The organism is Leucobacter chromiireducens (assembly GCF_003917135.1).
GTDB lineage: Bacteria > Actinomycetota > Actinomycetes > Actinomycetales > Microbacteriaceae > Leucobacter > Leucobacter chromiireducens_A.
In genome coordinates this window covers 1-57,671 of sequence record NZ_RPDI01000002.1, presented here as the reverse complement: position 1 = coordinate 57,671, position 57,671 = coordinate 1, and the positions used below count along the sequence as shown (strand labels likewise).

At 70.2% G+C, this 57,671-nt stretch carries 47 protein-coding genes; 9 read left to right on the top strand and 38 right to left on the bottom strand.

What is annotated here, in order from left to right; genetic code table 11:
* Positions 1-105 precede the first annotated feature (105 nt).
* From EGM46_RS01375 to EGM46_RS01275, 21 genes are all read right to left on the bottom strand, one after another.
* Positions 106-1,038: an RluA family pseudouridine synthase gene (locus EGM46_RS01375; protein WP_125098491.1), complete on the bottom strand. Its 933-nt coding sequence runs from the start codon at positions 1,036-1,038 to the stop codon at positions 106-108.
* The gene (gene lspA / locus EGM46_RS01370; RefSeq protein WP_241156112.1) at positions 1,025-1,687 is read right to left on the bottom strand and encodes a signal peptidase II; all 663 of its coding nucleotides are present in this window, start codon (positions 1,685-1,687) and stop codon (positions 1,025-1,027) included. The genes EGM46_RS01375 and lspA overlap by 14 nt, the downstream gene beginning before the upstream one ends.
* Positions 1,688-1,696: 9 nt before the next feature.
* A complete protein-coding gene (locus EGM46_RS01365; protein WP_125098387.1) occupies positions 1,697-2,374 on the bottom strand; it encodes a DivIVA domain-containing protein in 678 nt (225 codons plus the stop codon).
* 109 nt (positions 2,375-2,483) lie between these two features.
* Positions 2,484-2,780, bottom strand: a complete 297-nt coding sequence (locus EGM46_RS01360) for a YggT family protein (RefSeq protein ID WP_125098386.1) — start codon at positions 2,778-2,780, stop codon at positions 2,484-2,486.
* Between the two features lie 3 nt (positions 2,781-2,783).
* The gene (locus EGM46_RS01355) at positions 2,784-3,281 is read right to left on the bottom strand and encodes a cell division protein SepF (protein WP_125098385.1); all 498 of its coding nucleotides are present in this window, start codon (positions 3,279-3,281) and stop codon (positions 2,784-2,786) included.
* Positions 3,282-3,311: 30 nt separating this feature from the next.
* Entirely contained in the window at positions 3,312-4,007 is a 696-nt protein-coding gene (locus EGM46_RS01350; protein WP_125098384.1) for a YggS family pyridoxal phosphate-dependent enzyme, read from the bottom strand.
* 5 nt (positions 4,008-4,012) lie between these two features.
* Positions 4,013-5,245: a cell division protein FtsZ gene (ftsZ, locus tag EGM46_RS01345; RefSeq protein WP_125098383.1), complete on the bottom strand. Its 1,233-nt coding sequence runs from the start codon at positions 5,243-5,245 to the stop codon at positions 4,013-4,015.
* Between the two features lie 154 nt (positions 5,246-5,399).
* A complete protein-coding gene (locus tag EGM46_RS01340; protein WP_125098382.1) occupies positions 5,400-6,365 on the bottom strand; it encodes a cell division protein FtsQ/DivIB in 966 nt (321 codons plus the stop codon).
* A gap of 140 nt (positions 6,366-6,505) precedes the next feature.
* A complete protein-coding gene (gene murC, locus EGM46_RS01335; protein ID WP_125098381.1) occupies positions 6,506-7,930 on the bottom strand; it encodes a UDP-N-acetylmuramate--L-alanine ligase in 1,425 nt (474 codons plus the stop codon).
* Positions 7,931-8,193: 263 nt separating this feature from the next.
* Positions 8,194-9,438, bottom strand: coding sequence for an MFS transporter (locus EGM46_RS01330; protein WP_206427461.1), 1,245 nt, complete (start codon positions 9,436-9,438; stop codon positions 8,194-8,196).
* Positions 9,439-9,557: 119 nt separating this feature from the next.
* Positions 9,558-10,652, bottom strand: coding sequence for a UDP-N-acetylglucosamine--N-acetylmuramyl-(pentapeptide) pyrophosphoryl-undecaprenol N-acetylglucosamine transferase (locus EGM46_RS01325; RefSeq protein WP_125098380.1), 1,095 nt, complete (start codon positions 10,650-10,652; stop codon positions 9,558-9,560).
* On the bottom strand, positions 10,649-11,881 hold the full coding sequence (locus tag EGM46_RS01320) for an FtsW/RodA/SpoVE family cell cycle protein (protein ID WP_125098379.1): 1,233 nt from the start codon (positions 11,879-11,881) through the stop codon (positions 10,649-10,651). The genes EGM46_RS01325 and EGM46_RS01320 overlap by 4 nt, the downstream gene beginning before the upstream one ends.
* Before the next feature lie 5 nt (positions 11,882-11,886).
* The gene (gene murD / locus EGM46_RS01315; protein WP_125098378.1) at positions 11,887-13,371 is read right to left on the bottom strand and encodes a UDP-N-acetylmuramoyl-L-alanine--D-glutamate ligase; all 1,485 of its coding nucleotides are present in this window, start codon (positions 13,369-13,371) and stop codon (positions 11,887-11,889) included.
* Between the two features lie 27 nt (positions 13,372-13,398).
* A complete protein-coding gene (gene mraY, locus EGM46_RS01310) occupies positions 13,399-14,484 on the bottom strand; it encodes a phospho-N-acetylmuramoyl-pentapeptide-transferase (protein WP_125098377.1) in 1,086 nt (361 codons plus the stop codon).
* Positions 14,481-15,890: a UDP-N-acetylmuramoyl-tripeptide--D-alanyl-D-alanine ligase gene (locus EGM46_RS01305; RefSeq protein WP_125098376.1), complete on the bottom strand. Its 1,410-nt coding sequence runs from the start codon at positions 15,888-15,890 to the stop codon at positions 14,481-14,483. The genes mraY and EGM46_RS01305 overlap by 4 nt, the downstream gene beginning before the upstream one ends.
* Positions 15,887-17,443 carry a Mur ligase family protein gene (locus EGM46_RS01300; protein WP_125098375.1) on the bottom strand — a complete coding sequence of 519 codons (1,557 nt, stop codon included), beginning with the start codon at positions 17,441-17,443 and terminating at the stop codon, positions 15,887-15,889. The genes EGM46_RS01305 and EGM46_RS01300 overlap by 4 nt, the downstream gene beginning before the upstream one ends.
* Before the next feature lie 26 nt (positions 17,444-17,469).
* Entirely contained in the window at positions 17,470-19,266 is a 1,797-nt protein-coding gene (locus EGM46_RS01295; RefSeq protein ID WP_125098374.1) for a peptidoglycan D,D-transpeptidase FtsI family protein, read from the bottom strand.
* A 27-nt stretch (positions 19,267-19,293) separates the two neighbouring features.
* On the bottom strand, positions 19,294-19,911 hold the full coding sequence (locus EGM46_RS01290) for a hypothetical protein (RefSeq protein ID WP_125098373.1): 618 nt from the start codon (positions 19,909-19,911) through the stop codon (positions 19,294-19,296).
* Positions 19,908-20,876 (bottom strand): 16S rRNA (cytosine(1402)-N(4))-methyltransferase RsmH, encoded by a 969-nt coding sequence (gene rsmH / locus EGM46_RS01285; protein WP_125098372.1) that lies wholly within the window; start codon positions 20,874-20,876, stop codon positions 19,908-19,910. Before rsmH ends, EGM46_RS01290 begins: the two co-directional genes overlap by 4 nt.
* 10 nt (positions 20,877-20,886) lie before the next feature.
* Positions 20,887-21,318 (bottom strand): division/cell wall cluster transcriptional repressor MraZ, encoded by a 432-nt coding sequence (gene mraZ / locus EGM46_RS01280; protein WP_125098371.1) that lies wholly within the window; start codon positions 21,316-21,318, stop codon positions 20,887-20,889.
* Positions 21,319-21,666: 348 nt separating this feature from the next.
* Positions 21,667-22,050, bottom strand: coding sequence for a DUF3040 domain-containing protein (locus EGM46_RS01275; protein ID WP_125098370.1), 384 nt, complete (start codon positions 22,048-22,050; stop codon positions 21,667-21,669).
* 72 nt (positions 22,051-22,122) lie between these two features.
* Here EGM46_RS01275 and EGM46_RS01270 point away from each other — a divergent pair, with 72 nt between their 5' ends.
* Positions 22,123-23,223, top strand: a complete 1,101-nt coding sequence (locus EGM46_RS01270) for a polyprenyl synthetase family protein (protein WP_125098369.1) — start codon at positions 22,123-22,125, stop codon at positions 23,221-23,223.
* A 325-nt stretch (positions 23,224-23,548) separates the two neighbouring features.
* Here the strand turns inward: EGM46_RS01270 and EGM46_RS01265 are convergent, their stop codons facing one another.
* The gene (locus tag EGM46_RS01265) at positions 23,549-23,896 is read right to left on the bottom strand and encodes an Rv2175c family DNA-binding protein (RefSeq protein ID WP_125098368.1); all 348 of its coding nucleotides are present in this window, start codon (positions 23,894-23,896) and stop codon (positions 23,549-23,551) included.
* A 94-nt stretch (positions 23,897-23,990) separates the two neighbouring features.
* Here EGM46_RS01265 and pknB point away from each other — a divergent pair, with 94 nt between their 5' ends.
* Complete coding sequence (pknB, locus tag EGM46_RS01260) at positions 23,991-25,973, top strand: Stk1 family PASTA domain-containing Ser/Thr kinase (protein ID WP_125098367.1); 1,983 nt, start codon at positions 23,991-23,993, stop codon at positions 25,971-25,973.
* 25 nt (positions 25,974-25,998) lie between these two features.
* On the opposite strand, the gene EGM46_RS01255 is transcribed toward pknB, so the two are convergent.
* Both EGM46_RS01255 and EGM46_RS01250 read right to left on the bottom strand, forming a co-directional pair.
* Positions 25,999-27,369: a class II 3-deoxy-7-phosphoheptulonate synthase gene (locus tag EGM46_RS01255; protein ID WP_125098366.1), complete on the bottom strand. Its 1,371-nt coding sequence runs from the start codon at positions 27,367-27,369 to the stop codon at positions 25,999-26,001.
* Between the two features lie 145 nt (positions 27,370-27,514).
* Positions 27,515-28,195, bottom strand: a complete 681-nt coding sequence (locus EGM46_RS01250; RefSeq protein WP_125098365.1) for a lysophospholipid acyltransferase family protein — start codon at positions 28,193-28,195, stop codon at positions 27,515-27,517.
* A gap of 140 nt (positions 28,196-28,335) precedes the next feature.
* Between EGM46_RS01250 and EGM46_RS01245 the strand changes: the two genes are divergently transcribed.
* Positions 28,336-30,162, top strand: coding sequence for an AMP-dependent synthetase/ligase (locus EGM46_RS01245; protein ID WP_125098364.1), 1,827 nt, complete (start codon positions 28,336-28,338; stop codon positions 30,160-30,162).
* Between the two features lie 79 nt (positions 30,163-30,241).
* Here the strand turns inward: EGM46_RS01245 and def are convergent, their stop codons facing one another.
* Positions 30,242-30,733, bottom strand: a complete 492-nt coding sequence (gene def / locus EGM46_RS01240) for a peptide deformylase (protein WP_125098363.1) — start codon at positions 30,731-30,733, stop codon at positions 30,242-30,244.
* Positions 30,734-30,743: 10 nt separating this feature from the next.
* Entirely contained in the window at positions 30,744-34,142 is a 3,399-nt protein-coding gene (locus tag EGM46_RS01235) for a pyruvate carboxylase (protein WP_125098362.1), read from the bottom strand.
* A 306-nt stretch (positions 34,143-34,448) separates the two neighbouring features.
* Between EGM46_RS01235 and EGM46_RS01230 the strand changes: the two genes are divergently transcribed.
* Complete coding sequence (locus EGM46_RS01230; RefSeq protein WP_125098361.1) at positions 34,449-37,127, top strand: M1 family aminopeptidase; 2,679 nt, start codon at positions 34,449-34,451, stop codon at positions 37,125-37,127.
* Positions 37,128-37,275: 148 nt separating this feature from the next.
* Complete coding sequence (locus tag EGM46_RS01225; RefSeq protein WP_125098360.1) at positions 37,276-38,115, top strand: ParA family protein; 840 nt, start codon at positions 37,276-37,278, stop codon at positions 38,113-38,115.
* Positions 38,116-38,208: 93 nt separating this feature from the next.
* Here the strand turns inward: EGM46_RS01225 and EGM46_RS01220 are convergent, their stop codons facing one another.
* The 4 genes from EGM46_RS01220 to EGM46_RS01205 all read right to left on the bottom strand — a co-directional run bounded on the left by EGM46_RS01220 (position 38,209) and on the right by EGM46_RS01205 (position 41,699).
* Positions 38,209-38,790 carry a MerR family transcriptional regulator gene (locus EGM46_RS01220; protein WP_125098359.1) on the bottom strand — a complete coding sequence of 194 codons (582 nt, stop codon included), beginning with the start codon at positions 38,788-38,790 and terminating at the stop codon, positions 38,209-38,211.
* 148 nt (positions 38,791-38,938) lie between these two features.
* Complete coding sequence (gene ftsR, locus EGM46_RS01215) at positions 38,939-39,616, bottom strand: transcriptional regulator FtsR (protein ID WP_125098358.1); 678 nt, start codon at positions 39,614-39,616, stop codon at positions 38,939-38,941.
* 1 nt (position 39,617) lies between these two features.
* Positions 39,618-40,082 carry an FHA domain-containing protein gene (locus EGM46_RS01210; RefSeq protein ID WP_125098357.1) on the bottom strand — a complete coding sequence of 155 codons (465 nt, stop codon included), beginning with the start codon at positions 40,080-40,082 and terminating at the stop codon, positions 39,618-39,620.
* 126 nt (positions 40,083-40,208) lie between these two features.
* Complete coding sequence (locus EGM46_RS01205; protein ID WP_125098356.1) at positions 40,209-41,699, bottom strand: XRE family transcriptional regulator; 1,491 nt, start codon at positions 41,697-41,699, stop codon at positions 40,209-40,211.
* A gap of 151 nt (positions 41,700-41,850) precedes the next feature.
* Between EGM46_RS01205 and aceB the strand changes: the two genes are divergently transcribed.
* The 4 genes from aceB (at position 41,851) to EGM46_RS01185 (ending at position 47,934) form a co-directional block, all read left to right on the top strand.
* Positions 41,851-43,503: a malate synthase A gene (gene aceB, locus EGM46_RS01200; RefSeq protein WP_125098355.1), complete on the top strand. Its 1,653-nt coding sequence runs from the start codon at positions 41,851-41,853 to the stop codon at positions 43,501-43,503.
* Between the two features lie 123 nt (positions 43,504-43,626).
* Positions 43,627-44,115: a YbjN domain-containing protein gene (locus tag EGM46_RS01195; protein ID WP_125098354.1), complete on the top strand. Its 489-nt coding sequence runs from the start codon at positions 43,627-43,629 to the stop codon at positions 44,113-44,115.
* A 10-nt stretch (positions 44,116-44,125) separates the two neighbouring features.
* The gene (locus EGM46_RS01190; protein WP_125098353.1) at positions 44,126-45,988 is read left to right on the top strand and encodes an HSP90 family protein; all 1,863 of its coding nucleotides are present in this window, start codon (positions 44,126-44,128) and stop codon (positions 45,986-45,988) included.
* A complete protein-coding gene (locus EGM46_RS01185; RefSeq protein ID WP_125098352.1) occupies positions 45,985-47,934 on the top strand; it encodes a hypothetical protein in 1,950 nt (649 codons plus the stop codon). Before EGM46_RS01190 ends, EGM46_RS01185 begins: the two co-directional genes overlap by 4 nt.
* 419 nt (positions 47,935-48,353) lie before the next feature.
* Here the strand turns inward: EGM46_RS01185 and mnhG are convergent, their stop codons facing one another.
* The 8 genes from mnhG to glsA all read right to left on the bottom strand — a co-directional run bounded on the left by mnhG (position 48,354) and on the right by glsA (position 57,541).
* Complete coding sequence (mnhG, locus tag EGM46_RS01180) at positions 48,354-48,728, bottom strand: monovalent cation/H(+) antiporter subunit G (RefSeq protein WP_125098351.1); 375 nt, start codon at positions 48,726-48,728, stop codon at positions 48,354-48,356.
* On the bottom strand, positions 48,721-49,035 hold the full coding sequence (locus EGM46_RS01175) for a sodium:proton antiporter (RefSeq protein WP_125098350.1): 315 nt from the start codon (positions 49,033-49,035) through the stop codon (positions 48,721-48,723). Before EGM46_RS01175 ends, mnhG begins: the two co-directional genes overlap by 8 nt.
* Positions 49,032-49,592 (bottom strand): Na+/H+ antiporter subunit E, encoded by a 561-nt coding sequence (locus tag EGM46_RS01170; RefSeq protein WP_125098349.1) that lies wholly within the window; start codon positions 49,590-49,592, stop codon positions 49,032-49,034. Before EGM46_RS01170 ends, EGM46_RS01175 begins: the two co-directional genes overlap by 4 nt.
* Positions 49,585-51,249, bottom strand: a complete 1,665-nt coding sequence (locus EGM46_RS01165) for a Na+/H+ antiporter subunit D (RefSeq protein ID WP_125098348.1) — start codon at positions 51,247-51,249, stop codon at positions 49,585-49,587. The genes EGM46_RS01170 and EGM46_RS01165 overlap by 8 nt, the downstream gene beginning before the upstream one ends.
* On the bottom strand, positions 51,246-51,812 hold the full coding sequence (locus EGM46_RS01160; protein ID WP_125098347.1) for a Na(+)/H(+) antiporter subunit C: 567 nt from the start codon (positions 51,810-51,812) through the stop codon (positions 51,246-51,248). The genes EGM46_RS01165 and EGM46_RS01160 overlap by 4 nt, the downstream gene beginning before the upstream one ends.
* Positions 51,809-54,691 carry a Na+/H+ antiporter subunit A gene (locus tag EGM46_RS01155; RefSeq protein WP_346773385.1) on the bottom strand — a complete coding sequence of 961 codons (2,883 nt, stop codon included), beginning with the start codon at positions 54,689-54,691 and terminating at the stop codon, positions 51,809-51,811. The genes EGM46_RS01160 and EGM46_RS01155 overlap by 4 nt, the downstream gene beginning before the upstream one ends.
* Before the next feature lie 154 nt (positions 54,692-54,845).
* Positions 54,846-56,507, bottom strand: a complete 1,662-nt coding sequence (locus EGM46_RS01150; protein WP_241156111.1) for an MFS transporter — start codon at positions 56,505-56,507, stop codon at positions 54,846-54,848.
* 2 nt (positions 56,508-56,509) lie between these two features.
* Positions 56,510-57,541, bottom strand: a complete 1,032-nt coding sequence (glsA, locus tag EGM46_RS01145; protein ID WP_125098345.1) for a glutaminase A — start codon at positions 57,539-57,541, stop codon at positions 56,510-56,512.
* Positions 57,542-57,671 lie beyond the last annotated feature (130 nt).

Below are 57,671 nucleotides of genomic sequence, written 5' to 3'. Positions count from 1 at the left end.
GATGCGGGCCCGCCGTGGGATAGAGTGAAGCAGCTTTCCGCCTGGATTGCGCGGCGGCGGCGCGTATTCGATCGAATCGGAACAGCGGCGAACGGGTGTGCGGGATCAGCCCTCCGGCGTGGCCCCGGACAGCACGTCGAGCGCGTGCTGCAGATCGGCCGGGTAGCGCGAGCTGTACTCGACCGGCTCGCCGGTGCCCGGGTGGCGGAAGCCGAGGCGCATCGCGTGCAGCCACTGCCGGCCGAGCCCGAGCCGCGCTGACAGGGTCGGGTCAGCACCGTACATGCCGTCGCCGACGCACGGGTGCCGCTGCGCGGACATGTGCACGCGAATCTGGTGTGTGCGGCCGGTCTCGAGTTCGATCTCGAGCAGCGTCGCGTACGGGAACGCCTCGAGCGTCTCGTAGTGGGTCACCGAGGGCTTGCCGTCGCGGGTCACCGCGAACTTCCACTCGTGGCCGGGGTGGCGCCCGATGGGCCCCTCGATCGTGCCGGAGAACGGGTCGGGGTGTCCCTGGACGACCGCGTGATAGATCTTCGCGACCTCGCGCTCCTTGAACGCCCGCTTCAGCTCGCTGTAGGCGCGCTCGCTCTTCGCGACCACCATGAGGCCGCTCGTGCCAGCGTCGAGGCGGTGCACGATGCCCTGCCGCTCGGGCGGACCGGAGGTCGCGATCCGGTAGCCGGCACCGGCGAGGGCGCCGAGCACGGTGGGCCCCTCCCAGCCGAGCGAGGGGTGCGCCGCGACGCCAGCCGGCTTGTCAATCACCACGATGTCGTCGTCGTCGTGGACGATGCCGAGCTCGGGCAGGTGCACGGGAATGACCTCCGGGCCGCGCTTCTCCTCCCAGGCGACCTCGAGCCAGCCGCCAGCGGCGAGCCGATCCGATTTGCCGAGCGTCTGGCCGTCCAGCGAGACGCCTCCGCCCTGCGCGATCTCCGCCGCGAAACTCCGCGAGAAGCCGAGCATCTTCGCGAGCGCAGCGTCGACGCGCTCGCCGGCGAGGCCGTCAGGGACAGGGAGACTACGGTGCTGCATCGCCGCGACCTTCCGGGGACTCGTCAGGCGTGGCTTCGTCATCAGGCGTGGCTTCGGCGCGCTTCGCGGCATCGGCCGCCGCGTCGTCCGCGCGCGCCTGGGCGCGCGTGCGCCCGTCGATCGGCAGGCCGAGCAGCGTGATCACGATGAACAGGATCATGCCAGACACAATCCCGATGTCCGCGATGTTGTAGATCGCTTCGTTGAAGCCCAGCCACATCCACGGCGTAGAAATGAAGTCGATCACGTGGCCCTCGGGGAACCCGGGCTCGCGCGTGAGGCGATCGGTGAGATTGCCGAGCACGCCGCCGAGCAGGAGGCCGAGGAAGATCGCCCAGGGCAGCGACCGGAGGCGGCGGATCTGCCACAGGATGACGATCACCACGGCGGCGGCGAGGATCGTGAAGATCCAGGTCTGCCCCGTCGCGAGCGAGAACGCCGCGCCGGGGTTCCGAACGAAGTGCCAGCGCAGCACATCCCCGAGCACGGGAACGGTCACGCCCTCCGGCAGCGTCGCGACAACCCAGTTCTTGACGAGCTGGTCGGCGGTGAACACCGCGAGCGCGACCACACACAACACCACCGGCACCAAGCGGCGCCACGGCCGAGAGGCCGTGGCGCCGGGTGCCGCATCAGCGACGATGTTCACGCGTGACGACTACTGGAGGCCGTCGGGAGCGCCAGCGGGCTCGGGCGAGCCGTCGAGGCCGCGCAGCTGCGACTGGATGTAGGAGCGCAGCGTCGAGCGGTACTCGCTCTCGAACTGACGCAGGTCCTTGATCTTGAACTGGAGGTCGCCGCGCTCATCACCGAGGAGGCGGAGCTCCTCAGCGCGCTGCTGCTGCGCGTCCTCAACGAGCTGCTTCGCGGTGCGCTCAGCGTCGAGGATCATCTGATCGCGCTTCGCCTCGGCCTGCGAGATGAGCTCGTCGCGGGTGGACTCGCCCTCGCGCACGTGCTTGTCGTGCAGCTCGAGTGCGAGCTGCAGCATCGCGCTCGACTTCACGGCGTCGGGCGCGGCGCCTTCCGCCGCTGCGGCGACGGGGGCCGGCGCGGCGACCGGAGCCGGGGTGGGGGCCGGAGCGTCGACGACGATGGTCTGCTCAGACGGTGCCGAATCGGCCGAGCCGTCGTGGCCCGCCCCTGCCTCGCACTCAGCAAGCTTCGCGGTGAGCTCGTCGATCTTCGAGCGCAGCTCGTCCTTCTCCTGCTCGTGCTGGCGCAGCTCCTCGACGATGGTGTCGAGGAAGTCGTCGACCTGGTCCAGGTCGTAGCCATCGCGGAACTTGGTGATCGTGAACTTCTGGTTCACGACATCTTCGGGAGTCAGGGCCATCGTTTCGTCTCTTTCGATTCGGGACCACTGACGTGGTCTGTGACAACGCTCGAATACACGCGGTCTGTGACCACGCTAGCAAAGAAAGCTTCGTTCGCGCAGAATCCGTTTATAGGCGGACGGGCAGGATCGCGAGGAGAATGATGCAGACGAGCATGGTGAGCATCCAGCCGAGATCGATCGACACCTGCCCGAGCCGGATCGGGGGAAGCAACCGTCGGAACATCCGAATCGGCGGGTCGGTGATGGTGTACACGAACTCGACGAGCACCGCCCAGATCCCGCGCGGGCGGAAGTTTCGGTTGAGCACGGTCACCCAGTCAAGGATGAATCGCGCCCAGAGCACGAGCGTGTAGATCCGCAGCGCGATACGCAGCACCAGGAACAGGACGACAAATACTCCCACTGGTTATTCCGCGGGCGAAACGAAGAACGAACCGCTGTCGTTCTGCCGCGACTCCTCGCCTGCGATCTCGATGTGCTCGGGCGAGAGGAGGAACACCTTGCTCGTGACGCGCTCGATGCGACCGTTGAGCCCCATCGTGAGGCCGCTCGCAAAGTCGATGAGTCGCTTCGCGTCGCCCTCGTTCATGCGCGAGAGGTTGATGATCACCGGCACGCCGGCACGGAAGCTCTCGGCCACGACCTTCGCGTCGCGGTACTCGGTCGGGTGGACCGTGAGGATCTCGTTCAGCGGCTGCGCGGCCGGCTGCGACGTGGGGGTGACGCGGCGCAGCGGGGTCACGGCGGCGCGCGGCGCCGGCGCGGCGCGCACGGGCTCAGGCTTTGCGGCCTGCGTCTGCGATGCGCGCGGAGCCGCGGCGGTCTCCTCGGCTGCCGACTGATCCTCGAGCTCTTCCTCGGCGAGGCCGAGGAACACCATCGTCTTCTTCAGCGGGTTGCTCATATTCTCTCCCAACGGTGCGGTGCTCCGAGACTATCGGGGCTCTGGTCGATTCCCGGTGATTGCGCTGCCGATTCGCAGGTGTGTCGCCCCGGCAGCGATCGCCTCGGCGTAGTCGTGCGTCATCCCAGCGGAGATGGCGCTCGCCGCTGGTGCGACGGCGCGCACGCGCTCGGAGTACTCAGCGAGACGCGCGAACGCACGCGCGGGCTCCTCGTCGAGCGGGGCGACGGCCATCACGCCGCGCAGGCGCAGCGACGGATTCTGCAGCGCGTGTTCGGCGAGCTGTTCGAGCTCTGCCGGCGCTGCGCCACCACGACCCGGGTCGTCGGTGAGATTGATCTGGAGGAACGCGTCAAGCGGGCGCTCCAGCTCGGTCAGCGCGTCGATGAGGCGCGCGCGGTCAACGGAGTGGATCGCCTGCGCGTACCGCGCGGCCTGCCGCGCCTTCTTCGTCTGCAGCTGACCAACGAAGTGCCAGCGGAGATCCAACTCCGCGAGCTCCGCGGCCTTCTCCTGCGCCTCCTGGTGCCGGTTCTCCCCCACGTCGCGAACGCCGAGCGCGGCGAGCGCGCGCACGAGCGAGGCCGGGTGGAACTTCGTGACCACGATTGTGGTCACGTCCGCGGCGTCGCGGCCCGCCGCCCGGCAGGCCTCAGTGACCCCGGCCTGCACCGCCGCGAGGCGATCCGCAAGGCCGGGGTACTCAGGGGTAGCGAGCTCGCTCATGCGTCCTACTTCAGAAACTCGGGGATGTCGAGATCGCCGTCGTCGTCTCCGTCGAAGGCCGGATCCTTCATCTGCGCCTCGACCGGCGGGTTCGAGAGCACCTCGCCGAACTGGCCCGTCACGGGCGCCTCGACGCCGCGGTCACCGTTGGCGTTGAAACCCGGGAAGCCGAGCCCGGTGGCCTCGCCGGCCGCACCGCTCGCGGTGACGCGCGCGCCGGGCACCTCGTCGAGGCTCTCGACGTGGCTGCCGCGGCGTCCGCGCTCGGGCGATGCCACCTGGGCTGCTGCCTGGTCGGCGTCGAAGCCAGCCGCGATCACGGTGACGCGCACCTCGTCGCCGAGCGTGTCGTCGATGACGGTACCGAAGATGATGTTCGCCTCGGGGTGCACCACGTCCTGCACGAGCGTGGACGCCTCGTAGATCTCGCTCAGCGCGAGGTTCGAGGAGCCCTGGATCGAGAGCAGCACGCCGTGCGCGCCCTCGACCGACGCCTCGAGCAGCGGCGATGCGACAGCCAGCTCGGCGGCCTTGATGGCACGGTCGGCGCCGCGCGCCGAGCCGATCCCCATGAGCGCAGCGCCCGCGCCCTGCATCACGGACTTCACGTCGGCGAAGTCCAGGTTGATGAGGCCGGGCGTGGTGATGAGGTCCGTGATCCCGGAGACCCCGGCGAGCAGCACCTGGTCAGCTGCGGCGAACGCCTCGATCATGCTGATGCCGGGCTCGCTGATGTCGAGCAGACGGTCGTTCGGGACCACGATGAGGGTATCGACCGCCTCGCGCAGCGTGTTCACGCCGGCGTCGGCCTGCGCCGCGCGGCGCTTCCCCTCGAAGCTGAAGGGACGGGTGACCACGCCGATCGTGAGCGCGCCGATCGACTTCGCGATGCGCGCGACGACGGGAGCCGCGCCGGTTCCGGTGCCGCCGCCCTCGCCCGCGGTGACGAAGACCATGTCCGCGCCCGTGAGCGCCTCCTCGATCTCCTCGGCGTGATCCTCAGCGGCGCGGCGACCCACCTCGGGATCGGCGCCGGCGCCGAGCCCGCGGGTGAGCTCGCGACCCACGTCGAGCTTCACGTCGGCGTCGCTGAGCAGCAGCGCCTGCGCGTCGGTGTTCACGGCGATGAACTCGACGCCGCGCAGGCCGAGTTCGATCATGCGGTTGACCGCGTTGACGCCGCCACCGCCGACACCGACGACCTTGATTACCGCGAGGTAGTTCTGGTTCCCTGACACCTGGATCCTCCGCCCCTAACCTTCAACTTCTACTTGAAGTTTAGAGTTAGTATTGCTGAATACGTTTCTGCGTCCACGCTAGGGCCACGGCCCAGCCCGCCGCGGCAGACACGCCGCGACCGCACGCAGAATCGCGAAACTTCGGCGACGCCGCCTACCGGAAGACCGGGGCCTCCGAGGACGACACGTCGATGTAGCTCACCTCGCGCCCCTCGAGCGACTTCAGCATCGTCGCGAGCACCGCCGACTTGCGCCGCGACGACTCGCTGTCCCCCCACATCACCTCGATGCCGTTGTCCAGCGTGAACGTCACGTCCTGCCCGCTCGACGCCGACACCTCGGTAATCCTGGTGCGCAGCGACTCCGGCATGTCGCGGAGCGCGCGGGTGGCCGAGCCAAACGCCTGCGAGGCGCGATCCTTTATCGCCCCGCCGCCGAGCGGCACGCCAGCCGGTGCGGCCTCCGCGGTGCCGAGCTTCACGCCAGCCGCGTCGTAGAGCCCGACCCCGCCGTCCTCGGCGAGCGACACCACCGCGACGCGCTCCTCGATCCGCACGGTCAGCGTGTGCGGCGGAATCCGCTCAACGGCGTAGCGCTGGATCAGGGGGAACGGTTCGAGCGCTCGGTGCACGTCACCGTCGTCAACGAGCGCGAGCGGCACCCCGGTGAACTCGGCGAGCGCCTCGCGCACCTCATCCTCCGGCACGTTCGACGCGCCGACGATCTCGATCGAGCGCACCCCCATCAGCGGCGTGAACACCCCGGCGGCGACGAACAGTATGAGGCCGACGACCGCGCCGAGCACGATCAGCCAGACGCGTCGACGGCGCCGCGCGGCGACCGTGAAGCGCTGCTGCTCGCGGCGCAGCTGCGACTTGCGCTGCCGCTCAGCCGCGCGCACGCGGCGCTCCGCGGCACGCACCGGGTCCTCGGCACGCGCCGCGCGCCACCGCGTCAGCGCGGATCCCGCGCGCGGGGGGACATCGAGCTCCGCGGAGTGATCGAGCTCCGCGGAGAGATCGACGGTCAGCGCCTCGGCTGGCGCGGGGTCAGCTGGCGCGGGGTCCCCCGACTCGCGGGCCGTCCGCGGCGCGACCCCCGAGCGCAACCGGTCGAGCACGCTCCGACGCTGCGTCGCCGGATCCGCAGCCGGGGGCTCCGGATCCCACGCAGCGGTCTCAGAAACGTCACCGTCCTGGGGCGCGGGCTCGCTCGACTCCGGGCGCTCAGGCGCCCGATCGAATCCGCCCGGCCGCTTCACTACTCGGCGACCTCAAACCGCCCGCGCAGGGCGGCGACGACCTGCGGGATGATCTGGTAGACCGTGCCGCAACTCATGGTGACCATGACGTCGCCAGGCTGCGCGAACTCGGCGAGGTACTCGGCCGCGCGCGCCCAATCGTCAATGTAGGAGACCTTGCTCGCGTCACTGAAGTCGCCCGACACGAGCGCGCCGGTCACCCCGTCGACGGGATCCTCGCGTGCTCCGTCGACCGCGAGCACAACCGTGTGATCCGCGCCGGCCTCGAGCACCTCTGCGAACTCGCGGTGGAACAGGCTCGTGCGGCTGAACAGGTGCGGCTGGTGGATCGCGACGAGGCGACCGTCCCCAACCACCGCGCGCGCCGAGTCGAGCAGCGCCGCAACCTCGGTGGGGTGATGCGCGTAGTCGTCGTAGACGCGGACGCCGCCGACCTCGGCATGGAACTCGAAGCGGCGCTTCGTGCCGCCGAACTCCGCAATCGCCGCGAGCGCCGCCGCCGGCTCGAAGCCGAGCCCCGTCAGCACGGCGAGCGCGCCCACCGCGTTGACCGCGTTGTGGCGCCCGTACACCGCGAGCTGCGCACTGTACTCGGCGCCGTCGAGTGCGACGGTGAAGCGTACCGGGCCGGAGTCATCAACCGAGAGGATGCGCACATCGGCGTCCTCGGCCTCGCCGAAGGTGCGGATCGGGGCGTGCGCCTGGGCGCCGTCGGCGCGGAGCGCGGCGAGCACCTCGAGCGCACCGGGATCGTCGGCCGAGATGACAATCTGCTCGCGCGCGCCGCGGGCGAAGTCAACGAACGCCTGCATGAACGCCTCGCGCGAACCGTAGAAGTCCAGGTGCTCGGGATCGACGTTCGTGATGAGCGCGATCGCCGTGTCGTACAGCAGGAACGACTTGTCGGACTCGTCGGCCTCGATCACGAAGAGGTCGTCGCTGCCGGGACCGGAGCTCACGCCGAGCGACTCGATGATGCCGCCGTTCACGAACGACGGGTCGGCGCCGGCGCCGAGCAGGCCGGTGACGATCATCCCGGTGGAGGTCGTCTTGCCGTGCGCGCCGGCGACCGAGACGACGCGCTTGCCGCGCGCCAGCCAGGCGAGGGCCTGCGAGCGGTGCAGCACGGGCATCCCCGTGGCGAGCGCGCGCTGGTACTCGGGGTTGTCCTGCCACAGCGCGCCGGTGACGACGAGCGTGTCCGCCTCGCCGACGTTCGCGGCGTCGTGGCCGATGGCGACGGGGATCCCGATCTCTTCGAGCGCGGCCGTCGAGTAGTTCGCACTGCGGTCGGACCCGGTTACGGTCACGCCGGCCTGGTGCATCATGCGCGCGATCCCGCTCATCCCGGAACCACCGATGCCAACGAAGTGCACCTTCCCCAGCTCGTCGGGGATGGTCAGTTCGAGATCGGGGTAGATCATGGATCCTCCTAGCAGGTCGACAGTCAAGCGTACCGTGTGGCGCCTGCGTGGCGCGCGGTCGCGCGCGGCGCGGCCCGAGCATTTCCCGGAGAACGCGCGATTCCCTGGGAAACCGCGCGATTCCCACGGGACACACCAATTCCCACTGAGAAATCTGAAATCTCGGGCGCGTGAGCGCGAAAGGCTCCGAGATATCAGATTTCTCCGCCTGGATTCGGGGGCGGGGTGGAGTGGGGGGTGGGGTGAGCGGGGCTGGGCGGACGCTATGCCGGGCGCTCCGCCGCGGGCGGCGGGACCAGCGGGACGGCGAGCGCCGGGGTCAGCGCGATCAGCGCGAGGGTCGCGGGGACACCGAAGAGGCCGATCACGCCGCCCACCACGGGCCCGACCGCCGCCGCCGCGAGGAACTGGCCGGTGTTCTGGATGCCGAGCGCGCGGCCCGCCCAGGACGGGCCTGCGAGCTCGGCGACCGCGGTGAACGCGAGGCCGTTGTCGGCGACGCTCACGCAGCACGCGATCACGTACGCCACCGCCGCGGGCACGCCCCACTCGAACCAGCCGCACGCGGCGGCGAGGAGCAGCGTCGCGATTCCGGCGAACGCAACGAGACGGAGCGGCCGCAGGCGCGAGCCGGCCCGGTCGCTCCACACGCCCACCAGGATCCGCCCCGCCGCCCCGGCGAACTGCGCACCGGCGACGAGCGCGCCAGCCGCGAGTGCGCTCCACCCGAAGCCGACCGTGAACCACACGAGCCCGAACGTGGACAGCGCGAACTGCGGGACCACGAGCAGCACGGAGGCCGCGTGGATGCGCGTGAGCGTCCACCCCGAGCGGTACGGGTTCGCCGCGGCGGCCGGCAGCTGCGCGGTGGCGCTCCCCCGGCGCGGCGCCCGTTCGGGATCGTGCACGACCGCGAACACCGCGGCTAGGCTCACGAGCACGAGGACGCCGCCGAGCGCGAGCGCCGCGGCAACGCCCAGCCCAGCGGCGAGCGGCGGCACACCGAGGGCTGCGATCGCCATGCCGAGCGGCTGGCAGGTCTGCCTGATGCCCATCGCGAACCCGCGCCGCTCGGCGGGGAACCAGCCGGTGATCAGCCGCCCGCTCGCGCTGTTCGTGCACGCGGAGGCCGCGCCGCAGGCCACCAGCGCGACCGCGAGCGGCAGGAGCCCGCCGATGCCGGAGCCGGCGCCGGAGCCGGATCCCGCGCCTTCCCCGATCGGCGCCGCGGCGATCATCGCCAGCGCGACCGTCAGCGCGGTCGCCGCGAGGCCAACGATGAGCACCCGGCGCTCACCGAAGCGGTCGGTCGCGGCGCCCCACAGCACGAGCGCCGCGACGAGCCCGAGGTTCGGGGCACCGGCGAGCAGCCCGGCCTCCGCGAGGCTGAGGCCCCCGGCGTGGAGGTGCGGGATGAGGAATGCCGGCGCGGCAGCGACGATCGTGGTGGCGGCCTGCGCCAGCACCATGACGGCGAGCATCGCCCAGAGTCGGACGGGAACGTGCATGCGGAAACTCCAAAGAATGAGCGGAGACCGGCACGACGAAGCCGCCGCGGACGGGGAGCCGGTCGGCTCAGGCCCCGCCGCGGCTCCGAAGGAGCAGCCGCACGTGCATAGGGATGATCCTACCGGCTCCCACCGGCACCGCTAGCGCCGCTCGCCTCGTGCACGAGCGCGAGCAGCCGATCGGTGCCGTCGAGGCTGCCGGCGCTGCGCGAGCGCTCAGCCATCGCGGTGAGCCGTTCGTCGTCGGTGAGGAGCGGCAGGAGCGTGCCGGTCACCCACGCCGGCGTGAGTTCCGCGTCCTCGACGAGGAGCGCCCCACCGGCCTCGACGACGCCCGCCGCGTTGAAGCGCTGCTCGCCGTTGCCGACGGCGTACGGCACGAACACGGCCGGGATCCCGAGCCCAGCGAGCTCGCTCACGGTCGTGGAGCCCGCGCGGGACACGGCGAGGTCGCACGCCGCGAACGCGAGGTCCATGCGGTCGCAGTATTCGATGACGTGGTAGCCGGGCACCCCAGGATCCTCGACCTCGGTGAGTCCGCCCCACACGTGGAGCACCTGCACGCCGGCCGCGACGATTTCCGCGGCCGAGCCCGAGATGCCGCGGTTGATGGCGCGCGCGCCGAGCGAGCCGCCCGTCACGAGCAGGGTGCGTCGCTCGGGCTCGAGGCCGAAGTGCTCGCGCGCCGAGGCGCGGAGCGCGGCACGGTCGAGCCCGGCGATCTCGGGCCGCAGCGGCATCCCGGTGACCCGTGCGTTCGGGATCGGGGTGCCGGCGAAGGTGACGCCGACGTACGGGGTGCGGCGCGCCCCCATCTTGTTGGCCATGCCTGGCCTGGCGTTCGCCTCATGGATCACGACGGGCACGCCTTCCTTCGCCCCTGCGCGGTAGGCGGGGGCGGCAGCGTACCCGCCGAAGCCGACGATCACGTCGATGTTGCGCGCGCGAATGAGCTCGCGCACCTCGCGCACGGCGCGCGCGAAGCGCGCGGGGAACTGCAGCGCGGCGAGGTTCGGGCGGCGCGGAAACGGCAGGCGCGCGATCGTCGCGAGCTCGTAGCCCCGCTCGGGGACGAGGCGCGCTTCGAGCCCCTCGCGGGTGCCGAGCACGACGATCTCCGCGTCGGGTTCGGTGCCGCGGATGAGGTCGGCGAGCGCGAGCAGCGGGTTCACGTGGCCGGCCGTTCCGCCGCCGGCGAGCAGGTAGCGAGTCATCGTGGGTTCCGGGTCCTTTCCTGCGGCCGCGAGGCGCCTGCCGCGGCCAATTCTTCCTGGTACAGCGCGCCGTCGCGCGCGATCGATATCACCACGCCCATCGCCGCGAGACACGCAATGAGGGCGGTGCCGCCCGAGCTGATGAGCGGCAGCGGTACGCCGAGCACGGGCAGCACCTCAAGCACCACGCCGATGTTCACGAGGGCCTGGCCGACGATCCAGACGAGGATCCCGCCGACCACTGCCTTGCCGAAGCGGTCGCGCGCGCGGGTGATGACGCGGAGCATCACGACCGCGAGGGCGACGAACATGGCGATCACGAGCAGCGCGCCGATGAGTCCCAACTCCTCGCCGATGATCGCGAAGATGTAGTCGTTGTCTGCCGCGGGCAGCCAGGACCACTTCGCCTTCGAGCCGCCGAGCCCGACGCCGAAGAGGCCGCCGCCGGCGAGCGCCCAGCGCCCGTGAAGCGGCTGCCAGCCGAGGCCGGAGTAGTCAGTGTTGCCTTCGGCGTGGCCGAACAGGCGGTCAAGTCGGTTCTGGCTCGTGACGACGAAGAACACGACGGCGAGCAGGCCGCCCACCGCGGTCACGGTGAGGCTCTTCCAGCTCACCCCGCCGAAGTACATCGCACCGAACACCATGCCGGCCATGATGAGCACGGTGCCGAGGTCCTTGCCGAGCAGCACGACGCCGAGCGCGAGCAGCGCGCCGGGAATGACGACGGGGATCAGCTCGTGCTTCATCTCGCCGAGCAGCGGTTCCTTGCGCAGCAGCACGGTGCCGACCCAGACGACGAGCGCGAGTTTCAGCGCCTCAGACGGCTGGGCACCGAAACTGCCGATCTGGATCCAGTTGCGGTTGCCGTACACTTCGACGCCGAGCGGCGTGAACACGAGCAGCTGCAGGAGCAGGCCGAGGCCGAGCAGCCACCACGCCCACTTCTTCCAGACGTCGATCGGCATGGCGGCCGCGATGAGCATGAGCGGCAGCCCGATCAGGGCGAACGTGGCCTGCTTCCAGAACCCCCCGAAGAACCCCTGATCATTCAAGTACGAGGTGATGGACGACGACGACAGCACCATGATGAGCCCGAAGCCGACGAGCAGCAGCGTGATCGCGTAGAGGGCAATGACGGTGCGGTCGGTACCCGTGCGCAGCGCGGATCCCAAGCTGATACGGGCGACGCCCGAGCCGCGTCGCGTGCCGTCCGTCTGCCCCGTGCTCATGCGGCTCACCCGAGCTCGGACACGGCGGCCTGGAACTGCCTGCCGCGATCCGAGTAGCTCGCAAACTGGTCCATGGAGGCGGCGGCCGGCGACAGCAGCACGGTGTCCCCCGGCTGGGCGATGTCGGCCGCTGCGGCAACCGCTGCGGACATGACCGCCTCGCTCGCGTCGATCTCGGCGATGGGCCGGTCCCCGAGGTGCGCGCGGAGGGCGGCGAGCACGGGCGCGCGGTCGACGCCGATCACCACGGCGCCGCGGAGGCGGTGCGCGTGCGTCGCGACGAGCTGCGCGATGTCGACGCCCTTGAGGAGCCCGCCGACGATCCACACGACGTCCGTGAGCGCGCGGAGGGACGCGTCCGCGGCGTGCGCGTTGGTGGCCTTCGAGTCGTCGATCCAGTGCGCGCCGGCGTGCTCGCCGAGCCGCTGGGTGCGGTGCGGATCGGGCACGAAGCTCAGGATCGCGCTCGCGATCTCCGCCGGCTCGACCCCGCGTGAGCGCGCGAGCGCTGCCGCGGCGAGCACGTTCTGCACCATGTGCGGCGCTGCGAGGTCGCGCTCGGCGAGCTCTGCAACCGTGACGAGCTCGAACGCCTCGTCGCGGCGCTCGGCGTGGAAGCCACGGTCAACGAGGATGCCCTCGACGATGCCGAAACCGCTCGGCGGCGGCGTGTCGAGCCCGAAGCTGATCGCGCGCGCACCCTCGACGACGTCGGCGTCCTCGACCATGCGCTCGGTCGCCAGGTCGGCGCGGTTGTACACGCACGCCACCTGCGATCCCGTGTACACCTTCGCCTTTGCCGCCCAGTACGCGTCCGCGCTGCCGTGCCAGTCGAGGTGGTCGTCGGCGAAGTTCAGGCACGCGCTCGCGTACGGCGAGATCTCGCCCAGGCGCTCGAGCTGGAAGCTGGAGAGCTCCACCACGAGCGCGTCGTAGCCCTGCGGATCGCGGAGCGCGTCGAGGATCGGCGTGCCGATGTTGCCAGCCGGGGTGACGCGCAGGCCGCCAGCCGCGAGCATGTGCGCGGTGAGCTGCGTGGTGGTGGTCTTGCCGTTCGTTCCGGTGATGCAGATCCAGTCGGCGATCCGGGTGGTCTTGTCGCGCAGGCGCCAGCCGAGCTCGATGTCGCCCCACACCGTCACGCCGCGCTCGCTCGCCCAGGTGGTGAGCGGGTGGTCGGGCCGGTAGCCAGGCGACACGACCACCAGCTCGGGATCGAACTCGACGAGGTCCGCGAGCTGCGCGTCGTCGGCGCTCGCGGCGAATCGCTCCGCGCCGATCACGTCGAGCAGGCGCTCTCGATCGGGATCGGGGGCGCCGTAGACCACGCGCACCTGCGCGCCGAGTTCCACGAGCGTGTCGGCGACGGAGAAGCCGGTCACGCCGAGCCCGAGCACGGCGACGCGCAGCCGCGACCAGTCGTGGTGCCAGCTCGTGAGGGCCGCCACCCGCGTCGCAACCGACTCAGCCTGCGTGTTGTCCTCGGTCATCTCGTGTCCTGTCCCCTCTGATCCCAACTACTGCTGCAGCAGCCATTCGCCGTAGAAGGCACCCACGCCAGCCACGACGAAGAGCCCGGCGATGATCCAGAACCGCACGACCACGGTCACCTCGGCCCAGCCCTTGAGCTCGAAGTGGTGGTGGATGGGGCTCATCAGGAAGATGCGCTTGCCCTTCGTGACCTTGAAGTACAGCCGCTGCACGATGACGGAGCCGGTCTCGATGATGAAGAGGCCGCCGATCAGCACGAGCAGCAGTTCCGTGCGGCTGAGGATCGCGAGTGCGGCGATCGCACCGCCGATCCCCATCGAGCCGGTGTCGCCCATGAAGATCTGTGCCGGGTTCGTGTTCCACCACAGGAAGCCGGCGACGCCGCCGAGGAACGCCGCGGCGATGACCGCGAGGTCCATGGGGTCGCGGGTCTCGTAGCAGCCGGCCTCGAACGCGGTGGTGGCGCAGTTCTGCGAGGACTGCCAGAAGCCGATGATGAGGTACGCGCCGAACGCGAAGATCGCGGAGCCGGCGGCGAGCCCGTCGAGCCCGTCGGTGACGTTCACCGCGTTCGTGGTCGCGGTGACGATGACCATCACCCACACGATCACGAGGATGACGCCGAGCACCACGCCGAGCGACATGAAGTCGAACGGGAGGTCTCGGAAGAGCGAGATGTGCGTCGACACGGGCGTGAGCCCGGCATCGTTCGCGAACTGCAGGCCGAGCAGGGCGAACGAGACGGCGATGATCACCTGGCCCGCGATCTTCGCCCAGCCGCCCAGCCCGGCCGACTGCTGCTGCCGCGTCTTCATGAAGTCGTCGATGAAGCCGACGAGGCCGGCGCCGACGGCCATGAGGATCACGAGCAGCGCCGACGGCGTCGGGGTCTCCCCCATGACGAGCTTGCCGACGAAGTACGCGAGCACGGACCCCGAGAGGAAGATGATGCCGCCCATCGTCGGCGTGCCGCGCTTCACCTCGTGTTCCTTCGGCCCGTCGACGCGGATGGGCTGGCCCCATTTCAGGCGGTTGAAGATGCGCACGAACACGGGCGTGAGCAGCAGTGAGTAGAGCAGCGAGAAGCCGCCGGCGATCAACAGGGCGATCATGCGAAGGCCTCCCCCAGGCGGTCGCCGAGGAAGCGGAGGCCCGCGGCGTTCGATGACTTCACGAGTACGGTGTCGTTCGGCTGCAGCGTGCGCTCGAGGTACGCGAAGGCCGCGTCCTGATCCTCGAAGAACACGCTCTCGCCGTCCCAGGATCCCTCGTTGATGGCGCTGATGTGCAGGTTGCGCGCTTCGCTGCCGACCACGACGAGCTCGGAGATGCGCAGGCGCACGGCCTGCAGCCCGATCCGGATGTGCTCCTCGATGGAGTACTCGCCGAGCTCGCTCATCGCGCCGAGCACGGCGACGGTGCGCCCCTCGGGCTTCGCGATCTGGGCGAGCGTGCGCAGTCCCGCGCTCATGGAGTCCGGGCTCGCGTTGTACGCGTCGTTGATGATGGTCACGCCGTCGCGGCCGCCCATCACTTCCATGCGCCAGCGCGCCGCGCGCGTCGCGCCCTCCAGCGCGGCCACCACGTCGGCGAGCGAGAGGCCGAGTTCGAGGCCGACCGCGGCAGCAGCCAGCGCGTTGGTGACGTGGTGCTCGCCGAGCACCCGGAACACCACCGGGTGCGACGCGCCGTCGGCGTGGATCGTGAAGCGGGTGCCGCTCGCGTCGGAGTCGACGTCGCTCGCGCGCACGTCGGCCTCCGGGTGCCGGCCGAACCAGCGCACGCGTGCCCGGGTCAGCTCTCCCATGCGCGCGACGTAGCCGTCGTCGCGGTTCAGCACGGCGACCGCGGTCTCCGGCAGCTCGCGCACCATCTCGCTCTTCGTGCGGAACGTGGTCTCGATGCCGCCGAACTCGCCGGCGTGCGCGAGACCCACCGTCAGCACCACGCCGATGTGGGGCGGCGCCATGCCGGTGAGCCGCGCGATCTCGCCCTCGGCGCTCGCCCCCATCTCGGCGACGAGCGTCTTCGTGTCGTCCTCGACGCGCAGCATCGTGAGCGGGCCGCCCACCTCGTTGTTGAAGGACTTCTCCGAGGCGACGAACGTGCCGACGCGCTCGGCCATGGCCGCGACGAGGTTCTTCGTCGTGGTCTTGCCGTTCGAGCCGGTGATGCCGACGATCGTGAGGCCGCCTGCGGCGCGCACGCGGCGCACCACCTCCGTGGCGAGCGCGCCGAGCGCGTCGGTCGTGTCGGCAACGAGGATCTGCGGCACCCGGTCGTCGGTCTCGTGCTCGCCGACGATCAGCGCGGCGCCCGCGTCGATCGCCTGCGGCACGAAGCGGTGGCCGTCGGTCTCCTCGCCGCGGCGGGCGAAGAAGATCTGGCCGGGGGCCACCTCGCGCGAGTCGGTCTGCGACTCGCCGCGGACGACGGTCTCCGGCCCAGCGCCGGATGCGCCGGGCACCAGGCGTCCGCCGGTTGCGGCGGCAATCTCAGCGAGCGTCAGTTCAATCACTGGAGCAATCCTGCCTCGCGGAGCGCCCCGCGTACTTCATCCCGCGCCGAGTAGGGAAGAAACTGCCCGGCGATTTCCTGATGATCCTCGTGTCCTGGACCGGCATACAGGATAACGTCCCCGGCTTCGGCGAGCGAAATGGCGAGCCGCACGGCACGGCGCGGGTCGCCCTCCTCGATCACCTCGGCGTGCTGCGCGGAGCGCGCGCCGGCGAGCAGCTGAGCGCGGATCGCCTCGGGCGGCTCCGATCGCGGGTGGTAGTCGCAGATGATCACCGTGTCGGCGCCTGCGGCCGCGATGCGGCCCATCTCCTCGCGCTTCGTCGTGTCGCGGTCGCCGTCGGCGCCGAACATGAAGATGATCTTTCCTGGCGCGACCTCGCCGAGCGCGTCGAGCATCGCCTCGAACGCGCCTGGGGTGTGCCCGTAGTCGACGAAGAAGCGCGGGCCGCGCGAGCCCCGCTCGGTGATCTCCTCGAGCCGGCCGGGGATGTAGACCGGGATCGTGCCGCCGGTGAGGCCAGCCGCGACCTGATCGAGCGGTACGCCTGCCTCGTGCAGCATGATGAGCGCGAGCGCGGCGTTCTCCGCCATGAAGCGGCCGAACACGGGCACGCTGCCGCGGAAGTGCGCACCCTCGGGGCCCTGCAGCACGAACGACACGCCGTCGAGCGTCTGCGCGGTGATCGCGAGGTGCCAGTCCGCCTGCTGCCCGTACTCGGTGGCGAGGCGCGTGACCGGGATCTGCGACTCGCGCGCGATGCGCTGGCCGTACGCGGAGTCCACCACAACGACGCCGCGGCTCGCCCGCTCCGGGGTGAAGAGCGCGAGCTTCGCCTGGAAGTACGACTCGAGGTCGCCGAACTCGTCGAGGTGGTCCTGCGAGAAGTTGTTGAAGGCGACCACGTCGAAGTGCACCCCGTCGAGCCGGTGGCGCACCACCGCCTGCGCGGAGACCTCGATCGCGACGGCGTCGACGTCCCGCTCGCGCATGCGCGCGAGGAGGCCGTGCAGCTCGGAGGCTTCCGGGCTCGTGAGATTCGCGGGGATCACCTCGTCGCCGACGCGGCGCTCGGCCGTTGAGCTCAGCCCCGGCGTGAGGCCGGCGGCGTGCATCAGCTCGGCGAGGAGGTACACGACGCTGGTCTTGCCGTTCGTGCCGGTGACGCCGAGCATCTTCGGCGCGAAGTCGTCGGTGCGGTACACCGCGGCCGAGACCGCGCCGAGCAGTGCGCGCGGGTGCGTGTCGGCCACCAGGATCGGGAGCGTGACGCCGGCGGCGACGGCCAGCTCGGCGCCGGCCGCGTCGGTGAGCATCGCATGCGCGCCGAGCGACGCCGCCTGCGGCGCGAAGTCAGCGCCGTGGCGCTTCGCTCCCGGCATGCCGATGTAGAGGTCGCCCGCGCGCACGTCGCGCGAGTCGAGTGAGACGCCGGTCACTGAAACGTCGTCGTGCGCGCCGCCCGCTGCGAGCCCGAAGCGGGCCGCGAGCTCGGCGAGCGGGAACGGGGTGGGGGTCTGCGGGCGAATGCTCAGCGCATCTCCGGTACTCACGTGTGTGTGCCTCCTGCGGGCGATGTCTAGTACTCCGTGGGGAGCGGTGTGAACTCCCCGCTGGAGGGCGGGATGTGGAAGGTGCGGATGGTCGCTTCGGCCGCCTCACGGAAACTGGTAATCGCCGCGACGCCGCCGTCCCCCGCCGACGGGAACGCAATCGATGCTACCGCGACGTACTGCGGGTCGTCGGCCGGGAAGATGCCGGCGAACGAATGAACGTAATCCTCGCGGTACCCGCCCTGGTTGTCCGACTGCTCCGCGGTGCCGGTCTTTCCGGCGATTCGGTAGCCGGGAATCTTGATCAGGTCCTTGTACCAGCCCTCGGTCACCACGGTCTCGAGCATCGCCATCACGTCGGCTGCGGTGTCCTCCGAGATGGCGCGCACCTCCTCGCCGTGATCCGGCTTCGTGCTCGTGCCGTCGGGTTTCGTGCAGCTCGTCACGAGCGTCGGCGGAATGCGCACACCGCCGTTCGCGAAGGTCTGGTAGACGCCGGCGGTCTGCACGATCGTGGTCGAGAGACCCTGGCCGAACATCGTGTTGTACGAGGTCTGGGGATCCCAGTTCGCGACGTCCGGCAGCTGGCCGGAGTCCTCGAGCGGCATCCCGGCCTCGGTCGACACGCCGACGCCGAACTTCTGCAGGTACTCGTACCGCTTCTCCGGGCTCACCGCGCTGCCCAGCGTCGCGATGCCGACGTTCGACGACTGCGTGAGGATCCCGGTGAGCGTCCAGGGCATCGGCTCGTGGGAGAAGGAGTCCCCGAATCGCGCGTCAGGCACGGGCTCCAGGTAGTCGGGCGTGAGGTTCTGCGTGAGCGGCGTCGCCGCACCCTCCTCGAGGAGCGTCGCCGCGGTGAGCGGTTTGAAGGTGGAGCCCGGCTCGTACGGCGACACGAAGGAGCGCGCCTCGCGCTTCAGCGGGTCCGAGGCGTCCACGTCGTTCGGGTCGACCGAGCCGTCCTCGGCGACCGCGACGAGCTCGCCGGTCTTCGCGTCCATGATCACGAGGTAGCCGTATTCGGCGCCGACCTCCTGCACCTGGGCGTTGATGGTCTGCTGCGCCTCCCACTGGAGATCGCGGTCGATGCTGAGCGTCACCTCGCCGCCGTTCTCGGCTTTGCGCGTCACCACGACGCTGCCGGGCAGCGGCACGCCGTCGGCCCCGCGCTCGTAGACCTCCGCGCCGGACACGCCGGTGAGGCACTCGTCCTGCGAGAGCTCGATGCCCGCCTGCGGGACGTCCTCGAAGCCGGCGAAGCCAACGAGGTTGCCCGCCACCGCGCCGTTCGGGTACGTGCGCGTGTGGTGGCTCTCGAACGTCACCCACGGGATCTGCAGCGCCTTCAGCGCGTTCAGCTGTTCGAGGTCGACGCCGCGCTTCACGTACGCGAAGTCCGACTTCTCGTCGACCTCGAGCGCGTCGTCGACGATCTTCTGCAGTTCAGCGGCGCTCTGCCCGGTGATCTCGCCGATCTCGCCGAACGCCTGCTTCGCGGTGACCTGCACCGTCGCGATCCCGCCGCGCTCCGGGTCCTGCCGCCAGAACCGCCCGCCCTTCAGCGCCGCGTTCTTCGGCGACATCTGCACGTCGTAGCGCTCGTCGGTGGTGGCGAGCACCTCGCCGTTCCGGTCGACGATGTCGCCGCGGAGGCTCAGCACGTCCTGCGAGACCGCGCGCTTGCCCTTCGCGTCCTCGTTCAGCTGCGGGGCCGAGATCACCTGCACGTCGACGAGCCGAACGAGAAACACGACCGCGGTGATGACGACGATCACGATCGCGATCAGCCGCCGCACCGCTCCGCCGCGCAGACTCCGCATTCCGATTCTCCCGTCCGGGCTGCCTGGCTAGTGGGTCTCGGGGGCGGGCAGCTTGCCCTGCCACCGTACCGCCGGCGCGCTCGGATCAGCCTGAGCGGCCGCGCCGGCACCGTCGCGCGGCACGAGGAGGCCGGCGGCATCAACGACCGGCATCGTGTCCAGCGTCGCGTTGGGGATCAGGTTGCCGCGCGCTTCGGTGGTCTCGGACTCGAGCGCGCCGAGCACCGCGCCGTCGCTCATGCGCAGCGTCGCGGGGCGCGAGTTCTGCACCATGCCGAGCGCCGCGGCGTTCTCCGCGAGGTTCTGCGGCGAGGCCAGCTTGTCGACGTTCTGCGAGAGCACACGCTCCACACGGGCGAGATCGCGCTTCTCGAGCTCGAGCGCCCGCGCCTCGTACGCGCCCTGCGAGATCGCGACGCTGAGGCCGAGCTGGGTCGCGAGGATCACGAGGATCACGCCGACCGCAACGAGCGAGCCTACGAGCGGGCTGAGACCCGCGCGGCGGCGGCCCTGCGGCGCCGTCGCCGGGGCGAGCCTGAGGTGGCGCTCGCTCGGCGCGGTGGGCGCGGTGGGCGCGGTGGTCGGCGCGACGCCGAAGCCGTGCGCGCTGTCGCGATCAAACTCGATCGGCACCGTGTTGTTCATCGCACGTCCCTCGCTCGTTCGGCGGCGCGGAGCCGCACGGGGATCGCCCGCGGGTTGCGGGCGCGCTCGGCATCGTCAGCGAGTTTGGCGCCGCGGGTGAGGAGGCGGAACTCGGGGCGGTGCTCAGGGAGCTCGACCGGCAGCCCGGCCGGCGCGGTCGAGCGGCTGCGCTTCGTCAGCTCACGCTTCACCAGGCGATCCTCGAGCGACTGGTAGGACATGATGACGGCCCGGCCGCCCGTGTTCAGCAGATCGAGCGCCGCGGGGATCGCGCGCTCCAGGACGGAGAGCTCGCCGTTCACCTCGATGCGCAGTGCCTGGAAGACGCGCTTCGCCGGGTGCCGCTGATCCCGCACCGCCGCGGGCGTCGCCTGCTGGAGCACGTCGACGAGCTGCCCGCTGCGCTCGATCGGGGTCTCCGCCCGCGCCGCGACGATCGCGCGCGCGTAGCGGCCGGCCAGCGGCTCCTCGCCGTAGCGCTCGAAGATCGCGCGCAGGCGCCCCTCCGGCGCGGTGCGCAGGACCTCGGCCGCCGTCTCGCCGCGGCTCTGGTCCATCCGCATGTCGAGCGGGGCGTCCTGCGCGTACGCGAAGCCGCGGTCGGCCTCGTCGAGCTGCAGCGAGGACACGCCGAGGTCGAAGAGCACGCCGTCGATCCGGTCGAAGCCCGCGCCGCGCACGGCGTCGGCGATCTCGTCGTAGACCGCGTGCACGCGGATCGCGCGGTCGCCGAACGGCGCGAGCCGCTTGCCGGCGAGCGCGAGCGCCTCGGTGTCGCGGTCGAGGCCGATGAGGGTGAGGCCGGGGTGCGCGGCGAGGAGCGCGGCGCTGTGACCGCCCATGCCGAGGGTCGCGTCGACGACCACGGCGCCGTCGCGGCTCGCCGCGGGGGCGAGCAGCTCGAGGCAGCGGTCGAGCAGCACGGGGACGTGCAGCTCGCTGGGGTCGCGGGTGTCAGTCGTCATGATGTCCGGGCTAGAACATGCCCGGGATCACCTCCCCGTCAGTTTCGGAAAATGCTGCTTCTTGCTCGCGCAGGTAGGTCTCCCACGCGGTGGCGTCCCAGATCTCGGCGCGCGATCCCGCACCGATCACGGCCAGATCGCGGTCGAGCCCCGCGTAGTCGCGGAGGCCGGGCGGGATCGTGACGCGGTGCTGCTTGTCCGGCGTCTCAGGGTGCGCGCCGGACAGGAACACGCGCAGGTAGTCGCGCGCGTGCTTCGAGGTCATCGGCGCTTGGCTGATGCGCTCGTGCATTGCGGTGAACTCCTGCTCGCTGAATACGTAGAGGCAGTGCTCCTGGCCGCGCGTGATGACGAGCCCATCGGAGAGCTCGGCACGAAATTTCGCGGGAAGGATCAGCCGCCCCTTGTCGTCGAGTTTGGGCGTGAAGGTTCCCAAGAACATGGGTTCCTCCCTCCGCCTGGCCGACTTGGACCCCAGACTACTCCACTTTCCTCCACCCCAGGGGTTTTCCCCTCCACTTTCTTCCAGGAACACGCGATTCCCGCGGAATCCCGGGGGTTGTGAGCGCGCCGAGCCGCGCCGTCACCTTGCACGACGGGGCCGAGCGAGGCGCGATCTGGCGCGTCATCGGGCCCGATCGCCCGAATCTGCGGATTCGTGGAGGAAAGTGGAGCTGCCGGGGGCGCGCAGCGCAGCGTGAGCGCGCCGCGATCTCACCGGCCGCGCGGAGACACAAAAAAGGGCCGCGGATCGTTTCCGATCCGCGGCCCGAAGCCTGCAGGCGAGCGCTTAGCGCTCCCCCTCCATCCGTTCATCCCAGCGGCGCTCCATCCGCTCGCTGAGCGACTCTCGCGGTGCCGAGCTCTTCGCGCTCGATCCACCGCCGTTCAGCACATCCTCCACGGTCACCGTTTCGGAACCGCGCGACATCATGAGCGTCACGCCTCCGACCATGACCGCGAAGCCGATGAGCCCCAACCACAGCTGCTGTGCGGCGACCCCGCCGATGAGCGCGCCGACCCCAACAAGGAGGACGACGATCCCCAAGACGAGGGAGCGATAGTTCAGGCGACGCTGGCTGACCGAACCGGTCTGCATTACGTCGGCCTCGCTCTGATAGAAACCGCGTTCCATCTCGTCAAGCAGCCGCTGCTCGTGTTCTGACAGCGCCATGACGATCCTCCCGACACTCAAACGATCTGTACCCTACAGTGTACGGCGCTCAGCCGAGAGTAGGCTAGTCGTGTGCAAGAAACGACGCGACTCGCAGGGCTTATTCAGGAGCGAATCAACGATACGCTGTCCCACCACCGTGCGGCACTCGCGCCGCTCGGGCCCGACGCACATCCGCTGCTCGACGAGGCCTTCGGCTTCCTCACCGGCGGCAAGCGCTTTCGCGCGCAGTTTGCGGTGCTCGGCTTCCGCGCAGTGCAGCCGCTCGATCTCATCGGCGAGCTCTCCCCCGAGCTGGATCGCGTCCTCGACGCCGCGTGCGCGCTCGAGCTCTTTCACGCCGCGGCGCTGATCCACGACGACATCATCGATCGCTCCGACACGCGGCGCGGCCGGCCGGCCGTGCACCGGCTGTTCGCCACCATGCACGAGCAGCGGAACTGGGTGGGCGCGTCCGATCACTTCGGCCTCGCCGGCGCGCTCCTGCTCGGCGATCTGCTGCAGTCGTGGGCCGACGAGCTCATGCACCGCGCGTGCGACGCCACCGCGGACCGCGCCGCGGCGCGGCAGGCTCGCGAGCACTTCAACCGGATGCGCAGCGAGGTGGCCGTCGGCCAGTACCTCGACGTGCGCGAGGAGCAGCAGCCGGGCTTCGCGCCGCACGAGGAGCAGCTCGAGCGCTCAACCCGCGTACTCGTGTACAAGTCGGCGAAGTACAGCGTGGAGGCACCGCTCCTCATCGGCGCAGCGCTCGCGGGGGCGTCGCCCGAGGTCGAGGACGCGCTCAGCGAGTTCGGCCTGCCCATCGGCGTGGCGTTCCAGCTCCGCGACGACCAGCTCGGCGTATTCGGCGACGAGGAGCTCACGGGGAAGCCGATCGGCGACGACCTGATCGAGGGCAAGCGCACGGTGCTCGTGACGCTCGCGCGGGAGCACCTGCCCACCACGCAGCGCAACATCTTCGACGGGCTGCTCGGCACCGAGCTCGACGCTGAGCAGGTGATGATGCTGCAGCGCACGATCCAGGAGAGCGGCGCGGTCGATCGCGTCGAGGACATGATTTCGCGCAACGTCGAGCGCGCGACGGAGTCCCTGCGCGCGGCTCCGGTGCACCCGGACGCCGCGGCGCAGCTCATGGTGCTCGCGGAGCGCGCGGCGCGCCGCGCGAGCTGAGCGGGCGCGCCGGGCTCCCACCCAAGCCCACAAATTGCAGCGAGGCTGATCCGGAATGAGCTCCCCCACCCGGATCGGACCCCAACAAAGATGCCGAAGTTGCGGGCAGGAGCCCTGGCCAGCGAGCGGGGCTGCTGTCGGCGCGAGAACGCGAGCACCGGCGAGCGGGGCTGCTGGGTGGCGCGGCGCGCCGCGCTCCCACCCGAGCCCACGAATTGCAGCGAGCCTGATCCGGAATGGGCGGCCCCACCCGGATCGGACCCCAACAAAGATGCCGAAATTGCGGGCAGCGGCCCTGGCCAGCGAGCGGGGGTGCTGGCGGGCGCTAGAACGCGAGCGACTGGGTAGCGCGGCGCACCGCGCTCTTCTTCCCCGCCACGAGGGAATCAATCGGGCGCTCGCCGAGCTCATCGTTGACCTCGAAGAGCCAGTCGAGCGCCTCGTCGTCGGAGAAGCCGGCGTCGAGCAGCGCGAGCAGCGTGCCGCGCAGCGCGGGCAGCGGGTGATCCCCCTGCACGAACTCGACGGGCACCATGAGGACGCCGTCGATGCGCACGGCGGCGAGCTGGTGGTCCTCAATCAGGCGACGCAGCTTGCCCGGGGTCAGCGCGAAGCGCTCCACCAACTCGGGGATCGTGAAGTAGGACCTGTCAGGTGCGATGTTCTCGGCCACACCTCAACTGTGCCAGCGCGATCCACGAAGCGCAATCCGCGCGAACCCGGCGCGCGTCGAGATTCGGGCATCAAATCTTCCGTAGACTTCCGCTGTGACCTCTGCGCCTTCCGACCCGTTGATCGGGCACACGCTCGATGAGCGCTACGCGATTCGTTCCCGAATCGCGCGCGGCGGGATGGCGATGGTGTACCTCGCGAACGATCTGCGCCTGGAGCGGCGAGTCGCCGTCAAGGTGATGCACGAGCACCTCGCGGAAGACGAGAACTTCACGCGCCGCTTCGAGCAGGAGGCGCGCAGCGCTGCGCGGCTGTCGCACCCGAACCTCGTCAACGTCTTCGATCAGGGCCAGGACGCCGGCCGCACGTACCTCGTCATGGAGTACCTGCCGAGCATCACGCTCCGCGACCTCCTGAAGCAGCAGAAGCGCCTCACCGCCGAGCAGACCATGGAGATCGGCGAGGCGGTGCTCTCCGGGCTCGCCGCGGCGCACCGCGCGGGCATCGTGCACCGGGACATCAAGCCGGAGAACGTGATGCTCGCCGACGACGGACGCATCAAGCTCGGCGACTTCGGCCTCGCCCGTGCGGTGTCGGCGAACACCACGACGGGCCAGGCGCTCCTCGGCACGATCGCGTATCTCTCCCCCGAGCTCGTCACGCGCGGCATCGCCGACGCGCGGAGCGATCTCTACGCGTTCGGGATCATGTTCTACGAGATGCTCACCGGAACGCAGCCGTTCACCGGCGAGCAGCCCATGCAGATCGCCTACCAGCACGCGCACTCCGAGGTGCCAGCGCCCTCGGCGAAGTGCGCGGAAGCGACCCAGGAGATCGACGACTTCGTGCGCTGGACCACGCAGCGCGAGCCGGAGCATCGCCCGAGGGACGCCGACGAGGCGCTCGCCGCGCTCACGCAGCTGCGGATCGGCCAGCCGCTCCCCCCTGGCGCGACGCGGGTGCTCGACTTCGGCGCTGGCGCCGGGGCCCCGGCCACGACGGTGCTCGACGAGGCGGTCGTGCTGCAGCAGGCCGGCGCACCGACCGACGGCACCACCGTGCTGCACGACGGCACGTCGATCCTCGCCGCGGCCGGCGGCGACGCCGGCGAGCCCGGCGAGCTGCCACCGGCGAGCGCCCTCGATCGCGCCGCAGCGGCCACCACGCGCCGCACGAAGCGTGGACGCGTGCTCGCCGCGATCCTCGTCGGCGTGATCGCGCTCGCCGGCGGGATCGGGTGGTGGTTCGGGCAGGGCCCGGGTTCCCAGGTCACCGTCCCCGACGTCGCCGGCGCGGACATCGCAGCTGCAGAAGCGGCGCTCGTCGAGCAGCAGCTCACCGTCGAACCGTTCGAGTGCTCGAGTCTCGAGGTTCCCGCTGGCCAAGCGGCGCGAACCGAGCCGAAGGCCGGTTCCCGCCTGGACCGCGGCGCCACCGTGCGGCTCTGCACCTCGACCGGCCCCGAACTGAAGCCCGTCCCCACGATCGTCGGGCTCACGATCTCGGACGCGCGCACCGTCATCGAGGAGGCCGGCTTCACCGTCGGCGAAGTCGTCGACACGCGCTTCTCGGACGCCGACGCCGACGTGGTGCTCGCCGCGCTCAACGCCGACGGCGACGCGCTCGGCGAGCAGTACCCGGAGCGCGCGACCGTCGACCTCGTGGTCTCGGCCGGCCAGCTGCCCGGCGTGGTCGGCATGAGCGTCGAGGACGCGACCGCCGCGCTCGATCAGGCCGGGCTCACGCTCGACGCGGGGCTCGGCTCGGAGGCGCACGATCCCGAGATGCCGAGCGGCGACGTGCTCGCGCTCATCACGAACACCGATCCCGTGCGCCCAGGCGACGCCGTCGGCCTGCAGGTCTCGCTCGGCCCGGAGCTGTTCGAGATCCCCGACGTGAGCGGCAAGCCGCTGCAGGAGGCGATGGATCTCCTCACCGACGCCGGCTTCTCCCCCACCACGCTCGTGCCGAGCGGACCGCTCCGAGACCTCGCGAAGGCGACCTCGACCGATCCGGCAGCCGGCGAGCGCGTCGAGGCCGGCACCGAGATCCGCGTGAAGAGCACCATCTCGCTGTAGCGCCTCGGCGCACAGCTGAGGCGCCCTAGCGCACGGTCTGCTTCAGCTCCTCTGCCACGAGGAACGCGAGCTCGAGCGACTGCATGTGGTTGAGCCGCGGGTCGCAGAGCGACTCGTAGCGGGTCGCGAGCGTCGCCTCGTCGATGTTCTCCGAGCCGCCGAGGCACTCGGTGACGTCGTCGCCGGTGAGCTCGATGTGGATGCCGCCCGGCACGGTGCCGACCTCGCGGTGCGCCTCGAAGAAGCCGCGCAGCTCGTCCATGACGTCGTCGAAGCGGCGCGTCTTGTACCCGGTCGCCGTGGTGATCCCGTTGCCGTGCATCGGGTCGGTGACCCAGAGCGGGGTCGCGCCGGCGTCGCGCACTCCGGCGAGGAGGCCGGGCAGCACGTCGCGGATCTTGCCGGCGCCCATGCGCGTGATGAACGTCAGGCGGCCCGGCTCGCGCTCGGGGTCGAGCTTGTCGATGAGCCGGAGCGCATCGTCGACCGTTGCGGTGGGGCCGAGCTTCACGCCGATCGGGTTGCGCACGTGCGAGAGGAACTCGACGTGTGCACCGTCGAGGTCGCGGGTGCGCTCGCCGATCCAGAGCATGTGGCTCGACGTGTCGTAGAGCTCACCGGTGCGCGAGTCGACGCGCGTGAGCGGCCGCTCGTAGTCGAGCAGCAGCGCCTCGTGGCTGACGTAGAACTCGGTCTGCGTGAGCGCGGTGTGGTCGACGCCGCACGCGTCCATGAACTTGAGCGCGCGATCGATCTCCGCGGCGAGCGACTCGTAGCGCTGGTTCGCCGGGTTCGACACGAAGCCCTTGTTCCACTCGTGCACCTGGCGCAGATCGGCGAAGCCGCCCTGCGTGAACGCGCGGATGAGGTTCAGCGTGGACGCCGACACGTGGTACCCGCGCACGAGCCGCTCGGGATCGGCGGTGCGCGACTCGGTCGTGAAGTCGTAGCCGTTGACGATGTCGCCGCGGTACGCCGGCAGCGTGACGCCCTCGCGGGTCTCCGTGTCGCTCGAGCGCGGCTTCGCGAACTGGCCGGCCATGCGGCCCACCTTGATCACGGGCATCGACGCACCGTAGGTGAGCACGACCGCCATCTGCAGGAGCGTCTTCACACGGTCGCGGATCTTGTCGGCGGTGGCCGCCGCGAAGGTCTCGGCGCAGTCGCCGCCCTGCAGCAGGAAGGCTTCGCCGCGCGCGGCTGCGGCGAGGCGTGTCTTCAGCTGGTCGGCCTCGCCGGCGAACACGAGCGGCGGCTGCGTCGCGAGGTTGGCTGAGGCGCGCTCGGCCGCCGCGGGATCGGGCCACACCGGCTGCTGCTTCGCCTCGAGCGCGCGATAGGCATCCAGCCCAGCAAACGCTCGCGATTCTGCAGTCTCGACGGTCTGGCGTGTCATCTGTGATCCCTTGTGTTGGGTGGGCGGGTTCAGCCCCGGCTGCGGCGGGTGCCACTCTGCCCCAGCCTACTACTGAGTGGCCGGGGAAACGGCGCGGTCACGCGCAGGGCGAACGGGCGCAGTGGGGCCAGCGTGGAGCGTGCGGCTACGCCGCCGCCCGCGCGCGCACGCTCGACGCGTACACGTCGACGTACTCCTGGCCGCTGAGCTTCTGGATTTCCAGCATGATCTCGTCGGTCACGCTGCGCAGCACGAAGCGGTCGGCGCTCATCCCGGCGAAGCGGGAGAAGTCGAGCGGCTTGCCGATGACGGTGCCGATGCGCCGGATCTTCGGCACCTTCGCGCCGATCGGCATCGCCTTCTCGGTGTCGATCATCACGATCGGCACCACCGTCGCGCCGGACTCGAGGACGAGCCGCGCGACGCCGGTGCGGCCGCGGTAGAGCCGGGCATCCGGGCTGCGGGTCCCCTCGGGGTAGATACCGAGCACCTCCCCGCGATCGAGCACGCTGAGCCCGGTGTTCAGCGAGGCCTCAGAAGCCTTCCCGCCCGAGCGGTCAATGGGCAGCTGCCCGACGGCGGTCATGAACGTCTTCACCAGCCAGCCCTTGAGCCCCTTGCCGGTGAAGTAGTCGCTCTTCGCGAGAAAGTAGACACGCCGATCGACCATGAGCGGCATGAAGAAGGAATCGATCACAGAAAGGTGATTTCCCACAATAATTACAGGCCCAGTCTCGGGAATGTTCTCGGCACCCTCCACCCACGGGCGGTAGAGCGTTTTCAAGAACGGCCCGATGATCAGGTGTTTAAAGAACCAGTAGAGCACAGTCGGTGATTTCCTCTCGACGGAGTCCACTGTAGCTGACCCCAGGGCCGCTCATCGGTATGCGTATAGGCTGATGTGATGAAGCCGCGGCGTCGTGCCGCACACCGTGAAGGCCTGTACGAGGTATCAAGGGAGCTGCCGTGAAACAGACTGAAACGCCCATCCTGATCCCCCCGGTTCCCGAGGACAATGTCTCGGATCTGCTGGAGCAGCGAGTGATCGCCACGCCCGAGCGCGTGATTTTTGCCGTCCCCGAGGGCGGCTCGTGGCGCGACATCACCGCGCGCGAATTCCGCGCGCAGGTGGTCGCGCTCGCGAAGGGGTTCGCCGCCTCCGGCGTCGAACCGGGCGATCGCGTCGCGCTCATCTGCAAGACGAGCTACTCGTGGTCGCTTATCGACTTTGCGCTGCACTACGCCGGCGCGGTCATGGTGCCGGTCTACGAGACCTCCTCCCCCCTCCAGATCCACTGGATTCTCGAGGACTCCGGCGCGCGCGCCATCCTCACCGAGACCGCCGAGCACGCGTCGCGCGTCGCCGAGGTGCGCAGCGATCTCCCCGAGCTCACGCTCGACTGGCGCATGGACGAGGGCGCGCTCGATGCGCTCGTCGCCGCGGGCGCCGAGATCAGCGACGACGAGATCGAGCGCCGGCGGGGCATCGCGGTCGGCAGCGACATGGCGACGCTGATCTATACCTCGGGGTCCACCGGGCGCCCCCGTGGCTGCGTGCTCACCCACTCGAACTTCGTCGACCTGGCCCGCAATGCCGGCGCCGCGCTCGACGACGTCGTGCAGCCGGGCGCTTCGACCCTGCTGTTCGTCACGCTCGCGCACGTGTTCGCGCGCTTCATCTCCGTGCTCGCCGTGCACGCTGGAGTGCGCGTCGGCCACGAGCCGGATACCTCGCAGCTGCTGCCGGCGCTCGGCTCGTTCAAGCCGACCTTCCTGCTCGCCGTCCCGCGCGTCTTCGAGAAGGTGTACAACTCGGCCGAGCAGAGCACCGAGGCCGAGGGGAAGGGCAAGATCTTCCGCGCGGCGGCCAAGGTGGGGGTGCAGCACTCGGAGGCGCTCGACGCCGGGCACGTCCCCTTCATGCTCGGGCTCAAGTTCAAGGTGTTCGACAAGCTCGTCTTCGCGAAGCTGCGCGAGAAGCTCGGCGGCAACGTGAGGTACGCCGTCTCGGGGTCCGCGCCGCTCAGCCACTACCTCGGGCACTTCTACCGGAGCCTCGGCGTCAAGATCCTCGAGGGCTACGGCCTCACCGAGTCCACCGCGCCGGTGTCGGTGAACCTCCCCGACAAGTTCAAGATCGGCACGGTCGGCCCGGCACTCCCCGGCCACACCATCCGCATCGCCGACGACGGCGAGGTCGAGATCAAGGGCATCGATGTCTTCAAGGAGTACTGGAACAACCCGGCGGCCACACGTGCAGCCTTCACCGACGACGGGTTCTTCCGCACGGGCGACATCGGCTCGCTCGACAGTGACGGGTACCTCACCATCACCGGGCGAAAGAAGGAGATCATCGTCACCGCTGGCGGCAAGAACGTCTCGCCTGCCGCGCTCGAGGATCCGATCCGCGCGAACACGATCATCAGCCAGGTGGTCGTGGTGGGTGACCAGAAGCCCTTCATCTCCGCGCTCGTCACACTCGACATGGAGATGCTGCCGGCCTGGCTGAACAACCAGGGCGAGGATCCGACGATGACCCGCACCGAGGCGGCGCGCCACCCGAAGGTGCTCGCCGAGGTGCAGAGCGCCATCGACGAGGGCAACAAGTACGTGTCGCGCGCCGAGTCGATCCGCAAGTTCGTGATCCTCCCGACGGAGTTCCTCGAGGCGAATGGGCACCTCACCCCGAAGATGAGCATCCGCCGCGAGGCGATCCTGCGCGACTTCGCCGGCGAGATCTCGAAGCTCTACGGCGACAACCCGCAGACGGCCGCGGTCGAGACGAAGCAGTAGCACCGCGCGCTGCTGCACACACGACTGTGGGCCGAGGAGAGTGATTCTCCCCGGCCCACGGTCGTTCCGGAGTGGCGCGCTAGAACCAGCTTGAGGTGCGGATCTGCCGCATCGCCTCGCCGCGCGGCTCTCGGTCGAGCCGCTGAATGTACAGCTTGCCGTCGAGGTGATCGCACTCGTGCTGCAGCGCCTGCGCGAGCAGGCCCTCCCCCGAGATCACGATCTCAGCGCCGTCGAGGTCCATGCCGCGCACCGTCGCCCGCGGGTAGCGCATGACCTCGAACCAGAGATCGGGCACCGAGAGGCACCCCTCCCCGGTGGGCACCGGCTCCCCCTCGAGCGCGACGATCTCCGGGTTCAGGACGTAGCTGATCTCACCGTCGATGTGCAGCGAGAAGGCACGCAGCTGGTGCCCGATCTGCGTCGAGGCGAGCCCGGCCCGCCCGTCGAAGGCGACCGTGTCGAGGAGGTCCTGGACGAGGGCGCGTACGCCCTCGTCCACCTCCTCGATCGGATCGCACACCGTACGGAGGACCGGGTCGCCAAACAGGCGGATGTCTCGAACTGCCACGCTCGGTATCTTAGGCGATGACCACGATGAGGTCGCCCGACTCGAGCGCGCGCGTCCCGTCGAACACCACGCGCTCAACGACACCGGAGACCGGTGCGGTGATCGCCGCCTCCATCTTCATGGCCTCGATCGTGGCGACGGGCTGGCCGACCTCGACGTGATCGCCCGCGGCCACCTTCACCGTGACCGTGCCGGAGAACGGCGCAGCGACCTGGCCGGCGACCGTGCGGTCGGCCTTCTCCGCCACCGGCGCCGAGACCGCAACGCGCTCGTCCTTCACGAACACCTGGCGCAGCTGCCCGTTGACGCGCACCATGACGGTGCGCACGCCCTTGTCGTCGGCCTCGCCGATCGCCTCGAGTCCGACGTAGAGGCGCACGCCCTTCGCGAGGTCGATCGCGTGCTCGGCGCCTGGCACGAGCCCGTACAGGTAGTCCGGGGTGTCGAGCACCGAGAGGTCGCCGAACTGCGCGCGGTCGCGCTCGAACTGCTGCGTCGGCTGCGGGAAGAGCAGGCGGTTCAGCGTGTCGCGGCGGGTCGCCCCGGCCTCCGCGAGGAGCGCGGCGTCCGCGTCGCTCACCGGCGTGACCGCGGTGTCGACCGCGCGGCCTGCGAGCACCTTGGATCGGAATGGCTCCGGCCAGCCGCCGGGGATCTCCCCCAGCTCGCCGGCGAGGAAGCCCACCACCGAGTCCGGCACATCGTACTGCTCGGGGTTCGCCTCGAAGTCGGCGGGATCGGCGTCGACCGCCGCGAGGTGCAGCGCCAGGTCGCCCACCACCTTCGAGGAGGGCGTCACCTTCGGGATCCTGCCGAGGATCCGGTCTGCCGCCGCGTACATGTCCTCGATCTTCTCGAAGTCGTCGGCCAGGCCGAGCGCGATCGCCTGCTGGCGCAGGTTCGAGAGCTGCCCGCCGGGGATCTCGTGCGTGTAGACGCGGCCCGTTGGTGCCGGCAGGCCCGACTCGAACGGCCGGTAGAGCGCGCGCACGGCGTCCCAGTAGGGCTCGAGCGCGAACACCGCGTCGGGATCGAGCCCGGTGTCCCGCTCCGTGTTCGCGAGGCCGGCGACGAGCGCGGACAGCGAGGGCTGGCTCGTCGTGCCCGACATGGGCGCCGAGGCGACGTCAACGGCGTCGACGCCGGCCTGCGCCGCCGCGAGCAGCGTCGCGAGCTGGCCGCCCGGGGTGTCGTGCGTGTGGAGGTGCACGGGGAGCTCGAAGCGGTCGCGCAGCGCGGTGACCAGCTTCGCGGCCGCGGCCGGGCGGAGCAGCCCGGCCATGTCCTTGACGGCGAGCACGTGCGCGCCGGCGTCCACGATCTGCTCGGCGAGGCCGAGGTAGTAGTCGAGCGTGTACTTGTCCTCGGCGGGCGAGAGCAGGTTGCCGGTGTACGCCATCGCCACCTCGGCGACCGCGGTGCCGGTCTCGCGCACCGCGTCGATGGCGACCCGCATTTGGGACACGTCGTTGAGCGCGTCGAAGATGCGGAAGACGTCGACGCCGGTGGCCGCCGCCTCACTGACGAACGCGCGCGCGACACTCGCAGGGTACGGGGTGTAGCCGACCGTGTTCTGGCCGCGGAGCAGCATCTGGATGGGCACGTCGCCGAGCGTCTCCCGCAGCGCGGCGAGCCGCTCCCACGGGTCCTCGCCGAGGAAGCGCAGCGCAACGTCGTAGGTCGCCCCGCCCCAGGCCTCCACCGACCAGAGCTGCGGGGTCATTCGCGCGACGTACGGGGCGATGCGCGTGAGGTCCTTGGTGCGCACGCGCGTCGCGAGCAGCGACTGGTGGGCGTCGCGGAACGTGGTCTCGGTGACCGCGAGCGCGGTCTGCTCGCGCAGGCTCCGCGCGTACCGCTCGGGTCCGAGCTCACGGAGGCGCGAGCGCGCGCCGGCCGGGGCCGGCTGGGACAGGTCCAGCGCTGGCAGCTTCGCCGCGGGATCGAGCTGGCCGGGGCGCTGCCCGTTCGGCTGGTTCACCGTGACGTTCGCGACGTGCTGCAGCAGGCGCGTCGCGCGGTCCTTCGGCTTGTTCATCTCGAGCAGCTCCGGCCGCTCCTCAATGAACGAGGTCGCAACGTCGCCGGCCTGGAAATCGGGATCGGCGAGCACCGCCTGCAGGAAGGGGATGTTCGTCGCCACCCCGCGGATGCGGAACTCGGCGAGCGCGCGGCGTGCGCGCACCACGGCGTCCTCGAAGGTGCGGCCGCGGCACGTGAGCTTCGCGAGCATCGAGTCGAAGTGGGGGCTGATCTGCGCGCCGGCGTTGATCGTGCCGCCGTCGAGGCGCACGCCGCCGCCGCCCGGCGAGCGGTACGCGGTGATGCGGCCGAGATCGGGGCGGAAGCCGTTCGCGGGATCCTCGGTGGTGATGCGGCACTGCAGGGCGGCGCCACGCAGCTGAATGCGATCCTGCGTGAGCTCGAGCTCCGCGAGCGTTGCGCCGGCCGCGATGCGCATCTGCGCGCGCACGAGGTCGATGTCGGTCACCTCTTCGGTGACGGTGTGCTCCACCTGGATGCGCGGGTTCATCTCGATGAACACGTGCTCGCCCGCGCGCTCGCCCTCGGTGTCGAGCAGGAACTCCACGGTGCCGGCGTTCTCGTAGCCGATCGACTTCGCGAAGGCGATGGCGTCGCGGGTGAGCTCCGCCCGCTTCTCCTCGGAGAGGTTCGGAGCCGGCGCGATCTCGACGACCTTCTGGTGGCGGCGCTGCACCGAGCAGTCGCGCTCGAACAGGTGCACCGCCTCGCCGGTCGCGTCGGCGAGCACCTGCACCTCGATGTGGCGCGGGCGCAGCACGGCCTGCTCGATGAACATCGTCGCATCGCCGAAGGCGGACTCCGCCTCGCGCATGGCCGACTCGAGCGCGTCGCGCAGGTCCTCGGCGCGCTCGACGCGGCGCATGCCGCGCCCGCCGCCGCCGGCGACCGCCTTCGCGAAGACCGGGAAGCCGATCTCGGTCGCGCCGGCGATGAGCGCGTCGATATCCTGCGACGGCGGGGTCGAGCGGAGCACGGGAACGCCCGCGGCGATGGCGTGCTCCTTCGCCGCAACCTTGTTGCCCGCCATCTCGAGCGCGATCCGGCCCGGCCCGATGAAGCGGATGCCCGCGGCCTCCGCGGCGGCCGCAAGCTCGGGGTTCTCGGAGAGGAAGCCGTAGCCCGGGTAGATCGCGTCAGCGCCGGACTCGCGCGCCACGCGCACGATCTCGGCGACGTCGAGGTAGGCGCGCACCGGGTGCCCCACCTCGCCGATCAGGTAGGCCTCGTCGGCCTTTAGCCGGTGCAGCGAGTTGCGATCCTCGTACGGGAACACGGCGACCGTCGAGGCCCCGAGCTCGTGCGCTGCGCGAAACGCGCGGATCGCGATCTCACCGCGATTGGCAACCAGAACTTTCCTAAACATGCAGATGTACCTCTCTGTCTATCGGCTCGTCGCCGGTTGCCCAGACCGCGCGATTCGTTCGATATCAAGATACATGTTCGAGCGGTTCCCGCGCGGAATACCGCAGGATCTGCGACGCACGTCCCGCGAGACGGCAGCTCCGTTCGCGCACACGGGGCTCCAGATGCAGCCTGGAGGGGTGCAGAGGCTCCGCCCAGGCAGCCCGGTGCGGTGCCGTTCCGACCGAACTACGCTGGGTCGGGAGCTGCGCCGCGATCATCGCCGATCCCGCAGCTGCTCTCTGTCCCTCCACCGTCGAAGGAACACATGACACTCATCACACCGGGAGGTGGCGTGCGCGCACGCCGCCCCATTGCACTCGCCGCAGTGCTCGCGCTCGCCGCCGGCCTGTTCGCGCTCCCCGCGCCAGCCGCCTTCGCCGACACGGCGATCGACGGCCCGCGCACCTCGGGCGACCCCGTCGTCCCGAACGTCGGCAACGGCGGCTACGACGCGCTGAACTACGACGTCTCGCTCGCCTGGACGCCCGACGAGGTGCAGACCGGCCCGCTCGTTGCCGGCCGCATCGATTCCGCGACCACCACGATGACCGCCCGCGCCGAGCAACCGCTGCGCTCGTTCTCGCTCGATTTCGAGGGCATGGAGGTCGACTCCGTGACGGTCAACGGCCAGCCGGCCGAGTGGCGGCGTGAGGTCGACCCCGGCGCGATCACATTCAAGCTGATCGTCACCCCCGCGGTGGCCGTGTCCGGCGAGTTCACCACGACCGTCACCTACCACGGCGTCCCCGTGACGCACATCGACAAGGACGGCGCGGCTGAGGGCTGGAGCGCGACGAGCGACGGCGCGATGCTGCTCGGCCAGCCGATCGGCATGATGGCCGGCTTCCCGCACAACAACACCCCGGCGGACAAGGCGACGTACACCTTCACGCTCGACATCCCCTCGACGCTCGCTGCGGCCGACGGCTCCGATCCGATGCCCGCGGCCGCGGTGAGTAACGGCGAGCTCGCCTCACGCACGCCGTCCGCGGACGGCACCCGCACCACCTGGAAGTGGGTGCAGCAAAAGCAGATGGCTTCGGAGCTCGTGATCATCGGCATCGGGCGCTACGAGATTGTTGAGGGCAACGTGCAGCTGCGCGACGGCCGGACGATCCCGAGCTGGTCGTTCATCGATGCAACGCTCTCGGACTCGAACAAGGCGACCGTGCGCGCGCGGATCGCCCAGCTCCAGGAGATCACGCAGAATCTCGAGCGGGTCTACGGTCCGTACCCTGGCAACAGCACCGGCGTCGTGGTCGACACCGTGCCGCCGGAGATCAACTACGCGCTCGAAACGCAGGACCGCTCGTTCTTCCCCACCGCGCGATCGGTCGCAGGGAACACGCTCATCCACGAGCTCGTGCACCAGTGGTACGGCAACAACGTCTCCCCCACCACGTGGACCGACATCTGGATCGCGGAGGGGATGGCGACCTGGGGTCCGACGCACTACAACAGCCCAGCCGGCTTCGGCTCGGGCAAGTCGACCGAGCAGAGCTACTTCGAGTCCTGGAATGGGACCGCAGCGAGCTCCACGAACTGGCAGATCCCGCCCGGCGCACAGAACGACTCCAAGTTCCTCTACGGCTACCAGACGTACACGCGCAGCGCGCAGTTCTGGGAGGCGCTGAAGATCAGCATCGGCGACGAGGCGTTCTTCGACGTCGTCGCCGAGTGGCAGGCTCGCTACGGCGGACAGAGCGTCTCGGGCGCCGAACTGCTGGCGCTCGCCGAGGAACGCTCCGGCCGCGACCTCGACGCCTTCTGGCACGACTGGGTGATGAAACCGGGCAAGCCGGCGTGGCCGGAGAAGCTCACGGTGAGCCTCACCACGCCGGAGCGTTCGGCGGCGCTGTCGCGCGGCGAGCAGGTCGAGTACACCCTCACCGCGAAGAACACCGGGTTCGTGCCCCTCGCGACGTCCGTCGTGACCGTCGACGCAGGCTCGCTGCTCGAGCGTGCGACGCTCGCGGATCTCCCCGCTGGTCTGAGCCGCGACGGCACGACCCTCAGCTGGCAGGTGCCAGCCACCGCGACCGGCGCGGACGCGACGATCACGTTCGCCGCGACGGTCGCGGACACCGCATCGGGCGGCACCATCGGCGCGACGGCCGAGGTCGCCACCCTCGGCGGCACCTGCGCCGAGTGCAGCACCGAACTCGCGGTCGCTGAATACGAGATCTCCCCGGCACCCGTGCCGACAATCGCGGGGACCGCGCGCGTCGGCGAGACCCTCACCGCGAAGACCGCTGGCTGGCCAGCGGGCACGGCGTTCAGCTACCAGTGGGCCATCGGCGGCGCGGATGTGGCCGATGCGAGCGGCGCGACGTTCGCCGTGGACGCATCGGCGCTCGGCAAGACCATCACCGTCGCGGTCACCGGCACGAAGGAGCACTTCCTCCCGGTCACCCGCGTGAGCGAAGCGACCGCGCAGGTCGTCGCGGCGCCGGACCCCGGCACGGATCCCGGAACTGATCCGGGCACGGATCCGGGCACGGATCCCGGCACCGCAGCGCCCGTCGCGCCGGACGCGGCCGCGCTCACCGCCGCGCTGGAGGGCCTGATCACGTTCCCCGGCACCGTGCGCCCCGGCGAGCAGATCACCGTCGGCGTCGGCGCGTCGCTCGCGGGCAGCACCGTCGAGGGCTGGCTCTTCTCCTCGCCGGCACACCTCGGATCGCTCCGCGTCGATGCGCAGGGCGAGCTGCGGCTCACGATCCCGGCGAACGCCGAGCTCGGCGCGCACCGCCTCGCCATCGCGCGCGCCGACGGGACCGTGATCGGCTGGGGGCCGATCCTGATCGAGCAACCGGGACTCGCGACGACCGGTGGCACGCTGCCGCTCGCGGCCACGGCGGTCGGCGCGGTGCTGCTCCTCGCTGGCGGCGTGTTGCTCGCTACGCGGCTGCGGCGACGGGACGACGCGGCTGAGCGCAACTAGCGCCTCACTGGCGGGCCGTGGGATCGTGGCGTGCTGCCTGATCCCGCGGCCCGCACGGGTGTCCGCATGGGCCCCGGAATTCCGCTCTGCGCGAGCACGAAATACTCGCACTAGCTCGCGTCCAGGGCAGATCGACTAAACTCGTCCTGTGCATGTATTGAGTGTGAGTTCCCTCAAGGGTGGCGTCGGAAAGACCACGGTGACCCTCGGTCTTGCGTCGGCAGCGTTTTCGCGCGGTCTGCGCACCCTCGTCGTCGATTTCGACCCCCAGTCCGACGTCTCCACCGGCCTCGCGGTGAACCCCGAGGGGTTCCTCAACGTCGCCGACGTGCTCGAGAGCCCGAAGGAGAAGACCGTGCGCGCGGCCATCGCGCACAGCGGGTGGAACGACTACCACGAGGGCGGCACGATCGACCTGATGGTCGGCAGCCCCTCCTCCATCAACTTCGACGGCCCGCACCCGTCGGCGCGCGACATCTGGAAGCTCGAGGAGGCGCTCGCCATCGTCGAGTCCGAGTACGATCTCGTGCTCATCGACTGCGCGCCCTCGCTCAACGCGCTCACGCGCACCGCGTGGGCTGCGAGCGACCGCGTGCTCGTCGTCGCTGAGCCGAGCCTGTTCGCCGTCGCGGCGACCGACCGCGCGCTCCGCGCGATCGAGGAGATCCGCCGCGGCGTGAGCCCGCGCCTCCAGCCGCTCGGGATCCTGATCAACCGCACGCAGCCGCAGTCGATGGAGCACCAGTTCCGCATCCGCGAGCTCCGCGAGATGTTCGGCCCGCTCGTGCTCACCCCGCAGCTGCCCGAGCGGCCCTCCCTGCAGCAGGCGCAGGGCGCCGCGAAGCCCGTGCACATGTGGCCGGGCGAGCAGTCGCAGGAGATGGCGGGCAACTTCGACCTGATCCTCGACCGCGTGCTGCGCAGCGCCGGCATGGACGCCGCCCGCTCGGGCAAGGCGCCGGCACAGGCCACCACCGTGACCGACTAGGCGCACACACTCGCACACGCGTGAAGCCCCCTGCCGAGGCAGGGGGCTTCACGCGTTTCTCGGCACCACCGCCCGGCGATGGACCGGTGAACGCTAGGAGATCTTGCGGGTGCCGCGGCGCGCAGCGAGCTCGTCGACGGACGCCGCCTGCTCGCGATGCTCGTCCATGTCGACGAGCGAGGTCTCGACCTCGCGGAGCACCTTGCCGACCGCGATCCCGAACACGCCCTGGCCGCGGCTCACGAGGTCGATGACCTCGTCGCTCGAGGTGCACAGGTAGACGCCGGCGCCGTCGCTCATGAGCGTGGTCTGCGAGAGGTCGTGAACACCGGCCTCGTGCAGCTGCGCGACGGCGGTGCGGATCTGCTGCAGCGAGATGCCGGTGTCGAGGAGGCGCTTCACGAGCTTGAGCACGAGGATGTCGCGGAAGCCGTAGAGGCGCTGCGAACCCGAGCCAGCCGCACCGCGCACGGTCGGCTCAACGAGCCCGGTGCGCGCCCAGTAGTCGAGCTGGCGGTAGCTGATGCCGGCCGCGCGGGCCGCGGTTGCGCCCTTGAAGCCGCCGTCCTGATTGGGCCGCGGCAGGCCGTCGTCGAACAGCAGATCGTCCGCGATGGACTCCCCGAGAGTCTGCGAAGAACCGTCTTCCCCCACCGGGTGCTGCGTGTCCTTCATTGAGTTCCTTTCTCGGGGACGCGAGCGCGCCCAACTCCCCCAACGCTACCCACACGCACAGCCCCGTGCAACGACCGTGGAGCGTCATTTTCCCCGTGTCGCCTTCATGCTGAACTTGAAGGTTGAAACGACGCGGATCTGGCCCAGCTCAGGCCCCGGAAATTGCCCGCCGCAACACGCCGGATCGCACCGTGTCGAGATAGCCGGCAAACTCGAGGGCTTCCTCGTCGCCCGCCGGGGTGCCACGCTTCACGCCCCGGGTGGACGCCGCGCGCGAGATCAGCTCGGCCTCGCGCTCCACCGCAACGCGGACGGAGCGGAGGTGGCGCGGGGTGATCCCCCGCTCGGCGAGCCGAAGCAGCGCGGTCAGCTGCGCCACTGCGTCGTGCGGGAAGACCTCGGCCGCCGGGAGCAGCCCGGCCGCGATCGCCTCGCCAAGAAACCGCGTGCTCGCACCGGTCGAGCGGCACAGCTCGTCGCTGCTCAGGACACGCTTCGGCGAGAGGATGCTCGACGCGCTGCGCCGCGCGGCGCCGGGGATGATCGGGTCGCGGCCCTGATCCATCTCGTCCAGCACCTCGGCGATGACCTTCAGGGGCAGGTAGTGATCCCGCTGCAGCGTGAGGATGAGTCGCAGCCGCTCGATGTGCGCCTGCGAGAACTTCCGATACCCCGACTTCGTTCGCTCGGGCGTCACGAGCCCCTGCTCCTCAAGGAAGCGGAGCTTCGACGGCGACAGATCAGCGAAGTCGACGGCCAGGTACGACAGCACCTGGCCGATGCTGAGGAGGCCGGAAACGGGCTGGCGTGCTGCCGCGCCCGTCATCTCACGCGCCTTCTGCGAGGTCGAACCGCGAGGCGAAGAACGTGAAGCGGAACTTGCCCACCTGCACCTCGACGCCGTCCTCGAGCACCACTTCTCCCGTGATGCGATCCCCGTCGCAGAAGGTCCCGTTCAGTGAGCCCTTGTCGGCAACCGAGAACGTGGTGCCGGAGCGGCGGAACTCCGCGTGACGGCGCGAGACCGTGACGTCGTCGAGGAAGATATCGACGGCCGGGTGACGGCCGGCAACCGTGACCTCCTGATCCAGCAGGAAGCGCGCCCCGAGATCCGGCCCGCGACGCACCACGAGCAGTGCGGCGCCCGAGGGAAGCGCCTCGACCGCTTCGCGCTCGTCAATGGTCAGGTCCGTCGCCCGTGAGCGAATCATCGCCCCCAAATCCTCACGGAACTGCTGCGTTGCGCGCACCTCGGTGTTGTCGGCGCGACGGGCGTGATTCTCGGTGTTCACGTGCTCACCCACTCCTACTGCTCGGGGCTTCGGTGAGCCGGGCGGCTCAGTCCCTCTACGCTATCGCAGCGAGTGGGCGCGGCGCACCTCGCCGAGCGAATTCACGGCAGCGTTCCGTGAGGCGTGCTATGAGTTGCGCTCATTCTGCTCAAGGAATGCGTAGACCTCGTTCGAATCGACGCCGGGGAACGTGCCGGTCGGGAGCGCGGCGAGCAGGCTCGTCGGCGTCGCGGCCTCCGGCCACGCGGCAGCCTCCCACTTCGCGGTGAGCTCGGTCGACGCCTGCCGGCAGCACCGATCGTCCGGGCAGAACGACTGTGAGCGATGCGGCGTCTCGCGGCCACGGAACCACTTCACGTCCTCGAAGCGCACCCCGACGCTCACCGAGTACAGGCCCTCCTTCGCCTTCTCGACGCGCGAAGTGCACCAGTACGTGCCCCCCGCAGCCATATCCGTGTACTGGTACCAGGGGTTGAAGCGATCCGGCTGGCTGAAGATCGTGCGCGCCGTCCAGTTGCGGCACACCATCGCGCCCTCGAAGTTGCCGAGCGCGTCGGACGGGAACCGCACGCCGTCGTTCTCGTAGGCCTTGATCAACGTGCCGGACTCGTGCGCCTTCATGAAGTGCACCTGCAGGCCGAGCCGCTCGGTCGCGAGGTTCGTGAAGCGGTGCGCCGCCATCTCGTAGGACACCCCGAACGCATCGCGCAGATCCTCCATCGAGATCTGGCGCTGCTTCTTCGCGGCGGCGAGGTGCTCGACGGCCGCCTCCTCCGGCAGCAGCACCGCGCCGGCCAGGTAGTTCGCCTCGACGCGCTGCCGCAGGAAATCGCCGTAGCTCCGCGGCTCCTCGTGCCCGCACACGAGGCTCGCGAGCGCGCGCAGGATCGGCGCACGCGCGTCACGCGACGGGAGGTTGCTACTCAGGTAGATACGCCCGTTCCGACGGTCGATCACCGAGCGCGTCGAGTGCGGCATGTTCGAGACGTAGTGCAGGCTGAAGCCGAGCTTCTCCGCGACGCTCGAGGTCGTCTGCTGGGACACGGGGCCGCCCGTGTAGCCGACGCTGTCGAGCAACTGGGACGCCGCGCGCTCCAGCTCGGGGTAGTAGTTGCCCGCGACGCGCATCTCGGCGCGGAGCTCGGTGTTCGCGCGGCGCGCTTCCTCGGGGGTCGCAGCTCGCTCACGGTGCAGCCGCTCGACCTCCTGGTGCAGCCCCAGAATCGCCTTCAGCGTCTCGTCGCTCGTGGCCTTCGACACGCGGATCGGCTGGATCCCGAGCGACCCGAACACAGTGCCGCGCTGCGCGCGCTCCACCGCGATCTCGAGCGCCGCGCGCTCGCTCGGCGCCTCGTCGATGAGCAGCTCATCAACGGTCACCCCGAGCGCTGCGGCGAGCGCGCGGAGCAGCGGCAGCCGGGGCTCGCGCTTGCCGTTCTCGATCGCGGAGAGCTGCGAGGGCGCACGGTCGACCGCCGCGGCGAGCTGCTCGAGCGTCATGCCGCGCTCGGTGCGGCGCTCGCGCACGCGGCGGCCGAGCGTGAGCGCGTCTCCCCCGTCCTCGGGCTCGGCGTCGAGGCCGGCTGTGGGCGCGAGCGGGGTGGCGAGTGAGGTCATGCGCCCAGCCTCTCACCTCCGCATTCTTTCAGCAAGCAGAAATACTGCGAATCTTCTCCCCCGGAACGTGCGGTGTGGTACCCCCGACAGCCCCAAAGATGGAAGTACCCGAGCTCCACCGTCGGAGCCACTTCACCGCAAAGGACGCATCATGACCACCACGCAGGCGGCTCAGCAGCAGTCGCAGACCGCCACCCCCTCCTTCGGCCCTCGCATCGAGATCACCGGCACCGCCTTCGCACGCAGCGAAGAGATCCTCACGCCAGACGCGCTCGCGTTCCTCACCGAGCTGCATCACCGCTTCGCGAGCACCCGCCACGAGCGGCTCGCGGATCGCCAGCGTCGGCGCTACGAGATCGGCAACGGGCGCGATCCGAAGTTCCGCGAGGACACCCGCCAGATTCGCGAGGATGCGAGCTGGCGCGTCGCTGGGGCGGGTCCCGGGCTTGAGGACCGTCGCGTGGAGATCACCGGCCCGACCGACCCGAAGATGACCATCAACGCGATGAACTCCGGGGCGAAGGTGTGGCTCGCCGACCAGGAGGACGCAACGAGCCCCACCTGGAAGAACGTCATCGGCGGCCAGCTGTCCCTGTTCGACGCGATCCGCGGCCAGCTCGAGTACACGAGCCCCGAGGGCAAGGAGTACCGCATCACCGCGGAGACGACGCCGACCATCGTGATGCGTCCGCGCGGCTGGCACCTCGTGGAGAAGCACATGCGGTTCACCGACGCGCAGGGCCAGTCGGGCGCCGCGTCCGGCAGCCTCGTCGACTTCGGGCTCTACGCCTTCCACAACGCGCAGGAGCTCGTGGCGCGCGGCCACGGCCCCTACTTCTACATCGCCAAGCTCGAGTCGAGCGAGGAGGCGAAGCTGTGGGACGACATCTTCACCTTCACCGAGCAGCAGCTGGGGCTCGCGCACGGCACGATCCGCGCGACGGTGCTCATCGAGACGCTGCCCGCGGCCTTCGAGATGGAGGAGATCCTCTACGTAATGCGCGATCACATCGCCGGGCTGAACGCCGGGCGCTGGGACTACATCTTCTCGATCATCAAGAACTACCGCGGCCGCGGGGCGCGCTTCGTGCTCCCGGACCGCAGCGAGGTCACGATGACGGTGCCATTCATGCGCGCGTACACCGAACTGCTCGTGCAGACGTGCCACAAGCGCGGGGCGCACGCGATCGGCGGCATGAGCGCCTTCATCCCGAACCGCCGCGACGCCGAGGTCACGGCGCGGGCCGAGGAGAAGGTGCGCGCGGACAAGCAGCGCGAGGCCGGCGACGGCTTCGACGGCACCTGGGTGGCGCACCCCGACCTGATCCCGGTGGCGCAGGCCGAGTTCGACGCGGTGCTCGGCGACCGCCCCAACCAGGTGGAGCGACAGCGCGACGACGTGCGCGTGACCGCGGCGCAGCTGCTCGACGTGCACATCGGCCGCGACATCACCGAGGCTGGGGTGCGCGAGAACGTGTCGATCGGCCTCCGCTACATCGAGGCGTGGCTGCGCGGCAACGGCGCGGTCGCGATCGACAACCTGATGGAGGACGCGGCGACCGCCGAGATCAGCCGCTCGCAGATCTGGCAGTGGATCCACCAGGATCAGTCGACCGCCGAGGGCACCCGCATCACCCGCGAGTGGGTGTCGGGGATCCTGCGCGAGACGGTGGCGGGCTTCGAGCGCTTCGCGGGGGATCGCTTCGACGACGCTGCCGAGCTGTTCGCCGACGTGGCCCTCGGGGACGACTTCCCGACCTTCCTGACGGTGCCGGCGTACAGCCGCTACCTGGTTGACGCGTAACCGCACATCCGGGTGCGCGGTGCCCTACGGATCTTCGGGTCCGCAGGGCACCGCGCATTTTCGTGTGTCGGTGGCATGTGCCATCCTCGAATCACACGATCCCGACGAGAGGACAGCACGAACATGGGATTCTTCACGAAAGACAGCACCCCGGCGGTCGGCGGCGGGGACGCACTGTCCCCCATCTCCAAGGATCGCATCAAGGCGGGCCTCGAGCGCGCGGGGTGGTCGTACAGCGTTGACTCCGACGGCGACATCGGGGGCGGCTGGGAGTACGCGTCGTTCTTCTTCTTCCTGAGCGGCAAGGAGGAGGAGCTGCTCTGCATCCGGGGCAACTGGCGCGGCAAGCTGCAGGCCGCGGAGCTGGCGAAGGCGATCGAGACGTGCAACGCCTGGAACGCGGAGAAGCTCTGGCCCAAGACCTACGCCCGGCTCGACGATGAGGGCTTCGTGCGCGTGCACACCGAGCACAATGTCGACTACGAGCAGGGCATCACCGACGGACAGCTCGATCAGCAGCTGCTCTGCGCGGTGAACACCGGCATGTCGTTCTACGAGCACGTCAACGAGGTCTTCCCGGAGACCTGGGCCGAGTACCAGCCAGAGGACTGAGCGGCACCACATGACCGAACGGTTCCAGGTCGACCTCTCCGGCATGGTCGACCTCCTCTCCAGACACCTCTACTCGGGGCCGCAGGTCTACCTGCGTGAGCTGATCCAGAACGGCGTCGACGCGGTGACCGCGCGGCGCACGCTGGAGGTTGGCGCGCCCGAGCAGATCCGCATCACCTCCGGCGTTGACGCTGCCGGGCGGGAGACCCTCGAGGTCGTCGACACCGGCGTTGGGCTGACCGCTGCGCAGGCCACCGAGCTGCTCGCGACGATCGGCCGCTCGTCGAAGCGCGACGCAGACTTCGGCCTCGGCCGGGCCGAGTTCATCGGCCAGTTCGGCATCGGCATGCTCGCGGCGTTCATGGTGGCGGATCGCATCGAGGTCGTCTCGCGCTCCGTCGAGCCTGGCGCCCCAGCGATCCGGTGGGAGGGGCGAGCGGAGGGAACCTTCGACGTCACCGAGGTGCCTGCGGGTGGCGAGCCGGTGCCCGTCGGCACTCGCGTGCGGCTCACCGCGCGCGCCGACGCCGGGCACTGGCTCGGCCACGACACCGTGCTCGCGCTCGCCCGCGAGTACGGTTCGCTGCTCCCCTTCGACATCGCGGTCCGAGCGACCATCGACGGCTCCGAGCGCGCGTGGGTGCGCGTCACCGAGCCCGAGCTCCCCTGGCGGGTCGAGTACGCGCGCACCCGCGATCGAGCGCAGGCGCTCGCCGCGTACTGCGAGCGCACGTTCGGCTTCACCCCGCTCGGCGCGATCGATCTCGAGCTCGAACTCGCCGGGGTGAGCGGCGTCGCCTTCATCCTGCCGCAGGCGGTCTCCCCCGGCGCCGGGCAGCACCGGGTGTACACGAAGCGCATGCTCCTCGGCCCGCGCGTCGACCGTGTGCTCCCCGAGTGGGCGTTCTTCGTGCGCGCCGTGCTCGACACCGACACGCTTTCCCCCACCGCATCGCGCGAGCAGCTGCACGACGACGAGGTGCTCCTCGGCGTTCGCGAGGCGATCGGCGGGCAGCTGAAGCAGTGGGCGCTCGCCGAGCTCGGGAGCGGGTCCCCGCTCGCGCGCGCCGTCATCGGCACCCATCACCTCGCGCTTCGCGGGCTCGCGCTCACCGATCCCGAGATGCTCGACCTCATCACCCAGATCCTGCCGTTCGAGACCACCGACGGCCAGCGCACGCTTGCCGAGCTCCGTGCCGAGGGGGCCGAGGGGGCCGAGAGCGCCGAGATCGTGTACACCACCACCACCGAGGCATACCGCCGCGTCGCCGCAGTCGCGCGCGCCCAGGGCCTCGTCGTGCTGAACGCCGGCTACGTGTACGACGCCGACCTGCTCGCACGGCTTGGACGCCGATCCGACTGGCGGGTGCGCGAGCTCGAGAGCTCGGACCTCGTCCACACGCTCGGCGTCCCGTCGCTGGAGCGCGAGTGGCAGGTCGCCGACGCCGTGGCGCACGCGCGCGAGCTCCTCACCGCCGACGACTGCGACGTGATCGTGCGCAGCTTCGCCCCGGCCGACGTGCCGGCCATCCTGCTCCGCGATGCGGAGGGCGAGCACCGCCGCGACCGCGACCGCGAGCGCGCGGCGACGCCGGAGCTCTGGGGCGGCCTGCTCGACGCCTTCGCGGAGCAGGGTCCGGCGCGCAGTCGCACGCTCGTACTGAACGACGACTCGGCGGTGTCGCGCCGCCTCCTCGCGGCCCCGCACGGCGACGTGTTCGAGGCGGGCCTCCGCTCGCTCTACCTCTCCGCCGTGATGCTCGCCGGCGAGGGGCTGCGCGGCGCCGAGTCCGCCGCGCTCGCCGGGGCGCTCGGCGTGCTCCTCGATTCCGCACTGGGCCAGACCGCGACCGCACAGGAGGACACACCGTGACGCAGGAAACCGCACGCGAACTCGACCGCATTCGGCGCATGCCGTACGGCACCGCGCGCACCGCGGCAGCCGAGGCGCTCACCCGGCGCGTCGAAGCGGAGGGCCCCAAAGCGTACCTCGCCGAGGCGCTGCTCGACCTCGTCGAGGCGTACTCCTTCGCCGACGACGGGGCGAAGTCGTTCGTGGTGTTCGCACGCGCGCTGCGGCTCTGGGACGAGAGCCCCGAGCTGTTCGACGCCGCAGACGAGCAGAACCTGTTCTGGGAGTTCAAGTGGGTGGCGTCCGACCTGCCCGAGTACCCGCAGATCACCGCAGCCCAGGCCGAGGCATTCCTCGCGGACATGGAGCGCCGCTTCACGCTCGCCGGCCACGGCCTCTCCTCCGTGCGCATGAGCTGGTTCCGGTGGGCGTGGCACGCCGGCCGCGCCGACGCCGAGGCGCAGCGGATCGCCTGGATCAGCGGGCTCCGCGACGAGTTCGAGGACTGCGCGGCCTGCACCATCGGTCAGCAGGTCGACTTCTTCGTCGACACCGACCGCATGGCCGAGGCCGTGACGCTCGGCCGCACCCAGCGCGACAGCTGCAACCTCGAACCCGCGCGCACGCGCTACGCGCTCGCGCTCGCGCTGCTCCTCGAGGGCGACCCAGTGGCGGCCGAGCGGGTGCACAAGCAGGCGCTTGCCGCCGACGACGGCGACACCACCGACTTCCCCGCGGCACGCGGCCAGGGCTTCGAGATGCTCGCCCGCGGCGGCCGCATCGAGCAGGCGTTGCGCATCCTCCGCAGCGACTACCCGGACGCGCTGCGGCGCGGGGCGAGCCCGGCGCTCCACCTCCGCTTCATCGTAGGCGTTCTCGCCGGACTCTCCGCGAACCTCGACCGCGGTGAGCTCGCGACCGGCTTCGCCGAGCCCGAGTGGCGCACCGTCGCCGAGCTGCACGCCTGGGTGCTGGCCGCCGCTGAGCGCCTCGCCGGCCCCCTCGACGCCCGCAACGGCACCGACATGTACGCGCGACGCATCGCGCGGGCGCTCGCGGCGCGTCGCGTCGCTGCGCCGCTGCCGGCCGCGGTGGCGGAGCCTGCGGTGGTGTCGGAGCCGGTGACGGAGCCGCCAGTGTCCGCTCCCGGGCGGGCGGCCCCGGTCGCGGAAACCGATCAGCACGGCAGCGAGCGCGCCGATCGCGCCGACGGTGCGGCAGCGCTTGCCACCGCCGAGACGCTCGCGGCGCGCGGCCAGCACGGCGCTGCCGCGCGCGCCTACGCGGCGGCGGCTGAGCAGCTTGAGGGTGAGGGGTGGCTGGGCCGCGCGGGTGTCGCGTACGCTGAGGCCGCCCAGCACGCCAGCCTGGACCAGGACGAGGAAGCGGCGCACATGCTCTTCGCGGCGGCCGTGCCGCGACTCCGCGCTGGCGACGCTGACCCCGAGGTGCGGGTCGCGGTGCTCACGGCATGGGCCCCGGTCGCGGCGCGCATGGCGGACTCTGCCGCGCACCTCACCGCGACCGCCGAGGAGCTGGACATGTACACCGAGTTCGACGGCTCCGGTCTGAGCGAGGAGCTTGCCGAGCGCAGGCGCGCGGACTGGAGCACCCAACGCGCGGAGCTCCGCGATGTGCTCGCGCGTGCCATCGGCGCGGCGCTCCCCGAGCACCGGCCGACCGGCCTCACCCCGGAGCGCGCGCTCGCGGAGGCCACCCGCGCCGGTGAGGAGTTCGCGCAGCTCGGTCGCGTCGCTGACGCCGCGCACGCCTTCTGGCTGGCCGGCAAGCTCCACCGCGAGGCCGGCGACACGGGCGAGGCCGTGTGGGCGCTCGAGTCGGCGTTCGAGGGCTTCACGATCGCGCGCGTCCGCGACGCGCGTGCGGCCGTCGCGAGCGAGCTCATCGAGCTGCTCCGCGCGAGTGGCCAGGACGACCGCGCGGACCGCGTGATCGCGGACCTCTAGCCGGCCTCGCCCCCGGCCCCCTGCCCCCCCCTTAGTTTGAGTCCGATCCGCTATCGGTTCCCAAACCGGCGCAAACTGGCGGCAGTTTCCTGGCTGGAATCGGGCGGGGTGGTCGGAGGCCCCGCTGCGCCCTGATCCGGTCACAACTGCAACTTTGTTGGAGTTTGAGCCGGTTGAGACTTCCCTCAGCGGATCAGACTCAAACAAAATGGGGGCCTTGGGGCTGGGGTGCTTGGGGCTGGGGGGGGGCTTGGGGGGCGGTGGGCGGGCTCCGGAACGCGAGTGGGCTCTGGGACGCGAACGGAGCGCGGAAATGGTGAGAGATTGATCCCGTTAGGGCACGCTCCAACGGATCAAAGTGGCAGCAGTCTCGCGGTGTGAAGGCGGCGGAGCCGGGATGGCCGAGGCCGGGCCGGCCGCTAGCCGTACAGCGTGTCGCTGCGCTCGATCGCCGGGCCGAGCTCATCGACCACGAGCGAGTTCGCGTCCAACTGCCGCGTACGGTAGGCGGCACGGCCCACCATGTGGGCGGCGACCGGCGCGGTGAGCGACTGGAACACGAAGACGGGGACCAGCGCGAGCAGCGTTGGCACGGAGCGCTGGTCGAGCGCGATCGCCGCGATGATCAGGAGGAGCCCGAAAATCTGCGGCTTGGTCGCCGCGTGCAGCCGGCTCAGCACATCGGGGAAGCGCAGCAGGCCGATCCCCGCGGCGACCGACAGCACCGCCGCGAGGAAGACGCACACCACCGCGGCGAGATCCATCAGCTGCTCCCAGAACGTGAGATCAGACATGGCCGGCCCCCTCCCTCGGCTCGTCAGGCAGCGGCTGCTCCGAGCGCCGCTTCACGAAGCGCGCAACCACGATCGTGGCGAACGTCGCCGTCGCAGCGATCACCGTCATCAGCGCGATCGAATCCGTGTGCCCACGCACCACCATGTCCGTGCCGACCGCGAGCATGAGAGTGGTGAGCAGCACGTCGGACGCCACCATGCGGTCGAGGATCGTCGGACCGCGCACGATCCGCACGATCGCCGCGAGCGCCGTCGCGGTCAGGCCGATTCCCGCGCCGATCAGCAACACCGTCATCACCAGGCTCATCGCAGCGCTCCGATCTCCTGCTTCGACCCGAGCGTGAGGATCAGCAGGCGCTCGATGTGCCGCACGTCGCGACGCATCTTCGTGATCGCGCGCTGCGTTGGCGTGTTCAGGACGTGCAGGTACAGGGTGGACTCGAAACGGTCGACCTCGGCGACGAGCGAGCCGGGGATCAGCGAGATCGTGAGCCCCACCATGGTGAGGATGAAGTCGTTGCGCGTGGCGAGCTTCACCGCGATGATCGCGGTCGGCGGCGTTGGCCCCGGCCGCACGGCGAGGTAGGCGACCTGCCAGGACGCGTGCGCGAGGTTCCAGAAGAAGAATCCCAGGTAGCGCAGCGCGTACCAGGGGTTGAAGCGGCCGGCGAGCTCAACGGGTGGCAGGTAGAACACGCGCATCACGACGATCGCGACGACGATCCCGCTCACGACGGAGAGGAGTGACACCTCGTGCCAGAGCATCATCCAGAGCGTCACGAGGCCGACGAGCAGTGGCAGCTCGTGCAGGCGCACGCCGAGCGCGATCTTCTGCGCGGCGCGGGGAGTTGCGGTCTCAGTCATGCGTGGTCTCCCCTCCCGGCCTCGTGGTGCCCGAGCCGCCGCCCAGCTGGCCGGGCGTGTCCCCCAGCACCAGCTCGACCATGCGGCCGGGCTCTGCCATGTTCTCGCCCGCACGATCAGCGTACGCGTAGAGCGGCCCGGCGAACACGGTCAGCCCGACGCTCACCACCACCATCCCGGCGGTCGCGGCAATCATGAGGCGCGGGATCTCCTTCTGCTCCTGCTGCGGGGACGCGTCCGGCGCGTCGTGCAGCTGCTCGAAGAGCGCCTCCTCGCGCTCGCGGAGCATCATCGCCTCGGTGCTCGGCTTCCGGGTGCTGCGGGTCTCGGCCTCGGCGCGGCGGCGCGGACGCCAGAACGCGAACACCCAGGCACGCGCGAGTGCGTACAGGGTGAGGAGGGACACGAGCGCGCCGATCCCCATCAGCCAGTACGCGCCAGGCGTCGCCAGCTCGGCGGCGACGGTGAAGAGCCCGAGCTTGCCGATGAAGCCGGAGAACGGCGGAATGCCACCGAGGTTGAGCATCGGGATGAAGAACAGGACCGCGATCACCGGCGCGGTGCGCAGCATGCCGCCGAGGCTCGACAGCGAGGTCGAGCCGCCGTGGCGCTCCATCAGCCCCACCGCGAGGAACAGGGTGGTCTGCACAATAATGTGGTGCGCGATGTAGAAGATGGTCGCGCCGAAGCCCGCGGCGTTCGCCATGCCGATGCCGAAGATCATGTAGCCGATGTGGCTGATCAGCGTGAAGGAGAGCAGACGCTTGATGTCGAGTTGGGACACCGCACCGAGGATTCCGACGATGAGCGTGAGCCCCGCGACCACGAGCAGCACCGTGTCAACGCTCGACGTGGGGAACAGCAGGGTCTGGCTGCGGATGATCGCGTAGACGCCCACCTTCGTAAGGAGCCCCGCGAACACGGCGGTCACGGGCGCCGGCGCCGTTGGGTAGGAGTCGGGCAGCCAGAACGAGAGCGGGAACACCGCCGCCTTGATGCCGAACGCGATGAGCAGCATGAGGTTGAGCAGCAGCTGCACCTCGCTCGGCAGCTCGGCGATGCGCACCGTCAGCTGCGCCATGTTCACCGTGCCCGTCGCGCCGTAGATCAGCGCGATCGCGGCGAGGAAGAGCACCGAGGACACGAGGGACACGACCACGTAGGTGACGCCGGCCCGGATCCGCTGGGCGGTGCCGCCGAGCGTGATGAGCACGTAGCTGGCGACGAGCAGGATCTCGAAGCCGACGTAGAGGTTGAACAGATCGCCCGCAATGAAGGCGTTGAAGACGCCGGCGCCCAGCACGAGGTAGGTCGGGTAGTAGATCGACACCGGGGTGTCCTCGTCGCCGTCGGCGAGGCCCTGCCCGATCGAGAAGAGGAAGACGCCGAGCAGCACCACCGACGACACCGCGAGCATGAGCGCCGACACGCGATCGACCACGAGGGCGATCCCGAACGGCGCGGCCCAGCCGCCCACCTCCATCACGAGCGCGCCGTTGGCGTCAACGAGCCACATGAGCGTGCCGCTCAGCACCAGCACGGAGCTCAGGGCGACCAGCGTGATGCCCTGCTGCAGCCGCCGGTGACCGGGCACCGCGAGGGCGAGCGCGGCGCTCGCGAGCGGGATCAGGACGACAAGGGGAACGAGCGCGGTCATGGGCGGCCCTCCCCTGTGGTGGCCTCATCGCCCGGGCCGGCGCCCGGCTCGTCGAGCGGGCGCACGTCGACGGGGCGCACGTCGACGCCGGGGATCGGCACGGGGACCGCGACGGCCTGCCCGTCCTCGGTGAGGTCGTCGTCGTCCGTGTAGTCGGGGGTATCCGCCAGGTCCTCCTCGGTGACCTCGTCGGAGCTCAGCTCGTCGGCGTCGGCGAGTTCGAGATCACTGTCGTCGTCGCGAACGGTGTCGGTGCGGTCCTGCGCAAGGCGCCACGAGCGGTAGATGAGCGCGAGCAGGAACGCGCTCACGCCGAAGGTGATCACGATCGCCGTCAGGATGAACGCCTGCGGGAGCGGATCGCTCATCTCGTCTGCCGGGCCAGCCCCGACGAGCGGCGCGGTGCCGAAGGAGCCGGACATGAGGAAGATCAGGAGGTTCGTCGCGTTGCCGACCAGCAGGAAGCCGAGCAGCAGACGCGTCAGGGTGCGGTCGAGCATGAGGTACACCCCGCAGGCGTACAGCACCACCATGACCGCAACAAGTACCAGCGGCATCGTCATGAGCGGGTCACCTCCTCGTCAACGAACGCGTTCGCCTCCGCTTCCTCGTGTTCATCGATCTCGGCGCCCAGGCTGCGCAGCACGTCAAGGATCAGGCCGAAGACCACGAGGTACACGCCGATGTCGAAGAGCGTCGAGGTGACGAGCGGCAGCGTCCCGAACGGGCCGAGATCGACGTCGATCCAGGCCGAGGCGAGCGCGGACTGCCCGAAGAACATGGGGAGGATCGCCATCGACACGGCGAGCGCGAGACCGACGCCGAGGATGCGGCCGGCGTCGAGGGGCACGGTGGCCCCGAGCTCGTGCCGGCCACCCGCGAGGTAGCGCGCCACGAGGGCGAGCCCGGCGACGAGGCCGCCTGCGAAGCCGCCACCCGGGGTGTTGTGCCCGGTGAGCAGGAGGTACAGCGACAGGATGATCAGCGCGTGGAAGATGAGTCGGACGACCACCTCGAGCAGGATCGAGCGGCGCGCCGGGTTCAGCTGCCGACCGGCGAGCAGCCAGGACACCCGGCTTGCCGGGTGGCTCGGGTCGGCAACGTGCAGCAGGTGCTTCTGCGCCTGGCTCCGTGCGTCGCGGCGGCTGAGCTTGGGGCGCAGATCGGCGCGGGTGTTCAGGAACACGAGCGAGGCGACGCCGGTTGCGGCGGCGAGGATGACCGAGAGCTCGCCCATGGTGTCCCAGCCGCGGATGTCGACGAGCATCACGTTCACGGTGTTCGTACCGTGCCCGCCGGCGTACGCCATCTCGGGCAGCTGCAGCGAGATCGGCTCGGCGATCCGAGAGCCGAGCGCGATCACCGCGAACGCCCCGATCACGAGCCCGACCGAGACGCCGATGAGCGCCCGGCCCCAGCGCACGCGCTTCGTTGGCGGGGAGCCGATGCGCTGCGGCAGGCGACGGATGACGAGCACGAAGGCGATGAGGGTCACGGTTTCGACGAGCGCCTGGGTGAGCGCGAGATCCGGCGCGCCGTGCATCGCGAAGATCGCGGCCATGCCGTAGCCGGTCACGCCGACGAGCACCACGGATTGGAAGCGGGTGCGCGCGCGCAGGCTGAACAGTGCTGCGACGATCATGATGATCGCGATCGGCACCTGGACGGGCGAGGTGACGAGGGTCAGTTCGGCCGGCCACTCGGCGGTCGTGAGGATCGCGCCACCCAGCGTGAGCACGAGCACGATCAGGATCACGGCGAGGTAGAACGGCAGCGAGCCTCGCTGCGTGATCGAGGTGACGCGCACCGCGATGCTGTCCACCCGGTGCGTCACCAGCCAGTACGCGTGTGACGCGGAGAAGCGGTCCGGGAGCGCCGGCACGCGGAGCCCCGGGCGGGATACGAATCTCCCGAGCAGGAGGCCGAGCACGAGCACCACCGCGGAGGCCGCAAGCGCCGGCGTGAAGCCGTGCCACAGTGCCAGGTGCTCGGGGGCGTCGTCGCCCGTCACCGTGCCCTGGAACACGCCGTCGGCCGCGGGGGCGAAGACGCCGCCGAGCACGGTCAGCAACACAAAGACCGCGGGGACGAGGAGCGACACGAGATCGGGGCGATGCGCGAGCCCGCAGTCGGCGACGTCCGGCTTCCGCGCGAACGCGCCCCACAGGAACCGGGCCATGTACGCGACGGTGAGGATGCTGCCCACGACCGCGACGCCAAACGCGACGGCCGCGAGCGGCTGCTCATGCGCGAGCTCGAGCAGCTCGGTGAACGCCGCCTCCTTCGCGACGAAGCCGACGAACGGCGGCACGCCGGCCATCGACGCCGCAGCGACGATCGTGATCACGCTCAGCGCGGGCAGCTGCCGCCCGAGCCCGCTCAGCCGCCGCAGGTCTCGCGTTCCCGCCGCGTGATCGATCGCGCCAACCGCGAGGAAGAGCGGGGCTTTCGCGAGTGCGTGCGCAAAAAGCAGCACGAGACCGGCGAAGCTGGCGCGCGGGTCGCCAACACCAAACACCATGACGAGCAGGCCGAGCTGGCTCACGGTGCCGTGGGCAACGATCAGCTTGATGTCGAACTGCTTCAGCGCGCGGATCCCGCCGTTGAGCATCGTGATGGCGCCGAGGATGACGAGGGTCTCGCGGTACCCCGCGACCTCGGCGAAGCCGGGGTTCATGCGCGCGATGAGGTACACGCCGGCCTTCACCATCGCGGCGGCGTGGAGGTACGCGCTCACCGGGGTCGGCGCGGCCATTGCACCGGGCAGCCAGAAGTGGAACGGGAAGATCGCGGATTTCGACAGCGCGCCGGCGAGCACGAGGAACACCGCGGTGTGCGCGGCCGGGCCGGTGGGGGCTGCAGCGACGATGTCGGAGAGGAGCGAGCTCCCCGCGGCGTTCGCGAGGATCACGAAGCCGACCAGCATGGCCAGCCCACCGAGCGTCGTGACGATGAGCGCCTGCAGCGCCGCAGCGTTCGAGGTGCGGAGCCTCGTCACGTGGCCGATCAGCAGGAAGGAGAAGATGGTCGTCCCCTCCCAGAACACGAAGAGGAGGAAGACGTCGTCGGCGAGCACGAGCCCCAGCATTGAGGTCGCGAAGCCCATGAACACGGAGGCGAAGCGCGGGAGGCCGGCCTCGCCCTCGTCGAAGTAGCGCGCGCAGTAGACGAGCACGAGCGCCCCGGCGCCGGTGACGAGCAGCGCGAACAGCAGCGACAGCGTGTCAAGGCGGAACGTCAGCGTGAGGTCCAGCTGGGGCACCCACGGCACGGATTCGGTGACCACGCTCCCGCCGAGCACCGGCTGCGCGAGCACGAGGATCCCCGCGAACGCGGCGCCGAGCACCGCGGCAAGGCCGAAGAAGGCGTTGCGCCCGAAGCGCCGAACAAGTGGGTATGCAATGACGGCTACGAGAGCGAGGATGACAAGCACACTCGTCATCGCTCCCATTGGCGGCCCGCTTCCATCGTGTTCGGTCGTCGTGTGGTGTTCGGAAATATCCTATCGGAACCCGAACTGTGAGATCCCGACACCGGGCGGCGGGACCCAAAAATCAGCGGAGCGCGAAACCGGCCGGCGCCGGGGCCGCAGCCTGTTAGGGGGTGTCCGGGCTGCCGTCCGGGATCTCCTCGGGCCGGTACCTGGGCAGCCGCGACGCGGGAAGCGCGGCGACCGCGCTGACCCCCGCGAGGATCAGGAAGCCCAGCTTCAGCGTGCGCAGGCGCTGCTCCTCGTTGAGCGCAACCGCCGCGTCCACCTGCGCGGGCGAGGCCGTCGTCTCGGCGAGGAGCGCGCGGAGATCGTCGTTGCTCACGAAGTTCACGTTCCCCAGGTCGACCTGGGCGGTGAGCGACTCCGGGAGCTTGGGCTGATCCGACACGGCCTGGGTCACGCCGAAGCTCAGCGTGGTGACGAGGAGCGCGCCCATGACCGCCGTTCCCACCGCGGAGGCGAGGTTCTGGGTCGTGCCGCGGATCGAGCCGACGTCGCCGGCGAGTTCCTTCGGCGCGGCCGTCACGAGCACATTGAACACGAGCGTGACGAGTGCGCCCTGGCCGATCCCGAACGCGATGAGGCCGATGATCGTCGGGAAGGTCTCCCAGTTGTTGGTCACGACGAGCGCGAGCCAGAGCAGCGCGGCCGTGGTGAGCCCGAACGCGAAGAGCGCGATGGTGCGCGGCGGGAACCGCCGGTAGAAGCGCACGATCAGGGTCGCGGTGATGAACACGGTGAGGTTGAACGGCATCATCGCGAGCGAGGTGTCGAACGGGGTGCGCCCCTGTACGACCTGAATGTAGGTCGGGACCGTGAAGTTCACCGCGGCTTCCATCGCGACGATCACGAACATCGCGTACACCGCGGCGCGCTCCGTCGGGTGACGCAGCACATCGAGGTCGACGAGCGGCACGCGCCCCTGCGCCTTACGCTGCCTGGTCCGCACGAAGAAGAGCTGGCCGAGGATCACCCCGACCACCACGAACACGGGGGCGGGAGAGAAGCCGAGGAGCGAGAACGGGGCGGCGTCCTTCGCGAACAGGATCCCCCACCCGTTCAGGTTGTTGAAGCCGAGCGTGAGGAGCACGATCGCGGCGCCGATGAGGCCGGACGCGAGCAGATCGATCTTGACGGTCGGATCCCCGCGATCGGAGCGGAGCGTGAAGCTCAGAATGAACACCGCCGCGGCGATCGCGAGGGTGATCATGAAGATGGGGCGCCAGCCGATGAGCGTGCCCAGCGTGCCACCGATCAGGAACGCGCTCATGCCGGAGAACGCGCGGGCGGAGCCGAGCGAACCGACGGCGGTGGCCTGCTGCTCACCCCGATAGTTCTCGGCGATCAGTGCCACGAGCGCCGGCACGATGATCGCGGCCGCAGCGCCGGCGAGCACCTGACCGCCGATCGCCCAGCCCACGCTCGTCGAGAGGATCATCATGAGCGATGAGACGGCGAACACGATCACCACCACGCGGAAGATGGCGACCCAGCCGACCCGCTGCCCCAGCTTCGCGCCGGTCATGACGAGGGCGGCGACGGCGACGCCGTACATCACGATCGTCGAGCTCGCGACCGTCGGCGGCACCCCGAAGTCCTGCACCATGCCCCCGAGGGAGATCGGGAGCGCGGCGACGTTGAAGGACATGAGGACCTGGGCGAGGAAGAGCCCCACCATCGGCCCCCAGGATCGGCGCTCCGCGTCTGCTGCGGCGATGCCGCGGACGGTGTCGGGGGCGGTGGCACGGTGATTCGCAGTGGACATGGTCAACTTCCCTTCGGCGTCGACGCCGCCCCGGTGCGTCCGTGCACGGGGGCTGAGGCAAACAGGTTGAGGCCGAGCGCACGCGAGAGATACGCGCACGCGCGCTGGCCGCGAATACTCGTTCCGGCGCTGTCGAGCGGGGGCGAGAACGTGCCGAGCGCCCCCTTGCCTGGCGAGATGGCGACGATGCCGCCGGAGACGCCGGACTTCGCGGGGATCCCGATCTCGAACAGCCACTCCCCCGAACGCTCGTACATGCCGCAACCGGCAAGGACCGCGAGCGTGTCGCGTGCGGCCTCCGCCGAGACGACGCGCTCGCCGGTCACCGGGTTGACGCCGCCGTCGGCGAGCGTCGCGCCCATCACGGCGAGGTCGGCGGCGCTGACGGCGATCGCGCACTGCCGCGTGTAGACGTCGACCGCCGCGAGCGGATCCCGATCGAGCCTGCCGTAGCTCTGGAGCAGGGTGGCGATCGCGCGGTTGCGGTGGTTCGTCTCCGCCTCCGAGCCGTAGACCTCGGCGTCAATGTCGAGCTCGCGTCCCGCGAACCGCGACAGGCCGCCGCGCACGCTCTCCCAAAGCGCATCGGAGGAATCGCCCGGCAGCAGCGCCGTGGTGGCGATGGCGCCCGCGTTGACCATCGGATTCATGGGGCTGCCGTCGTTGAGTTCGATGGCCACCACCGAGTTGAAGGCGAGCCCGGTGTTGTTCACGCCGATGCGGTCGTGCACGAACTCGTGGCCCCGAGCATCGCAGGCGAGCGCGAAGATGAATGCCTTCGAGATCGACTGGATCGAGAAGCTGACCGCGGTGTCCCCCACGCTGTGGAGGGTGCCGTCGACACCGGCGAGCGTGATCCCGAACCAGGCGGGATCTGCCTCACTGAGGATCGGGATGTAGTCGGCGACGGCGCCGTCCGCATGGTCGCGATAGCGCTCGTGCGCCGCGACGACGAGCGCGTCGACGCGGGCGTCTCCCGGCAGCGAGCCGGTGAACGCTTCCTGGGCAATGTCTTGCACGTGTGCTTCGAACACGCGGGCCCCCATCCGTGAGGCTGGCGGTGCGCCAGGGAAGCGCGTCGTCAGGTGTGGTGTACTGAGCATCAGCATGTCCGGTTTTCCGGCAAGAATCTAGTGTGTGCCCGAGAATGACGAAAGGCCCCTG

Bases quoted from the DNA above. Each gene is read 5' to 3' on its own strand.
- EGM46_RS01255 (WP_125098366.1), bottom strand. From the start codon at position 27,369: ATGACACGCCAGACCGTCGAGACTGCAGAATCGCGAGCGTTTGCTGGG.
- EGM46_RS01275 (WP_125098370.1), bottom strand. From the start codon at position 22,050: ATGGCGCTGTCAGAACACGAGCAGCGGCTGCTTGACGAGATGGAACGC.
- EGM46_RS01290 (WP_125098373.1), bottom strand. From the start codon at position 19,911: ATGAACAACACGGTGCCGATCGAGTTTGATCGCGACAGCGCGCACGGC.
- EGM46_RS01220 (WP_125098359.1), bottom strand. From the start codon at position 38,790: ATGAAGGACACGCAGCACCCGGTGGGGGAAGACGGTTCTTCGCAGACT.
- EGM46_RS01155 (WP_346773385.1), bottom strand. From the start codon at position 54,691: ATGACGAGTGTGCTTGTCATCCTCGCTCTCGTAGCCGTCATTGCATAC.
- EGM46_RS01195 (WP_125098354.1), top strand. From the start codon at position 43,627: ATGGGATTCTTCACGAAAGACAGCACCCCGGCGGTCGGCGGCGGGGAC.
- murC (WP_125098381.1), bottom strand. From the start codon at position 7,930: ATGATCTACCCCGATCTCGAACTGACCATCCCCGACGAGCTGGGGAAG.
- mnhG (WP_125098351.1), bottom strand. From the start codon at position 48,728: ATGTCTGATCTCACGTTCTGGGAGCAGCTGATGGATCTCGCCGCGGTG.
- EGM46_RS01190 (WP_125098353.1), top strand. From the start codon at position 44,126: ATGACCGAACGGTTCCAGGTCGACCTCTCCGGCATGGTCGACCTCCTC.
- EGM46_RS01230 (WP_125098361.1), top strand. From the start codon at position 34,449: ATGACACTCATCACACCGGGAGGTGGCGTGCGCGCACGCCGCCCCATT.
- EGM46_RS01160 (WP_125098347.1), bottom strand. From the start codon at position 51,812: ATGACGATGCCGCTGGTACTTGTTGCGGTCATGGTGGTGCTGTACGCC.
- aceB (WP_125098355.1), top strand. From the start codon at position 41,851: ATGACCACCACGCAGGCGGCTCAGCAGCAGTCGCAGACCGCCACCCCC.
- mraY (WP_125098377.1), bottom strand. From the start codon at position 14,484: ATGATCGCCCTGTTGATCGCCGGCGGCTTCTCGCTGCTCTACTCACTG.
- EGM46_RS01165 (WP_125098348.1), bottom strand. From the start codon at position 51,249: ATGACCGCGCTCGTTCCCCTTGTCGTCCTGATCCCGCTCGCGAGCGCC.
- EGM46_RS01320 (WP_125098379.1), bottom strand. From the start codon at position 11,881: ATGAGCACGGGGCAGACGGACGGCACGCGACGCGGCTCGGGCGTCGCC.
- EGM46_RS01235 (WP_125098362.1), bottom strand. From the start codon at position 34,142: ATGTTTAGGAAAGTTCTGGTTGCCAATCGCGGTGAGATCGCGATCCGC.
- ftsR (WP_125098358.1), bottom strand. From the start codon at position 39,616: ATGACGGGCGCGGCAGCACGCCAGCCCGTTTCCGGCCTCCTCAGCATC.
- EGM46_RS01350 (WP_125098384.1), bottom strand. From the start codon at position 4,007: ATGAGCGAGCTCGCTACCCCTGAGTACCCCGGCCTTGCGGATCGCCTC.
- EGM46_RS01170 (WP_125098349.1), bottom strand. From the start codon at position 49,592: ATGACTGAGACCGCAACTCCCCGCGCCGCGCAGAAGATCGCGCTCGGC.
- EGM46_RS01375 (WP_125098491.1), bottom strand. From the start codon at position 1,038: ATGCAGCACCGTAGTCTCCCTGTCCCTGACGGCCTCGCCGGCGAGCGC.
- EGM46_RS01150 (WP_241156111.1), bottom strand. From the start codon at position 56,507: ATGTCCACTGCGAATCACCGTGCCACCGCCCCCGACACCGTCCGCGGC.
- EGM46_RS01205 (WP_125098356.1), bottom strand. From the start codon at position 41,699: ATGACCTCACTCGCCACCCCGCTCGCGCCCACAGCCGGCCTCGACGCC.
- EGM46_RS01175 (WP_125098350.1), bottom strand. From the start codon at position 49,035: ATGAGCCTGGTGATGACGGTGTTGCTGATCGGCGCGGGAATCGGCCTG.
- EGM46_RS01330 (WP_206427461.1), bottom strand. From the start codon at position 9,438: ATGCACGTTCCCGTCCGACTCTGGGCGATGCTCGCCGTCATGGTGCTG.
- EGM46_RS01355 (WP_125098385.1), bottom strand. From the start codon at position 3,281: ATGAGCAACCCGCTGAAGAAGACGATGGTGTTCCTCGGCCTCGCCGAG.
- mraZ (WP_125098371.1), bottom strand. From the start codon at position 21,318: ATGTTCTTGGGAACCTTCACGCCCAAACTCGACGACAAGGGGCGGCTG.
- murD (WP_125098378.1), bottom strand. From the start codon at position 13,371: ATGACCGAGGACAACACGCAGGCTGAGTCGGTTGCGACGCGGGTGGCG.
- EGM46_RS01295 (WP_125098374.1), bottom strand. From the start codon at position 19,266: ATGCGGAGTCTGCGCGGCGGAGCGGTGCGGCGGCTGATCGCGATCGTG.
- rsmH (WP_125098372.1), bottom strand. From the start codon at position 20,876: ATGACGACTGACACCCGCGACCCCAGCGAGCTGCACGTCCCCGTGCTG.
- EGM46_RS01325 (WP_125098380.1), bottom strand. From the start codon at position 10,652: ATGACTCGCTACCTGCTCGCCGGCGGCGGAACGGCCGGCCACGTGAAC.
- EGM46_RS01365 (WP_125098387.1), bottom strand. From the start codon at position 2,374: ATGGCCCTGACTCCCGAAGATGTCGTGAACCAGAAGTTCACGATCACC.